This is a genomic window from Curtobacterium sp. AC273 (assembly GCF_979253735.1).
Window position 1 is genome coordinate 1 of the sequence record NZ_CEEDDU010000002.1, and the last position, 57,239, is coordinate 57,239.

The 57,239-nt window shown below is 73.1% G+C and carries 42 protein-coding genes, 1 tRNA gene and 20 pseudogenes (1 of these 63 running past the window's edge); 31 read left to right on the forward strand and 32 right to left on the reverse strand.

Annotated elements, in window-relative coordinates; all coding sequences use genetic code 11:
- Positions 1–157 precede the first annotated feature (157 nt).
- From ACZ8AI_RS02795 to argS, 10 genes and pseudogenes are all read right to left on the reverse strand, one after another.
- On the reverse strand, positions 158–1,255 hold the full coding sequence (locus tag ACZ8AI_RS02795) for a PCRF domain-containing protein (RefSeq protein ID WP_464856428.1): 1,098 nt from the start codon (positions 1,253–1,255) through the stop codon (positions 158–160).
- A gap of 3 nt (positions 1,256–1,258) precedes the next feature.
- A pseudogene (gene rho, locus ACZ8AI_RS02800) lies at positions 1,259–2,469 on the reverse strand (transcription termination factor Rho); the annotation flags it as partial.
- Positions 2,470–2,892: 423 nt separating this feature from the next.
- Complete coding sequence (locus tag ACZ8AI_RS02805; protein WP_464856430.1) at positions 2,893–3,183, reverse strand: hypothetical protein; 291 nt, start codon at positions 3,181–3,183, stop codon at positions 2,893–2,895.
- A gap of 208 nt (positions 3,184–3,391) precedes the next feature.
- Entirely contained in the window at positions 3,392–3,517 is a 126-nt protein-coding gene (locus ACZ8AI_RS02810) for a hypothetical protein (protein WP_464856432.1), read from the reverse strand.
- A 108-nt stretch (positions 3,518–3,625) separates the two neighbouring features.
- A pseudogene (thrB, locus tag ACZ8AI_RS02815) lies at positions 3,626–4,666 on the reverse strand (homoserine kinase).
- A 99-nt stretch (positions 4,667–4,765) separates the two neighbouring features.
- A pseudogene (gene thrC / locus ACZ8AI_RS02820) lies at positions 4,766–5,846 on the reverse strand (threonine synthase).
- A 52-nt stretch (positions 5,847–5,898) separates the two neighbouring features.
- A complete protein-coding gene (locus ACZ8AI_RS02825; protein WP_464856434.1) occupies positions 5,899–7,206 on the reverse strand; it encodes a homoserine dehydrogenase in 1,308 nt (435 codons plus the stop codon).
- Positions 7,203–8,654, reverse strand: a pseudogene (lysA, locus tag ACZ8AI_RS02830) (diaminopimelate decarboxylase). The gene ACZ8AI_RS02825 and the pseudogene lysA overlap by 4 nt, the downstream one beginning before the upstream one ends.
- Positions 8,655–8,712: 58 nt before the next feature.
- Positions 8,713–9,468: an LmeA family phospholipid-binding protein gene (locus tag ACZ8AI_RS02835; protein ID WP_464856436.1), complete on the reverse strand. Its 756-nt coding sequence runs from the start codon at positions 9,466–9,468 to the stop codon at positions 8,713–8,715.
- A 193-nt stretch (positions 9,469–9,661) separates the two neighbouring features.
- Positions 9,662–11,331, reverse strand: a pseudogene (argS, locus tag ACZ8AI_RS02840) (arginine--tRNA ligase).
- 60 nt (positions 11,332–11,391) lie between these two features.
- On the opposite strand from argS, the gene ACZ8AI_RS02845 reads away from it, so the two are divergent.
- Both ACZ8AI_RS02845 and ACZ8AI_RS02850 read left to right on the forward strand, forming a co-directional pair.
- On the forward strand, positions 11,392–11,961 hold the full coding sequence (locus ACZ8AI_RS02845) for a hypothetical protein (protein WP_464856438.1): 570 nt from the start codon (positions 11,392–11,394) through the stop codon (positions 11,959–11,961).
- A gap of 123 nt (positions 11,962–12,084) precedes the next feature.
- Positions 12,085–12,156, forward strand: a tRNA-Arg gene (locus ACZ8AI_RS02850).
- A 13-nt stretch (positions 12,157–12,169) separates the two neighbouring features.
- Here the strand turns inward: ACZ8AI_RS02850 and ACZ8AI_RS02855 are convergent.
- The 6 genes and pseudogenes from ACZ8AI_RS02855 to ACZ8AI_RS02880 form a co-directional block, all read right to left on the reverse strand.
- Entirely contained in the window at positions 12,170–12,409 is a 240-nt protein-coding gene (locus tag ACZ8AI_RS02855; RefSeq protein ID WP_464856440.1) for a hypothetical protein, read from the reverse strand.
- Between the two features lie 52 nt (positions 12,410–12,461).
- Positions 12,462–14,309 (reverse strand): MFS transporter, encoded by a 1,848-nt coding sequence (locus tag ACZ8AI_RS02860; protein ID WP_464856842.1) that lies wholly within the window; start codon positions 14,307–14,309, stop codon positions 12,462–12,464.
- A 62-nt stretch (positions 14,310–14,371) separates the two neighbouring features.
- Positions 14,372–15,136 carry an MFS transporter gene (locus ACZ8AI_RS02865; RefSeq protein WP_464856844.1) on the reverse strand — a complete coding sequence of 255 codons (765 nt, stop codon included), beginning with the start codon at positions 15,134–15,136 and terminating at the stop codon, positions 14,372–14,374.
- A pseudogene (locus ACZ8AI_RS02870) lies at positions 15,039–15,911 on the reverse strand (MFS transporter); the annotation flags it as partial. The gene ACZ8AI_RS02865 and the pseudogene ACZ8AI_RS02870, both read right to left, overlap by 98 nt.
- 65 nt (positions 15,912–15,976) lie before the next feature.
- Entirely contained in the window at positions 15,977–16,312 is a 336-nt protein-coding gene (locus ACZ8AI_RS02875) for a hypothetical protein (protein WP_464856442.1), read from the reverse strand.
- On the reverse strand, positions 16,255–16,803 hold the full coding sequence (locus tag ACZ8AI_RS02880) for an alpha/beta hydrolase (RefSeq protein WP_464856444.1): 549 nt from the start codon (positions 16,801–16,803) through the stop codon (positions 16,255–16,257). Before ACZ8AI_RS02880 ends, ACZ8AI_RS02875 begins: the two co-directional genes overlap by 58 nt.
- 134 nt (positions 16,804–16,937) lie before the next feature.
- Here ACZ8AI_RS02880 and ACZ8AI_RS02885 point away from each other — a divergent pair, with 134 nt between their 5' ends.
- The 3 genes and pseudogenes from ACZ8AI_RS02885 (at position 16,938) to ACZ8AI_RS02895 (ending at position 23,299) form a co-directional block, all read left to right on the forward strand.
- The gene (locus ACZ8AI_RS02885; RefSeq protein ID WP_464856446.1) at positions 16,938–17,996 is read left to right on the forward strand and encodes a Gfo/Idh/MocA family protein; all 1,059 of its coding nucleotides are present in this window, start codon (positions 16,938–16,940) and stop codon (positions 17,994–17,996) included.
- A 360-nt stretch (positions 17,997–18,356) separates the two neighbouring features.
- Positions 18,357–18,611 (forward strand): annotated as a pseudogene (locus ACZ8AI_RS02890) (AMP-binding protein); the annotation flags it as partial.
- A gap of 98 nt (positions 18,612–18,709) precedes the next feature.
- Positions 18,710–23,299 carry a Pls/PosA family non-ribosomal peptide synthetase gene (locus ACZ8AI_RS02895; protein ID WP_464856448.1) on the forward strand — a complete coding sequence of 1,530 codons (4,590 nt, stop codon included), beginning with the start codon at positions 18,710–18,712 and terminating at the stop codon, positions 23,297–23,299.
- Here the strand turns inward: ACZ8AI_RS02895 and ACZ8AI_RS02900 are convergent.
- Positions 23,296–23,562 carry a helix-turn-helix domain-containing protein gene (locus ACZ8AI_RS02900; protein ID WP_071291807.1) on the reverse strand — a complete coding sequence of 89 codons (267 nt, stop codon included), beginning with the start codon at positions 23,560–23,562 and terminating at the stop codon, positions 23,296–23,298. The two genes, ACZ8AI_RS02895 and ACZ8AI_RS02900, sit on opposite strands and share 4 nt — an antisense overlap.
- A 61-nt stretch (positions 23,563–23,623) precedes the next feature.
- Between ACZ8AI_RS02900 and map the strand changes: the two genes are divergently transcribed.
- Positions 23,624–24,391, forward strand: a complete 768-nt coding sequence (gene map / locus ACZ8AI_RS02905) for a type I methionyl aminopeptidase (protein ID WP_464856450.1) — start codon at positions 23,624–23,626, stop codon at positions 24,389–24,391.
- On the opposite strand, the gene ACZ8AI_RS02910 is transcribed toward map, so the two are convergent.
- Positions 24,375–24,962: a 4'-phosphopantetheinyl transferase family protein gene (locus ACZ8AI_RS02910; protein ID WP_464856452.1), complete on the reverse strand. Its 588-nt coding sequence runs from the start codon at positions 24,960–24,962 to the stop codon at positions 24,375–24,377. The genes map and ACZ8AI_RS02910 overlap by 17 nt on opposite strands.
- Before the next feature lie 37 nt (positions 24,963–24,999).
- Positions 25,000–25,203 (reverse strand): hypothetical protein, encoded by a 204-nt coding sequence (locus tag ACZ8AI_RS02915; RefSeq protein WP_071291810.1) that lies wholly within the window; start codon positions 25,201–25,203, stop codon positions 25,000–25,002.
- A 284-nt stretch (positions 25,204–25,487) separates the two neighbouring features.
- On the opposite strand from ACZ8AI_RS02915, the gene ACZ8AI_RS02920 reads away from it, so the two are divergent.
- The 4 genes and pseudogenes from ACZ8AI_RS02920 to ACZ8AI_RS02935 all read left to right on the forward strand — a co-directional run bounded on the left by ACZ8AI_RS02920 (position 25,488) and on the right by ACZ8AI_RS02935 (position 30,640).
- Entirely contained in the window at positions 25,488–27,437 is a 1,950-nt protein-coding gene (locus ACZ8AI_RS02920) for a TPM domain-containing protein (RefSeq protein WP_464856454.1), read from the forward strand.
- A gap of 62 nt (positions 27,438–27,499) precedes the next feature.
- A pseudogene (locus ACZ8AI_RS02925) lies at positions 27,500–28,304 on the forward strand (PspA/IM30 family protein).
- Between the two features lie 165 nt (positions 28,305–28,469).
- Positions 28,470–29,168: an arginase family protein gene (locus ACZ8AI_RS02930; protein WP_464856456.1), complete on the forward strand. Its 699-nt coding sequence runs from the start codon at positions 28,470–28,472 to the stop codon at positions 29,166–29,168.
- Positions 29,169–29,235: 67 nt separating this feature from the next.
- Positions 29,236–30,640: pseudogene (locus tag ACZ8AI_RS02935) on the forward strand (dihydrolipoyl dehydrogenase family protein).
- A 263-nt stretch (positions 30,641–30,903) separates the two neighbouring features.
- On the opposite strand, the pseudogene ACZ8AI_RS02940 reads toward ACZ8AI_RS02935, so the two are convergent.
- The 3 genes and pseudogenes from ACZ8AI_RS02940 to ACZ8AI_RS02950 all read right to left on the reverse strand — a co-directional run bounded on the left by ACZ8AI_RS02940 (position 30,904) and on the right by ACZ8AI_RS02950 (position 32,870).
- A pseudogene (locus tag ACZ8AI_RS02940) lies at positions 30,904–31,903 on the reverse strand (ABC transporter ATP-binding protein).
- 69 nt (positions 31,904–31,972) lie between these two features.
- Positions 31,973–32,602 carry a siderophore-interacting protein gene (locus tag ACZ8AI_RS02945; protein ID WP_464856458.1) on the reverse strand — a complete coding sequence of 210 codons (630 nt, stop codon included), beginning with the start codon at positions 32,600–32,602 and terminating at the stop codon, positions 31,973–31,975.
- Positions 32,562–32,870: a siderophore-interacting protein gene (locus ACZ8AI_RS02950; RefSeq protein ID WP_464856460.1), complete on the reverse strand. Its 309-nt coding sequence runs from the start codon at positions 32,868–32,870 to the stop codon at positions 32,562–32,564. Before ACZ8AI_RS02950 ends, ACZ8AI_RS02945 begins: the two co-directional genes overlap by 41 nt.
- A gap of 169 nt (positions 32,871–33,039) precedes the next feature.
- Between ACZ8AI_RS02950 and ACZ8AI_RS02955 the strand changes: the two genes are divergently transcribed.
- From ACZ8AI_RS02955 to ACZ8AI_RS02990, 8 genes and pseudogenes are all read left to right on the forward strand, one after another.
- Positions 33,040–33,234, forward strand: coding sequence for a hypothetical protein (locus ACZ8AI_RS02955; protein WP_464856462.1), 195 nt, complete (start codon positions 33,040–33,042; stop codon positions 33,232–33,234).
- Positions 33,231–33,962 (forward strand): alpha/beta fold hydrolase, encoded by a 732-nt coding sequence (locus ACZ8AI_RS02960; RefSeq protein WP_464856464.1) that lies wholly within the window; start codon positions 33,231–33,233, stop codon positions 33,960–33,962. Before ACZ8AI_RS02955 ends, ACZ8AI_RS02960 begins: the two co-directional genes overlap by 4 nt.
- Complete coding sequence (locus ACZ8AI_RS02965) at positions 33,959–35,527, forward strand: ABC transporter substrate-binding protein (RefSeq protein WP_464856466.1); 1,569 nt, start codon at positions 33,959–33,961, stop codon at positions 35,525–35,527. Before ACZ8AI_RS02960 ends, ACZ8AI_RS02965 begins: the two co-directional genes overlap by 4 nt.
- Before the next feature lie 46 nt (positions 35,528–35,573).
- A complete protein-coding gene (locus tag ACZ8AI_RS02970; protein WP_071291816.1) occupies positions 35,574–36,527 on the forward strand; it encodes an ABC transporter permease in 954 nt (317 codons plus the stop codon).
- A gap of 243 nt (positions 36,528–36,770) precedes the next feature.
- Positions 36,771–37,418, forward strand: coding sequence for an ABC transporter permease subunit (locus ACZ8AI_RS02975; protein WP_464856468.1), 648 nt, complete (start codon positions 36,771–36,773; stop codon positions 37,416–37,418).
- Between the two features lie 191 nt (positions 37,419–37,609).
- Positions 37,610–37,981, forward strand: a pseudogene (locus ACZ8AI_RS02980) (ATP-binding cassette domain-containing protein); the annotation flags it as partial.
- A 325-nt stretch (positions 37,982–38,306) separates the two neighbouring features.
- Positions 38,307–38,576, forward strand: a pseudogene (locus ACZ8AI_RS02985) (ATP-binding cassette domain-containing protein); the annotation flags it as partial.
- A gap of 143 nt (positions 38,577–38,719) precedes the next feature.
- A complete protein-coding gene (locus tag ACZ8AI_RS02990; protein ID WP_464856846.1) occupies positions 38,720–38,989 on the forward strand; it encodes an ATP-binding cassette domain-containing protein in 270 nt (89 codons plus the stop codon).
- A gap of 539 nt (positions 38,990–39,528) precedes the next feature.
- Here ACZ8AI_RS02990 and ACZ8AI_RS02995 read toward each other — a convergent pair.
- A complete protein-coding gene (locus tag ACZ8AI_RS02995) occupies positions 39,529–40,968 on the reverse strand; it encodes an amidase (RefSeq protein ID WP_464856470.1) in 1,440 nt (479 codons plus the stop codon).
- 245 nt (positions 40,969–41,213) lie between these two features.
- On the opposite strand from ACZ8AI_RS02995, the gene ACZ8AI_RS03000 reads away from it, so the two are divergent.
- The 4 genes and pseudogenes from ACZ8AI_RS03000 to ACZ8AI_RS03015 all read left to right on the forward strand — a co-directional run bounded on the left by ACZ8AI_RS03000 (position 41,214) and on the right by ACZ8AI_RS03015 (position 44,137).
- The gene (locus ACZ8AI_RS03000; protein ID WP_464856472.1) at positions 41,214–41,999 is read left to right on the forward strand and encodes a CPBP family glutamic-type intramembrane protease; all 786 of its coding nucleotides are present in this window, start codon (positions 41,214–41,216) and stop codon (positions 41,997–41,999) included.
- A complete protein-coding gene (locus ACZ8AI_RS03005) occupies positions 41,923–43,281 on the forward strand; it encodes a sensor histidine kinase (RefSeq protein WP_464856474.1) in 1,359 nt (452 codons plus the stop codon). Before ACZ8AI_RS03000 ends, ACZ8AI_RS03005 begins: the two co-directional genes overlap by 77 nt.
- 147 nt (positions 43,282–43,428) lie before the next feature.
- A pseudogene (locus ACZ8AI_RS03010) lies at positions 43,429–43,527 on the forward strand (DNA-binding response regulator); the annotation flags it as partial.
- Positions 43,528–43,654: 127 nt separating this feature from the next.
- Complete coding sequence (locus tag ACZ8AI_RS03015) at positions 43,655–44,137, forward strand: LuxR C-terminal-related transcriptional regulator (protein WP_464856476.1); 483 nt, start codon at positions 43,655–43,657, stop codon at positions 44,135–44,137.
- A gap of 3 nt (positions 44,138–44,140) precedes the next feature.
- On the opposite strand, the pseudogene ACZ8AI_RS03020 reads toward ACZ8AI_RS03015, so the two are convergent.
- From ACZ8AI_RS03020 to ACZ8AI_RS03030, 3 genes and pseudogenes are all read right to left on the reverse strand, one after another.
- A pseudogene (locus ACZ8AI_RS03020) lies at positions 44,141–44,753 on the reverse strand (dihydrofolate reductase family protein).
- A gap of 83 nt (positions 44,754–44,836) precedes the next feature.
- The gene (locus ACZ8AI_RS03025) at positions 44,837–45,091 is read right to left on the reverse strand and encodes a hypothetical protein (RefSeq protein ID WP_464856478.1); all 255 of its coding nucleotides are present in this window, start codon (positions 45,089–45,091) and stop codon (positions 44,837–44,839) included.
- A 140-nt stretch (positions 45,092–45,231) separates the two neighbouring features.
- On the reverse strand, positions 45,232–45,738 hold the full coding sequence (locus tag ACZ8AI_RS03030) for an NmrA family NAD(P)-binding protein (RefSeq protein WP_464856480.1): 507 nt from the start codon (positions 45,736–45,738) through the stop codon (positions 45,232–45,234).
- A 111-nt stretch (positions 45,739–45,849) separates the two neighbouring features.
- On the opposite strand from ACZ8AI_RS03030, the gene ACZ8AI_RS03035 reads away from it, so the two are divergent.
- A complete protein-coding gene (locus tag ACZ8AI_RS03035; protein ID WP_464856482.1) occupies positions 45,850–46,761 on the forward strand; it encodes a hypothetical protein in 912 nt (303 codons plus the stop codon).
- 78 nt (positions 46,762–46,839) lie between these two features.
- On the opposite strand, the gene ACZ8AI_RS03040 is transcribed toward ACZ8AI_RS03035, so the two are convergent.
- Positions 46,840–47,145, reverse strand: a complete 306-nt coding sequence (locus tag ACZ8AI_RS03040) for a hypothetical protein (RefSeq protein ID WP_464856484.1) — start codon at positions 47,143–47,145, stop codon at positions 46,840–46,842.
- Positions 47,146–47,211: 66 nt separating this feature from the next.
- Positions 47,212–47,856, reverse strand: coding sequence for a hypothetical protein (locus ACZ8AI_RS03045; RefSeq protein ID WP_464856486.1), 645 nt, complete (start codon positions 47,854–47,856; stop codon positions 47,212–47,214).
- 341 nt (positions 47,857–48,197) lie between these two features.
- Here ACZ8AI_RS03045 and ACZ8AI_RS03050 point away from each other — a divergent pair.
- From ACZ8AI_RS03050 to ACZ8AI_RS03070, 5 pseudogenes are all read left to right on the forward strand, one after another.
- Positions 48,198–48,257, forward strand: a pseudogene (locus tag ACZ8AI_RS03050) (hypothetical protein); the annotation flags it as partial.
- Positions 48,258–48,333: 76 nt separating this feature from the next.
- A pseudogene (locus tag ACZ8AI_RS03055) lies at positions 48,334–48,809 on the forward strand (LamB/YcsF family protein); the annotation flags it as partial.
- A 304-nt stretch (positions 48,810–49,113) separates the two neighbouring features.
- Positions 49,114–49,230, forward strand: a pseudogene (locus ACZ8AI_RS03060) (allophanate hydrolase); the annotation flags it as partial.
- A gap of 74 nt (positions 49,231–49,304) precedes the next feature.
- Positions 49,305–49,601 (forward strand): annotated as a pseudogene (locus tag ACZ8AI_RS03065) (5-oxoprolinase subunit B family protein); the annotation flags it as partial.
- Positions 49,486–50,352: pseudogene (locus tag ACZ8AI_RS03070) on the forward strand (5-oxoprolinase subunit C family protein); the annotation flags it as partial. The pseudogenes ACZ8AI_RS03065 and ACZ8AI_RS03070, both read left to right, overlap by 116 nt.
- Positions 50,353–50,463: 111 nt before the next feature.
- Here the strand turns inward: ACZ8AI_RS03070 and ACZ8AI_RS03075 are convergent.
- Positions 50,464–50,997 carry an HIT domain-containing protein gene (locus tag ACZ8AI_RS03075; protein ID WP_464856848.1) on the reverse strand — a complete coding sequence of 178 codons (534 nt, stop codon included), beginning with the start codon at positions 50,995–50,997 and terminating at the stop codon, positions 50,464–50,466.
- A 119-nt stretch (positions 50,998–51,116) separates the two neighbouring features.
- On the opposite strand from ACZ8AI_RS03075, the gene ACZ8AI_RS03080 reads away from it, so the two are divergent.
- Together ACZ8AI_RS03080 and ACZ8AI_RS03085 are read left to right on the forward strand one after the other, a co-directional pair.
- Entirely contained in the window at positions 51,117–51,293 is a 177-nt protein-coding gene (locus ACZ8AI_RS03080) for a hypothetical protein (protein ID WP_464856488.1), read from the forward strand.
- A gap of 71 nt (positions 51,294–51,364) precedes the next feature.
- Complete coding sequence (locus ACZ8AI_RS03085; protein WP_464856490.1) at positions 51,365–53,071, forward strand: ATP-binding cassette domain-containing protein; 1,707 nt, start codon at positions 51,365–51,367, stop codon at positions 53,069–53,071.
- A gap of 280 nt (positions 53,072–53,351) precedes the next feature.
- Here the strand turns inward: ACZ8AI_RS03085 and ACZ8AI_RS03090 are convergent.
- The 3 genes and pseudogenes from ACZ8AI_RS03090 to ACZ8AI_RS03100 all read right to left on the reverse strand — a co-directional run.
- A pseudogene (locus ACZ8AI_RS03090) lies at positions 53,352–54,332 on the reverse strand (cytochrome P450 family protein); the annotation flags it as partial.
- A 28-nt stretch (positions 54,333–54,360) separates the two neighbouring features.
- Positions 54,361–55,533, reverse strand: a complete 1,173-nt coding sequence (locus ACZ8AI_RS03095; protein ID WP_464856850.1) for a GntT/GntP/DsdX family permease — start codon at positions 55,531–55,533, stop codon at positions 54,361–54,363.
- Complete coding sequence (locus ACZ8AI_RS03100) at positions 55,425–56,456, reverse strand: GntP family permease (RefSeq protein ID WP_464856492.1); 1,032 nt, start codon at positions 56,454–56,456, stop codon at positions 55,425–55,427. The genes ACZ8AI_RS03095 and ACZ8AI_RS03100 overlap by 109 nt, the downstream gene beginning before the upstream one ends.
- A 232-nt stretch (positions 56,457–56,688) precedes the next feature.
- On the opposite strand from ACZ8AI_RS03100, the gene ACZ8AI_RS03105 reads away from it, so the two are divergent.
- Positions 56,689–57,239, forward strand: partial view of a FadR/GntR family transcriptional regulator gene (locus tag ACZ8AI_RS03105; RefSeq protein ID WP_464856494.1) — the 5' portion only. The gene runs 184 nt beyond the window's last position; the window shows 551 of its 735 coding nt (coding positions 1–551); its start codon is at positions 56,689–56,691; its stop codon lies beyond the right edge, outside the window.

Here is a 57,239-nt window from a genome sequence, read left to right on the forward strand (position 1 = left end):
TGTACTTCGTTCAGTTGCGGAGGTAGGTGTTTAACCGTTTTCGCATTTATCGTGAAACGCTTTCGCGTTTCGTGCGCCGCTTCACCGACGGGGTCGCCTCCCTGAGGAGGCGATCCGCGGCGAACGTGGGATCACTGTCGGACAGGAGCCGTTGCGCCTAGGTCTGCAGGCGTCCTGGTCGCCGATGGCGGCCAGACGTGCCTCTTCGTCCGCCTGGATGGCGGACTGGACGACGGGCTCGAGCGCACCGTTCATGACGCGGTCGAGGTCGTGCGCCGTTTAGGCCCGGTGCGGTGGTCCGCGATGCGGTTCTCCGGGAAGTTGTACGTGCGGATGCGCTCCGAACGGTCCATCCCGCGGATCTGCGACTTGCGCGCGTCCGAGGCGATCGCGTCGAGCTCCTCCTTGCTGGCGCGCGAGGATGCGCGCACGCAGGACTGCGCATGCCGGCCTCGCGGTTCTGCAGCTGGGACTTCTCGTTCTGCATCGCGACCGTGATGCCCGTGGGCAGGTGGGTGATGCGGACCGCGGAGTCCGTCGTGTTGACGGACTGAACGCCAGGGCCGAGACGGACTAGACGTCGATCTTCAGGTCGTTCTGGTTGATCTGGACCTCTTCGGGCTCTCGTCCACCTCGAGGAGAACACCAGCGCACGCCGGTGGTCGAGGTGTGGATGCGCCCCTGCGACTCGGTCTGCGGTACACGCTGGACACGGTGCACACCGCCCTCGTACTTCAGGTGCGCCCAGACGCCCTGGGACGGGTCGGTCGTGTTCGACTTGATCGCGACCTGCACGTCCTTGTAGCCCACCGAGGTCGGACTCGGTGCGTTCCATCTCGATCTTCCAGCCCTTGGACTCGGCGTAGTGCGAGTACATGCGCAGGAGGTCGGCCGCGAAGAGCGCCGACTCCTCGCCGCCCTCACCGCCCTTGATCTCCATGATCACGTCGCGCCCGTCGTCGGGGTCGCGCGGGATGAGCAGCCGGCGGAGACGCTCCTGGCGCTCCGACAGCTGCTCCTCCGGCGCCGGGACCTCGTCCGCGAACGCCTCGTCCTCACGAGCGAGCTCCTGGGCGGCGGCGAGGTCGTCCTTCACCGCCTTCCAGGACTCGTACGCGGACTTGATCTGGTTGAGCTCGGCGTACCGCCGGTTCACCTTCTTCGCCCGGGCCGCATCGGCGTGGAGCGCGGGGTCCGACAGCTGCTGCGTCAGGTCCTCGTGTTCCGCCAGCAGCCCTGCCACCGACTCGAACACGCGTTACTCCTGGTGGCCGTTGTGGTGGCCGCCGGTCGTCGGGACCGACTTCTGCACCTGCACCAGGAACTCGACGTTCGACTGCGTCTCCTTGAGGTTCCGCAGGACGATCTCGAGGGCCTGCTGCGGGTCGAGCCCGGCGAGGGCTCGGCGCAGACGCCAGGTGATCTTGACCTCGTCGGCGGAGAGCAGCTGCTCCTCGCGACGGGTGCCGGAGGCGTTGACGTCGACGGGAAGATCCGCTTGTCGGCCAGGTGACGGTTGAGGCGGAGCTCCATGTTGCCGGTGCCCTTGAACTCCTCGAAGATCACCTCGTCCATCTTCGACCCGGTCTCGACGAGCGCCGTCGCGAGGATGGTCAGCGAGCCGCCGTCCTCGATGTTGCGCGCGGCGCCGAAGAAGCGCTTCGGCGGGTACAGGGCCGCGGAGTCGACACCACCGGACAGCACCCGACCGGAGGCCGGCGTCGCCAGGTTGTAGGCGCGGCCCAGGCGAGTGATCGAGTCGAGGAGCAGGACGACGTCGTGCCCGAGCTCGACCAGGCGCTTCACGCTCGATCGCGAGCTCGGCGACGATGTGTGGTCCTCTGCCGGCCGGTCGAAGGTCGAGGCGATGACCTCGCGCTTCACCGAGCGCTGCATGTCGGTGACCTCTTCGGGGCGCTCGTCCACGAGGACGACCATGAGGTGCGCCTCGGGGTTGTTCTTGGCGACCGCGTTCGCGATGGCCTGGAGCACGACGGTCTTGCCGGCCTTCGGCGGGGAGACGATCAGGCCGCGCTGGCCCTTGCCGATCGGCGACACGAGGTCGATGATCCGGGTGCTGAGCTTGCGCGGCTCGGTCTCGAGGCGGGAGACGCTCGTTCAGGTACAGCGGCGTGAGGTCCTGGAAGTCGACGCGCGCGGCGGCTTCTTCTGCCGTCTGCCCGTTCACCGAGTCGACCTTGACGAGCGCGTTGTACTTCTGACGGCTCTGCTGCTCGTTGTCCCGCGGCTGCTTGATCGAACCGACGACGGCGTCGCCCTTGCGCAGGTGGTACTTCTTCACCTGGCCGAGGGAGACGTAGACGTCGTTCAGCCCCGGCAGGTAGCCGGTCGTCCGGACGAAGGCGTAGTTGTCCAGGACGTCGAGGATGCCCGCGATCGGGATGAGGACGTCGTCCTCGGTGATCTCCGGCTCGAACTCGTCGTTCACCCGCCACGGCCGCGCTTGCGGTCGCGCTGGCGACGGCTGCGCCGCTCTCGGCCTCTTCGGCGGCCTGCTGCTGCTTCTGCTGCTGGGTCTGCTTCTGCTGACCGTTCTGCTGCTTCGGCTCGGACTTGTCGTCCTGCTGGCCGTTCGCCTGCTGGCCCTGCTGCTGGCCCTGCTTCTGCTCGGCCTGCTGCGCCTTGCCGTTCTGCTGGCCGCCGTTCTGCTGCGCGTTCTGCTGGCCGCCGTTCTGCTGGCCGCCGTTCTGCTGACCGTTCTGGTCGCCGCCCTGCTCACCGTTCTCGGCGTTCTGGCCACGCCCACGTACGACCGCGGCTGCGACGACCACCGGCCGCGAGAACCACCCTCGCCGTTCTGGTCGTTCTGGTCGTTCTGGTCGTTCTGGTCGTTGTCGTCCGACGCGTCGGTGCCCTGCTCGGCGGACTCGCCTAGGCCTGCTGGTCACGGCGGTCGCGGCGGTCCTGCTGCGGAGCGGCCTGCTCCTGCTGCTCGGGCTGCTCCTGCTGCTCGGTCTGCTGGGCGCCGCGCTGGCCGCGGCTACGGCGCTGGCCACCCGTCTGGGCTGCTTCCTGGGCGTCCTTCTCGGCGCGAACCTGGTCGAGGCCGGCGAGGAGGTCCTCGGTGCCGGTCTGCGCGTGGTTGGTGTGCTCGGCGGCCGAGGTCGGCGCGGCGCTCACGGTGCCGCCGGACGAGGAGCACGGCCCGAGAGCAGCGAGCACGCGACGTCGCGGGCTGCTCCGGCTCGGCCGCGGTCGTCGCGTCGTCGGCAGCGGTCACCAGCCAGGGCCTCGGCGGGCTCGGGGAGCGTCGGCTGCTCGGTGGGCGCCGCAGCGGTCGGGGCCGCGGCGGTCGGCGCTGCAACAGTCGCTGCGGCGTCGGCGGTCGCCGCGTCGTCCGTCGCCGGACGCTTGTCCTCGATGGAGGCGATCAGGTCGCCCTTGCAGACTTGGAGAGCCCGGTGATGCCGAGCGAGGAGCGTGCGCTGGGTTCGGGGTAGCGGAGGGCGCGCAGGTCGCTGGGGATCTCCACCTGGGTGGAGTCGTTGTTGGTCAAGATCGGTGTTTTCCTTTCGAACCGCAGAACGCGGAGAGTTTCCACCGTCCTGGATGCACGGGTATGCATCGACCGTCAGTTCAGACGACGGACCGGGATCTTCGGTGATCAGAAAGAGATGTGCCCCCGCGCACCTGACCCGACGTGGCGAGAACTGGTCCTCGTGGCGAGGAGGATCCTTGTTGCCGACGAGGGGTTCTGCCTACGCGAGTTCGGCTTCGAGCGCCGAGTGCGGCACCACTTAGCACCACCCAGATCGACGGCCAGCATGAGCGGCCGCCAGTCGGAGACCCCGTGCCGCGCGACCAGTTCCGCCGCGGTCAGGCGCTGCGCGGGGTCGCTGCCGAGGACCAGCAGGCTCGGTCCGGCGCCGGACACCACGGCGGCGAGCCCCTCCTGCCGGAGCAACCCGATGAGCGCGTCCGTCTCCGGCATCGCGCTCGGCCCGGTACGCCTGGTGCAGGCGGTCCTCGGTCGCGGCGGCGAGCAGGAGCTCCGGGCTCTGGATGAGCGCCGCGACGAGCAGGGCCGAGAGCGCGAGACGTTGAACGCGGCGTCGGCGTGCGGGACGCTCGCCGGCTGCAAGGACCGCGCGAGCTTCGTGGACAGGGTCGACGTCGGCACGAACACGACCGGTGAGACACCGCGGTGCACCAGGAGCCGCTTGTACGCGGGCCCCTCGGCGGTCATCCACGCGATGGTCAGTCCGCCGAACAGCGCGGGCGCCACGTTGTCCGGGTGCCCCTCCATCTCGGTCGCGAGGGTCAGGAGGGTCGAGGCGTCGAGGTCGACGACGCCCTCGAGCAGCCCGCGGGCTGCCATCAGGCCAGCGACGATCGCGGCGGCGGACGACCCCATCCCGCGGCCGTGCGGGATGGCGTTCACGGCGTGCAGCTCGAGGCCGGGCTGCGCGACGCCGGCGTGCTCGAGTCCGCGGCGGATCGCGCGGACGACCAGGTTGGTGTCGTCGGTCGCGACCTCACCCGCACCGACGCCGTCGACTGTGACGCTCGCGCCGGGCTCCGGGCGGACGCGGACGACGACCTCGTCGTAGAGCGAGAGGGCGAGGCCGAGCGAGTCGAAGCCCGGCCCGAGGTTCGCGGAGGTGGCCGGTACGCGCACGCGCACCGCCCGACCGGCCGGCAGCACGCGCCCGCGCGCCCGGCCGGCACCGCGCGGACCGCCCGTCCGGCCGGTACAGCGTTGTGGGCGGTCAGGCCCTCCCCGGTCCGGACGAACGGTCGTGGCTCACCGGGCTGCGACCAGTCCGAGGACGTCCGCGATCGACGCCGTGTCGACCGGCACGCCTCGTCGGGGTGACCTCGCCGCCGTCCTGCGTGCGGAGCGCCCACTGCGGGTCCTTCAGGCCGTGGCCCGTGACCGTGATGACGACCTTCGCGCCCTTCGGCACGACACCGGCGTCGGCACGCTCGAGGAGTCCGGCCACGCCGATGGCGGAGGCGGGCTCGACGAAGACGCCGACCTCGGCGGAGAGGATGTGGTGCGCGGCGAGGATCGCCTCGTCGGAGATCGCGCCGAAGTAGCCGTCGGTCTCGTCACGGGCCTCGAGCGCGAACTGCCACGACGCGGGGTTGCCGATGCGGATCGCCGAGGCGATCGTGTCGGGGTGCTTGACGACCTCGCCACGGACGATCAGGGCCGAGCCGGCGGCCTGGAACCCGAACATGCGCGGCAGCTTGGTGGTGCGGCCGGCGGCGACGTCCTCGCGGTAGCCGCGGGAGTACGCCGTGTAGTTGCCGGCGTTGCCGACGGGCAGGAAGTGGAAGTCCGGTGCGTCGCCGAGCACGTCGACGACCTCGAACGCGGCGGTCTTCTGCCCCTCGATGCGGTCGTTGTTGACGGAGTTGACCAGGTGCACCGGGTAGTTCGCGGCGAGGTCGCGCGCGATGTCGAGGCAGTCGTCGAAGTTGCCCTGCACCTGCAGCAGCTGGGCGTCGTGGGCGACGGCCTGGCTGAGCTTGCCCATCGCGATCTTGCCCTCGGGCACGAGCACCGCGGCGGTGATGCCGGCGTGGGTCGCGTAGGCGGCGGCCGACGCGCTGGTGTTGCCCGTCGACGCGCAGATGACGGCCTTCGCGCCGTGCTCGACGGCCTTCGAGATCGCCATCGTCATGCCGCGGTCCTTGAAGGAGCCCGTCGGGTTCATGCCCTCGAACTTGACGTAGACCTCGGCGCCGGTGCGCTCGGACAGCCGCCGCGCGGGGATGAGCGGGGTGCCGCCCTCACCGAGCGTGACGACGGGCGTCGCCTCGGTCACGTCGAGTCGGTCGGCGTACTCGCGCAGGACTCCCTGCCACTGGTGGGCCATGAGGCTCTCCTTGTTCGGTGTTGCAGTCGGGGGTGGGTCGGGGACCGGACGGTCAGGCGCCGACGACGCGGAGCACGCTCGTGATCTCCACGACGACGTCCTCGTTGCGGAGCGCCACCACGGTGTTCGCCAGGTCGGACTCGCGGGCGAGGTGCGTGCCGATCACGAGCGTCGCCGTGGCGTCCGCTCCGGAGGCGACGGTCTGCTCGACGGTCTCGACGCTGACGCCGTGCTTCGCGAGCACGCCGGCGACGGTCGAGAGCACCCCGGGGGCGTCCGCGACGTGCAGCGTGATCTGGTACCGGGTGCGGACGGTGCCGATCGGGAAGACGGGCAGCGCGCCCTGCGTCGACTCGGCGACACCGGGGCCGCCGATGACGTGGCGGCGAGCGGCCGACACCAGGTCGCCGAGGACGGCCGAGGCGGTCTCGACACCGCCGGCACCGGCGCCGTAGAACATGAGGTCGCCCGCGGCCTCGGCCTCGACGAACACGGCGTTCTTCGCGCCGTGGACGCTGGCCAGCGGGTGCGACTCGGGCACGAGGGCCGGGTACACGCGGGCGCTGACACCCTCGGTGCCGTCCTCGTCGGTGAGCCGCTCGGCGGTCGCCAGGATCTTCACGACGTACCCGGCCTTGCGTGCGGCCCGGACCTGCTCGATGGTCACCGAGGTGATGCCCTCGCGGTGGACGGCGGCGAGCGGCACGGAGGTGTGGAACGCGAGCGACGCCAGGATCGCGGCCTTCTGCGCGGCGTCGTAGCCCTCGACGTCGGCGGTCGGGTCGGCTTCGGCGTACCCGAGCTCCGTCGCGGTCGCGAGGGCGTCCTCGAAGGTCGCGCCCTCCCTGTCCATCAGGTCGAGGATGAAGTTCGTGGTGCCGTTGACGATGCCCATGATGCGCACGATGCGGTCCCCGGCGAGGGAGTCGTGCAGCGGGCGGATGATCGGGATCGCCCCGGCGACGGCGGCCTCGTAGTAGAGCTGGGCACCGACCTGCTCCGCCGCGGCGAAGAGCTCCGGTCCGTGCGTCGCGAGGAGCGCCTTGTTGCCGGTGACGACGTCGGCGCCGGACTGCAGGGCCTGCAGCACGAGGGTGCGAGCGGGCTCGATGCCGCCGATCAGCTCGACGACGATGTCGGCACCGAGGATCAGGGATTCCGCGTCCGTCGTGAAGAGCTCCGCCGGCAGGTCGACGTCGCGCTGCGCGTCGAGGTCGCGGACGGCGATCCCCACGAGCTCGAGGCCGGCACCGGCGCGCGAGGCCAGCTCGTCACCGTGCTCGAGGAGCAGCCGCGCGACCTGGGAACCGACCGAGCCGGCTCCGAGCAGCGCGACGCGGACGTTGCGGTATTCGATCATCTGGTGCGGGTCCTGTTCGTGGGGATCGGGTCGTGGCCGCGGGCGTCAGGCCCGGGCACGACCCCGGTGTCGCGGGCGAGGAGGTCGTCGATCGACTCGCCCCGGACGAGGATACGGGCTGCACCGTCGGCGACGGCGACGACGGGCGGGCGGCCCACGTGGTTGTAGTTGCTCGCGAGGCTCCAGCAGTAGGCGCCCGTCGCGGCCACGGCGAGCAGGTCGCCGCGGTGCACGTCGCCGGGCAGGTACTCGTCGTTCACCACGATGTCTCCGCTCTCGCAGTGCTTCCCGACGACGCGGGTGAGCACGGCCGGTGCGTCCGAGGTGCGGGCGAGCCGTGCGGTGTAGTCCGCGCCGTACAGGGCAGGGCGGACGTTGTCGCTCATCCCGCCGTCGACCGAGACGTACGTGCGGGTGGCGGACTCGTGCTCCGGGGTCTCCAGCGTCACGGGCTTGATCGTGCCGACCCGGTAGAGCGTGATCCCGGGGGGACCGACGATGTACCGCCCCGGCTCCACCGCGACCTCGGGGACCGGGATGCCCCGCTCGGCGCAGGCCTCGGCCACGATGGTCGCGAGCGCCTCGGCGACGTCCTCCGGCGCGAAGGCGGAGTCGGCCTCGGTGTAGTCGATGCCCCAGCCGCCGCCGAGGTTGAGCTCCGGCACCGGGCCGGACGCCACGAGCGTCGCGTGCACGTCCATCAGGCGTCGTGCTGCTTCACGGAAGCCGGACTCGTCGAAGATCTGCGAACCGATGTGGGAGTGCAGCCCGACGAACGCCAGGGACGGCTGCGCCCGGACCTCGGCCGCGGCGTCGACCGCCTCGGACAGCGGGATGCCGAACTTCTGGTCCTCACGCGCGGTGGCGAGGTAGTCGTGCGTCGAGGCGTGGACCCCGCTGTTGATCCGGATCCGCACGCGCTGCACGACCCCGGCGGCGGCCGCGGCCGCGCGACGCGGTGGATCTCCTCGTGGCTGTCGAGGACGATCGTGCCGAGGCCGACCTCGACCGCGCGGGCGATCTCGGCGTCGGACTTGTCGTTGCCGTGGAAGCCCAGCATCGCCGGGTCCGCTCCCCCGGCCAGCGCCACGGCGAGCTCGCCGGCGGTGCAGACGTCGAGTCGGAGGTCGGCGTCGGTCATCCACCCGGCGACGTGCGTCGTCAGGAAGGCCTTGGCGGCGTAGTACACGTGCGCTCGGGTGCCGATGCGCTCGAACGCCTCGGTGAAGGCGTTGCGGACACGGACCGCCCGGGACTGCACGTCGCGTTCGTCCACCACGTAGAGGGGCGAGCCGTACTGCGCCACCAGGTCGGACGCGGTCAGCCCGCCGACGGCGAAGCTCGCCGTCGTCGGTGCGCGTCGCGGACGCGGGCCAGATGCGCGCCTCGAGCGCGGACGGGTCCGTCGGGAACCGCAGTCGCTGCGGGGCAAGGGGGTTCTCGCTCACGGGACCCGATCCTACCGAGCCGAGCCGTGCCTCCAGGCCGCGTTACGCGCCCCGTCGGCTACGAGCACGTGCCGACCGTCTGCAGCCCCTGCTCGTTGAGCGGCAGCGAGTCGGCCGTGACCCGGACGGATGCCTCGGACGAGGAGATGTCGAGCGAGCGCACCCGCAGCTGCGACGGCAGGAACTGCGCGGTGCAGACCTCGACGGGCACGTTCGTGACGCCCGGGATCGAGTCGACCTTGAGGCCGAGCGCGGAGTTGGTGATCCGCACCGTCTTCGGCGTGATGGTGATGCCCTTGCCGTCGTCCTGCGCGACGACGGCGCCCTTCGCCGCGTAGGTGATGTCGTAGCCGAGCACCGCGGTCTTGCCGGACAGCTCGACGCCGCCGTCGGCCAGGCTGAGCCGGTCGAACAGGGGGCTGTACTTCGCCAGGTCCTTGACGCTCGACGAGGCGAGCGTGACGTGCCCGTCGACGTCACGGACGTCGCCCTTTCCGTCGACGGGGACGTCGTGCGCGGTGACGTCGGCAGCGAGCGGGACGCCGTCGATCATCAGCTTCTCCGACGAGATCTCGACGTCGTCGAGGGACCCGGCGACGAGCTGCGGGATGACGACGCCCTTCGCGTGCGCCTCGACCTGGCCGGTCGCACCGTCGGGCAGCGACTGCTCGACCTGCTGGGCGATCATGCGGTCGACGACGCCGCGCAGGACGAACTCGGCGACGACCACGAGCACGGCCAGCACGACCACGACGACGATGAGGACGACGGGCCAGCGGCGGCGCTTCCGGGTGGGCACGGTGGCGGCGGACATGCGTCCCACTCTTGCCAGGGTCCCCCGGCAGCGGGCCTGGAGGCGCGGGTCGAGCCCGGCGCGCGTGTCGCGGGGCGCCGCTTCGAACCACGTACACGACATCGAACCAGGCGGACTACCTGGTTCGAAGTCGTGGACGTGGTTCGATCCCGAACGAGCGACCGGCGGCGCGGCGCGGAGCGCCCGCCGCGCGCTACATGCGCTCGGGCGCCGTCACCCCGAGCAGGCCCAGGCCGTTGCGGACGACCTGCCCGGTGGCGTCGTTCAGCCAGAGGCGCGTGCGGTGCAGGTCCGTCACGGCCTCGTCACCGAGCGGCGTCACGCGGCAGGAGTCGTACCAGCGGTGGTACAGCCCCGCCAGCTGCTCGATGTAGCGGGCGATGCGGTGCGGCTCGCGGAGTTCCGCGGCCTGCCGCACCACGCGCGGGTACTCGGCCAGGGCGCCGAGCAGGGCACCCTCGGTCTCGTGCGTCAGGAGTGACGCGTCGAAGACCGACCGGTCGACACCGGCGGTCGCGGCGTTGCGGGCGACCGACTGCGTGCGCGCGTGGGCGTACTGCACGTAGAAGACGGGGTTGTCGTTCGTGCGCTTCACGAGCAGGTCGAGGTCGATGTCGATCGCGGTGTCGCTGGCGAACCGGACGAGCGAGTACCGGCCGGCGTCCACACCGACGGCGTCGACGAGGTCCTCCATCGTGACGATCGTGCCCGCGCGCTTCGACATGCGCATCGGCTCGCCGTCCTTGAGCAGGTTGACCATCTGCCCGATGAGGATCTCGAGGTTCTTGCCCGGCTCGTCACCGAAGGCCGCGCACATCGCCATCATGCGGCCGACGTAGCCGTGGTGGTCGGCGCCGAGCATGATGAGGTTCCGCTCGAACCCGCGCTCGCGCTTGTCGAGGTAGTACGCCAGGTCGCCCGCGATGTACGCCGGCTCGCCGTCGGACTTGATGACGACGCGGTCGCGGTCGTCGCCGAAGTCGGTGGTGCGGAGCCACTCGGCGCCCTCGGCCTCGTACATCACACCGGCGGAACGGAGCCGCTCGATGGCACGCTCGACGGCCTTCGACTCGTGCAGCTCGTTCTCGTGGAAGTACACGTCGAAGTCGACGCCGAAGTCGTGCAGCGACGACTTGATGTCGGCGAACATGAACTCGACGCCCTCGCGGCGGAAGAGCTCCTGCGCCTCGTCGCGGGGCAGGTCGCGCACGTCGATGCCGGGCTCGAGGGTCTCGAGCACCCGCGCGGCGATCTCGGCGATGTACGCGCCGCCGTAGCCGTCCTCCGGCGTGGGCTCACCGAGTGCCGAGGCGACGAGCGAGCGGGCGAAGCGGTCGATCTGCGCGCCGTGGTCGTTGAAGTAGTACTCGCGGGTGACCATGGCGCCCTGCGCCTGGAACACCCGGGCGAGGCTGTCGCCCACCGCGGCCCAGCGCACGCCGCCCATGTGGATCGGCCCGGTGGGGTTCGCGGACACGAACTCGAGGTTGATCCGGACGCCGTCGTACAGGTCGCCGTCGCCGAAGGACGACCCCGACTCGACGATCGTGCGGGCGATCTCCCCGCGGCCGCGGCCTCGAGCGTGATGTTGATGAACCCCGGACCGGCGACGTCGACCGTGTCCACGCCGTCGAGCTCGGTCAGCTCGCCGGCGATCTCGGTCGCAGCTCGCGCGGGTTCGTGCCGAGGCGCTTCGCGAGCTGCATCGCCGCGTTCGACGCCCAGTCGCCGTGCGCCCGGTTCTTCGGACGCTCGAGGGCCACGTGGGACTCGTCGATCGTCACGGTGTCGGAGGGCGCCTCGTCGCTCGACGATCCCGGTCAGGATCGACAGGTACGCAGCGGAGAGTTCGGCAGGAGTCACGAGGGTCGAGTCTACCGGGACGCCCACGGTCCTCTCCGGCCGATGCACCATCATGTCCGGATGACCTCCCGCAGCCGTGTCCGGGCGATCGGCGTCGCCCTGCTCACCGTGTCCGCGTCGGTGTCCCTCGTGGCGTGCTCCGGCGGTGGCGACGCGAGCCCGAGCGCGTCCGCGGCACCGGTCGGCAAGCGGGTCACGCAGACCTGCGGCGACCTGCTCCCGTCGGGGTCGCTCGACGTGTACGGCGCGACCTTCACCATCGACCGCGACTACCGGCCGACGAAGGGTTCGCCCGCCGCACGGATCGCCGAGCAGCGCGGCCGGGTCTGCCGGTGGACCGCGACCGACGACCCCTCGACGACCATCACGCTGGCCGTCGCGGACCTGCCTGGGAAGTCGCTCACGAACCTGAAGGACGCACTGTACGAACGGGGCGGCTCGGTGCCGACCTACCGCGTCGAGGGGTACTTCTCCCTCGCCGACGGTGTCGGCCGCGCCGACGCCTTCGCGGACCCCTACTGGATCACCGCGTCCTCCCCCTCTTCACCGAGCCCGGCGGCGCGCAGCCGGTCGTCGACGCGGTCCGAGGCCGTCGTGCAGCCGGGTGCGTCCGCGACACCGGCCGGCTGACGCGACGACCTGCTGCCTGGAGGCGCGTGGCGGTGCCGCCACGCGCCTCCAGGCCGACACGCGAGGCGGACGCACGGTGTCCTGGTGGCCGTCGTCGACCTGCTACGGTTGATCCCACCCAGGGCCCCCATAGCTCAGGGGATAGAGCACTGCCCTCCGGAGGCAGGGGCGGAGGTTCGAATCCTCCTGGGGGCACCGTAGAGCCAGGTCAGGGACGCGAGCCGCTGTCGATCCACTTGCGGAGCACGGCGAGGTCGGCTGCGGACCAGGCGCCGTCGCAGGGCATGGTGCCGTCGGCCAGTCGAGCGTAGATCTCGTCCTGGTGACGGCGGACGTCGTCGAACTCCCACAGGTCGAACGCCTTCAGCATGCTGTCGCGGTCCTGCTGCCGGAACAGGGGCCGCACGTCGGAGGCGTATCCGGGCGGGGCGGGCGTCGGTTCGGTCATGTCGGTGCTCCTGTCGATCGGTGATGGTGCGGACGGACACGGGCCGTGTCCGTCACGGGGCGTCGCCGCCGTGCGTAGCGACGCTCGGGATGCCGGTCGTGCCCGGGGTGCCGGTCGCGGCGGGGACGGCGCTCCGGAACGAGATGGCGACCACGACCAACGCGAGCGCCATGGCGCACGCCGAGACGAGGAAGGCGGTCGCGTAGCCCGTGGCGGTCGACGCGCCCGTCGCGGTCCGGGTGGCTGCGATGGTGGCGAGCGTCGCGACGCCGAGGGCCGCGCCGATCTGCTGCGCGGTCGTCAACAGGCTCGCTCCTTCGCCCTGCACCGCGGCTGGGATGTCCGCGGTCGCGGCGATGGACAGCGCCGGCAGCAGGACGCCGATGCCGAGCGCCGTGAGGACCAGCCCGGGGAGCACGTTCGCGGCGTAGGTCGCCTCGGGCGAGAGCAACGAGAACACCGTCTGGCCCGCGATGAGCAGCACGACCCCGGTCAGTGCGGTCGGCCGGAGTCCCACCCGGGCGATGACCCGTCGGGCCACGAGCGACGACAGCAGCACGATCAGGACGGTCGACGGCAGCAGCGCGAGCCCGGTCCCCAGCGGGTCGAAGCGGAGCACCGTCTGGAGGAACAGTGACACGAAGTAGACGTACCCCGCGAGCACCGCGCCGGTGATCACCATGGTCACGAGCGCTCCGCGTCGCATCCGTGATGCGAGGACGGTCCGCGGGACCAACGGGTTCCGTGACCGTGCCTGCAGGACGACGAAGGTCGCCGCGAGTGCGAGTCCGACGGCGACCGGGACGACCGTGGACGGGCTCGTCGGTCCGGCGGTCTCGAGAGCGCTGAGCCCCAGGATCACGGAGGCGATCGCCGCGGTCACGAGCAGGGACGGCCCGACGCGGAGCGATCCCCGGTCGGTGTTGGCCCGATCGACCACGACCCGGGGGACGAGCACGAGCAGGGCGACGATCACGGGGACGTTGATCACGAAGATGCTGCGCCACCCGACCAGCTGGACGAGGAGTCCGCCGAGGACGATCCCGGCGGTCCCGCCAGCAGCCGTGGCGGCCTGCCAGAGCCCGAGTGCGCGGACCCGCGCCGGACCGTCCGCGAACCGGAGCGTGAGGGTCGAGAGGGCGGCGGGGGCGATGAGGGCCCCCGCGGCGCCCTGCACGAAGCGTGCGGCGACCAACCACCCGGGTGTGGGAGCGAGTCCGCACCCGAGCGACGCCACGCCGAACAGCGCGAGCCCGACGAGCAGCACCCGCCGCTGACCGAACACGTCCCCCGCCCGGCCGCCCAACAAGAGCAGCGAGCCGAAGGTCAGCGCGTAGCCCGTCACGATCCACTGGAGGCCGGACGCCGAGAAGCCGAGTCCCGAGCGGATGGTCGGGAGCGCGACGTTCACGACGCTGAAGTCGAGCTGCAGGACGAACTGCGCGGCGCAGAGCACGAGCAGGGTCGCGGTCGCCCGGGGGACGGGAGTGGACGCGGGTGCGGGTGCGGCCGGGGTGGTCACCGTGGCTCGGCTCGCACGCCGAACAGGTTCCCGAACGGATCGAGCAGCTGGCAGAGCCGCTCCCCCGTGAAGACCGTCTTCGGCCCACGGTGGGCGGACGCTCCGGCGGCGACCCAGTCCTCGACGACGGCGTCCACGTCGGGCACGGTCCAGTACGGCACCGTGCCGGAGGGGCCCGGCGTGTTCAGCTCGTCGGTCCGGTGCAGCGTGAGGCGGACGCCGCCGACGTCGAACGCGACGAGCGCACCACCGCGGACGACCGGGTCCCGGTGGAGCCTGGCCGCGTACCAAGCGACCGCGGCCTCGAGGTCGTCCACGAACAGGAACACGTTGCCGACCGGGCCGATCGCCAGCGGTGCTGCGGAGTCGTCGAGACATGCGGGTCTTCCTTCGTCGTGGTCTGCTGCGCGGTCGCGGTCGCGGCCGCCGGGTCGGCGGTCTCACCGGCGAAGTAGTGGATGCCAGCGGGGCGTCCCCTCGCACGCGGCGAGGGCTCGCGCTTCGATCTCGCGGTCGCGCCCGGTGGAGCGCTGGGTCTGCTGACGCTGGTACTCGCTCCAGGACGGCAGCAGGAAGGTCTCGAACCACACGTCCTCCTCCTCGCCGCTGCGGTAGAGCCGCCACCGGAACGCTCCGGTGCGACGACGGGAGGCGCCGAGCGCCGTCATGGCCTGCTGGAACTCCTGCCGTGACGCCGCGCGGACGGTGCAGGACACCGTGATCAGCACCGGCCCGTCCGTGGGCGCCGGTTCGAACAGGAGGGTCGGTGAGGCCCACGCGAGTCGGGCGGACCGGTCGATGACGCCGGTGCCGGGCAGGAGCGGCAGCCGGAGGACGCTGACCGCCACGAGCGCCAGCATGACCGCCGACGCCGTGAGCGCGAGCGGGGTGCCGATGGCCGAGGCGAGTGCACCCCATCCCACCGAGCCCACCGCCATCGTCCCCATGAAGACGAGGATGTACATCGCCGCACCGCGCGAGCGCACCCACTGCGGCAGCGTCAACTGCAACGCGGTGTTCAGCACGGTGAGCGTGCCGATCCACCGCGATGCCCGCGAGGACGAGCAGCAGCAGCGTGGGCAGCAGCGGCAGGAACGCCGCGGCCGCCGCTCCTGCGGCGTAGAGCAGCGCGCTGACCGCGATCGTCCAGTTGTCCGAGAACCGTCGACGCGCGGCGGGCAGCAGCACGATGCCGAGGACGGCACCGACGCCCGGCCCGGTCAGCAGGAGCCCGTAGCCGCTCGACCCGAGGTGCAGCCGGGTCGCGGTCAGCGGGAGCAGGGCCCAGAGCGCGCTCGCCGGCAACGCGAACAGTGCCGAGCGGAGCGGGATCCGCCGCACGAGGTGCGCCGACGCCACGTAGCGCAGCCCTGCGGCGAGCGCCGGTCCGAAGTGCTCCCGGTCCTCGAGGCCGGCCTGCGGGGGCCGCTTCCACCACAGCAGCGCCGCGACCGCGCCGAGGAACGAGAGCGCGTTGATGCCGAAGACGACCGGGGCGCCGAACGCCGACAGCACCACGCCCGCCAGCGCCGGACCGATCGCGCGGGCGCCGTTGACGGTGAGGCCGCCGAGCGCTGCCGAGGCGCCGATCTGCTCACGCGGGACGAGCTCGGGCTGGATCGCCTGCCATGCCGGCGAGGTGAGCGTCGCCGAGACACCGAGCAGGAACGTGAAGCCGAGCAGCAGCACCGCGGTCAGCGTGCCGGTGGCGGAGACCGCGGCGAGCGCTGCGGCGAGCACGGCGCTGGCGACGGACCCCACGATGAGGAGCCGGCGCCGGTCGTACGAGTCGGCGAGCACCCCTGCCACGAGGGAGAGGAGCACCGCGGGTGCGAGGCTCGCCGTCTGCACGAGGGCGATCACGACCGGGCTGGCCGATGCCTCCACGAGGAACCACTGTGCGCCCACCGTCTGCATCCAGCCGCCGATGTTGCTGCCCAGCTGCGCGAACCAGAGCACCCGGAACGCTGTGCTCGCCATCGGTGCCCACGCGGAGGCAGACGGGTGCGGAGCGGTCGGGGCGGGGGCCGTGCTCGGGGCGCCGCTCACCGGGGCTCGACCTCGAGTGTCTGCGCGAGGAACGCGAGCGATCCGGGGAGGGCGTGGTCGGTGTAGCCCTCGGCGTGCCGGATGCCGGGGACCAGTTGCAGGGTGTTCGGCACGCCGGCTGCGGCGAGCGCGGCCTGCAGGGCGATCGGGTCCGTCCGCGGGACCCATTCCTCGAGCGAGTTGGCGAGGTAGACGGGGCCGGTCGACGGCGTGACGTGCTCGATCGTGGACGCCGCGTCGAGCGCCGACCGGTCGCCGCCGACCTCCTGCAGGATCACCCAGCGGAGGAACGGGTCGTCGCGCCCGGTCTGGTCGATGTCGGCGCTGCGCATCGCGTCGAGGTCCTGGGTGGTCGGCGCGGCGTCGACGGTGCCGTCGGTCGCTCCCGGATGATCTCGGCGAGGCCGAAGATCCCCGACCAGCTGACGGAGGGACGGCCGGTCGCGATGCCGCCCTCGACGGCGAGGTTGCCGCCGGCGGACCCGCCGAAGAACGCGACCTTGCTCCGGTCGAACGGGACGTCGGACTGCAGCGCCCACTCGTACGCGGTGAGCACGTCGTCCCTGCTCGCGGGGAACACGTCGGTCGGCGCCAGGCGGTAGTTCGGCACGAAGACCGTGTACCCGGCGTCGACGAGCCGCGCGGACAGTCCGTCCTCCTTGGCCTTGTCCCCACGGAACCAGCCGCCCCCGTGCACGAGGACGACGGCGCCGACGCTCGCGGGCGCTCCGGGGCCGGGGCGGTGGACGTCGAGGACCAGTGCGTCGTGCTGGTCGGAGTACCGCACGTCGCGGTCGATGCGTGGGGGCGGCTGTGTGGGCATCCGATGACGACCTTCCTCGAGCTCCCGTCGCCCGACCGGGCAGGGGTACGGAACCCGATTGTGATCGACTGCGGCACGGGACGGTTGGGTCAGATGACTCGATGCGGGTCGGGTCCGCCCGGTAGCGTTCCGGCATGACGATGACGTTCCCGGAGCCCGGTGTCCACCCACTGCGGGGAGGACCGACGCTCGGATGGGGTGTGATCGGCCCCGGGGAGATCGCGAACGACTTCACCGCGACGCTCCACGCGAACTCCGACCAGCGCGTCGTCGCCGTGGGCTCCCGCTCCGCCGAGCGCGCCGCCGCCTTCGCCGCCCGTCACGGCGTCCCCGGTGTGCACGGGTCGTACGAGGCCCTCGTCGCGGACCCCGCTGTCGACGTGGTCTACGTCGCCTCACCGCACCCGCAGCACCTCGGGCACGCGCTGCTCGCGATCGCCGCCGGCAAGCACGTGCTCGTCGAGAAGCCGATGACGACCTCGGCGGCGGACACCCGGACCCTCGCCGAGGCCGCAGCGTGCCGCGGGCGTGCTCGCGATGGAGGCGATGTGGACCCGGTACCTGCCGGGCACCACCGTCGTCGCCCGGCTGCTCGCGGACGGTGCCCTCGGCGACGTCCGGCTCGCGACGGTCGACGTCGGCTGGCCGCACGACCCGGACCCCGCGGACCGGATGTTCGACCCCGCCGCAGGTGGGGGCGCCCTCCTCGATGCCGGTGTGTACGGGCACTGGTTCGCACGGTTCGCCACCGGCGCCCCGGTGACCAGCAGCGCGACGGGGCGGTCTCGGATCGCGGGGTCGACCTCCAGTCCGTCACCGTGTCGACGGCGGGCGGTGGCGCGCAGGCGGTGGTGGCCACGTCGATGACGGCGTGGACGCCGGGGTTGGCGGTCGTCGCCGGCAGCCGGGCCACGGTTCGGTACACCGACCACTTCGTGTTCCCGGCGTCGTTCGCGGTGCACCACCCGGGCGGGGAGGACCACTGGGCCGAGCCGACGGGGCTGCGGGGGCGGCAGGGGCTCGTGTGGCAGGCCGCGGCGCTCGCGCAGTACGTGGCGGACGGCCGCACAGAGTCGCCGCTGCACTCGCTCGACGACTCGATCGGGATCGCGGAGGCGCTGGACGCGGCACGTGCGGCGCTCGGTTCGGGGGCTGTGACGTCTGTTTCCGAACGCGACACCTCGACCCCCTAGGATCACGGGCCGGTCGACCACCCGGCCGGGAAGAGGACTCGATGACCAGCGCCACCACCAGCGCCACCGGGAACCCGCAGGCGGAACTCGCCGGCGGCGATCGTGCACCGGCGCCCGGACCCTGCTCGACGTCCTCACCGCCACGGCGGCCGAGCACCCGGACGCCCTCGCGCTCGAGGACCCGGCCGGCGCCCTCGACTACGCCACCCTGCTGGAGCGGGTGCACGAGCAGGCGGACGAGCTGGCACGGCGCGGGGTCCAGACGCGGCGACCGGGTCGGGGGTGCGGATCCCCTCCGGCGGACGCGACCTGTACGTGTCGATCCTGGCGGTGCTCGCCGCGGGCGCGGCCTACGTGCCGGTGGACGCCGACGACCCCGAGGAACGCGCGACCCTGGTGTTCGGCGAGGCCGCCGTCGTCGGCGTGATCGGTGCCGGCGGGGTCCTGCGACGATCCGGTGCGCCGGACGCCGAGGCGTCGCCGGTCGTCGACCCCGCGGCGAGCGCCGACGCCCCCACGCTCGAGGACGACGCGTGGATCATCTTCACCTCCGGCTCGACCGGGGTGCCGAAGGGCGTCGCGGTGACGCACCGGTCGGCGGCGGCGTTCGTCGACGCCGAGGCGAGGATGTTCCTGCAGGCCGCGCCGATCGGTCCCGGCGACCGGGTGCTGGCGGGGGTTGAGGCGTCGCGTTCGACGCGTCGTGCGAGGAGATGTGGCTGGCGTGGGGACACGGCGCGTGCCTCGTGCCGGCGCCGCGGTCACTGGTGCGGACCGGGGTGGACCTCGGCCCCTGGCTCATCGCGCACACCATCACGGTCGTGTCGACCGTGCCGACGCTCGCGGCGCTGTGGCCGGACGACGCGCTCGAGCAGGTGCGGCTCGTGATCTTCGGCGGTGAGGCGTGTCCGCCGGAGCTCGCCGCACGGATCGCGAGCCGGGGGCGCGAGGTCTGGAACACGTACGGCCCGACCGAGGCGACGGTCGTGGCGTGCGGTGCGCTGCTCGACGGGAGCACGCCGATCCGGATCGGCCTGCCGCTCGACGGGTGGGACCTGGCGGTCGTGGACGCCGCGGGGCGGCGGGTCGAACCGGGTGGTGTCGGGGAGCTCGTGATCGGCGGGGTGGGGCTCGGCCGGTACCTCGACCCGGCGAAGGACGCCGAGAAGTACGCGCCGTTCCCGGAACTCGGGTGGGCGCGGGCGTACCGGAGCGGTGACCTGGTGCGGTACGACCCCGAGGGGCTGGTGTTCCAGGGGCGTGCGGACGACCAGGTGAAGCTCGGCGGACGGCGGATCGAGCTCGGGGAGATCGACGCGGCACTGCCAGGCGCTCGACGACGTGGCGGGCGGTGCCGCGGTGGTGCAGCGGACCCCGGCCGGCAACCAGGTGCTCGTCGGCTACGTCGCCCCCGTGGCGGGCGCCTCCGTCGACGTGGCGGCCGCGAACGCCCGGCTGCGCGAGGAACTGCCGGCCGCGCTCGTGCCGCTGTTGGCGGTCGTGGACTCCCTGCCGACACGGACGTCGGGCAAGGTCGACCGTGCAGCACTGCCGTGGCCCTGCCCGGATCGGCGTCCGGATCGGCCGGAGCCGTGCTGCCGGACACGGTGGCGTGGATCGCGGAGCGGTGGGCGGCGATCCTCGGCGTCCCGGTGACGAGCACCGACGACGACTTCTTCGCACACGGCGGCGGCTCGCTCACGGCGGCGCAGCTCGTGTCCGCGATCCGGGAGCGGTTCCCGACCACGACGGTGGCGGACGTCTACGACCACCCGCGGATCGGGGCCCTGGCGGACGCGCTCGACGACTCCGGGCCGACGGTCTCGGTTCCCCGCGACGTGCGTCCCGTGCCGCCGGCGACCGGGTTCGTGATGACGCTGCTCGGGCTGCCGGTCCAGGTGCTCCGCGGGCTGCGGGTCCTCAGCTGGACCGCCCTCGTCGCCGCCGTCCTGCACGCGACGACCCTGCCGGTGCTGCCCGTGCTGCCGTGGCCCGTCCTGGTCCTCGCGCTGCTGCTGTTCGTCACGCCCGTGGGGAAGATGGCGCTCACCGTCGTGCTGGCGCGGCTCCTGCTGGCGGGCGTCCGACCGGGCGACCATCCCCGCGGCGGGTCCGTGCACCTGCGGGTGTGGCTGGCGGAGCGGATCGCCGAGGCGGTGGACGGCCCGTCGACGGCGGGCGCCCCGTGGATCAGCTACTACGCACGGGCACTCGGCGCGCGGATCGGCGCGGACGTCGACCTGCACACGCTGCCGCCGGTGACCGGGATGCTCACGATCGGCAAGCGTGCCTCGATCGAACCCGAGGTCGACCTCGCCGGGCACTGGGTGGACGGCGACGTCTTCCGGCTCGGCCACGTGCAGGTCGACGCGGACGCCGTCGTGCACAGCCGGACGACGCTGCTGCCCGGCGCACACGTCGGCGCGGGTGCCGAGGTGGAGGCCGGGTCGGCCGTGACCGGCCGGGTCCCCGACGGCGAGCGCTGGGCGGGTTCGCCGGCGGAACGCATCGGGTCGGCCCGACACGACCGGGAGGCGCGCCCCGCCCCACGACGTCGGTGGCTGCTGGCGTACGGGGCCGGGTCCGTGGCCGTGGCCGGCCTGCCGGTGATCGGCGTCGCCGCCGGGGTGGCGGTCGCGTGGTTGCTCGTCGGACCGGCGGGCTCGCTCGGCGAGGCGCTGCTGCGCGCGCTGCTCTGGGTGCCGCTCGCGACGGTCGTCGCGGGTGCCGTGTACGCGCTGCTCGTGGTGGTGTCGGTGCGGCTGCTCGGCATCGGCCTGGTCGAGGGCCGCCACCCGGTGCGGTCCCGGATCGGGTGGCAGGCGTGGTCGACCGAACGGGTACTCGACGCGGCGCGCACGCTGCTGTTCCCGCTGTACGCCTCACTCGTCACCCCCGTGTGGCTCCGACTGCTCGGCGCGAGGGTCGGGCGGAACACCGAGATCTCAACGGTGCTGCTCATCCCCTCGCTGACGCAGATCGCCTCGGGAGCGTTCCTCGCCGACGACACGATGGTGGCCACCTACGAGCTCGGCGGCGGGCGCATCCGGATCGGTCGGTCGAAGATCGGACGGCGGGCGTTCCTCGGCAACAGCGGCATGTCCGGCGCCGGCCGGTCGGTACCGCGCGAGGCCCTGGTCGCCGTGCTGTCCGCCGTGCCGAAGAAGGCCAAGCGCGGCTCGTCGTGGCTCGGGTCACCCCCGGTCCGGCTCCGGCGCGCGACCGCGCAGTTCGACGAGGAGCGCACCTTCCGGCCGCCGCGGTCGCTCAAGGTCGCGCGCGGGTGCTGGGAACTGCTCCGCCTCGTCGCGCCGATGGTGTCGGCGGCCATCGCCCTCGGCGTCGTCGGCAGCCTGCTCGCGCTCTGGACCGCGGTCGGCATCGGCTGGACCGTCCTCCTCGCCGGGCCGGTGCTCATCGCCGCCGGCGCCGTGGCCGCCCTCGTCTCCACCGTCGCGAAGTGGGTGTTCGTCGGCCGGATCGCCGCGCGGGAGCACCCGCTCTGGTCGTCGTTCGTCTGGCGCAACGAGGTGCAGGACACCTTCGTCGAGACCGTCGCACGGCCGTGGTTCGCCGAGCAGGCCACCGGGACGCCGGCGCTCGCCGCCTGGCTCCGGAGCCTCGGCGCGACGATCGGGCGCGGCACCTGGCTCGAGACGTACTGGCTGCCCGAGGCCGACCTGGTCACGATCGGCGCCGGCGCCTCGGTCGCACGGGGCACCGTGGTGCAGACCCACCTGTTCCACGACCGGGTCATGCAGCTCGACACGGTCACGCTCGACGCCGGCGCGACGCTCGGCCCGCACAGCGTCGTCCTGCCCGCTGCGGGCATCGGCACCGGGGCGACGGTCGGCCCGGCGTCGCTGGTGATGCGCGGCGAACAGGTGCCGGGCGGGACCCACTGGGCGGGGAACCCGATCGCTCCGTGGACATCCGGGGCACCCGCCGTGGCAGAACTGACCGGCACCGTGACCCCGCCGAACACCTTGCCGACGACCGCTGCCCCCGACCCGTACACCCCGCACAGCGGCGACCGGCGGTGGGACGCCCTGCACTACGACCTGCGGCTCGAGTACCGGGTCGCGACGAACCGGCTCGACGCCACCGCCACCGTCACCGCCCGCGCCGTCGCCGACCTCGACCGCGTCGTGCTCGACCTGCACGGGCTGACCGTGGAGCGGGTCGACGTCGACGGCAAGCGCACGAAGAAGAGCTCGACGGCGACGCACAAGCTCACCGTGACGCCGGCCGCGCCGATCGCCGCGGGGACCGAGTTCACCCTGCACGTGAAGTACCGCGGCACCCCGCACCCGCTCCGCAGCCCCTGGGGCCAGATCGGGTGGGAGGAACTGACCGACGGCGTCATCGTCGCGGCGCAGCCTACCGGAGCACCCTCGTGGTTCCCCTGCAACGACCGCCCGGACGACAAGGCCACCTACCGCTTCGAGGTCACCGCCGAGGCCGCGTACGACGTCGTCGCGAACGGCGACCTGCTCGGCAAGGAACGCGCCCGCGGCGGCACGACGTGGACCTACGCCACGACCCAGCCGATGGCCACCTACCTGGCGACGGTGCAGATCGGCCGCTACCGGACGACGAAGCTCCGCGGCTCGGACGTCCCCGTCACGCTGCACCACCCCGCCGACCTCGCCGGCGCCGCGAAGACCGACTTCGGCCGGGTGCCGGACATGCTCGCGCTCTACGCCGACCGCTTCGGCCCCTACCCGTTCCCGGCGTACGGCGTCGTGGTGACCGACGACGAGCTCGAGATCCCGCTCGAGGCGCACGGCCTCGCCGTCTTCGGGCGGAACCACGTCGACGGGGAGCACGGCACCGACCGGCTCATCGCGCACGAGCTCGCCCACCAGTGGTTCGGCAACTCCGTCACCGTCGCGCGCTGGCGGGACATCTGGCTGCACGAGGGCTTCGCCTGCTACGCGGAGTGGCTCTGGTCGGAGCACCGCGGTGGGGACACGGCGGACGTCCTCGCCGAGCGGTACCGGCAGGGCGTGCTCGAGCAGCCCCAGGACCTCGTCGTCGGCGATCCGGGCGCCGCGGACATGTTCGACGACCGGGTCTACAAGCGCGGGGCCCTGGCCCTGCACGCCGTCCGCCGGGCCTTCGGGGACGACGCGTTCTTCGACGGGCTCCGGAGGATCACCGAGCAGCACCGGTACGGGTCGGTCCGACCGGAGGACGTGCTCGAGGCGTTCGCCGGGGCCGCGGGGACGACCGTCGATGCGGTGCGGGCGCTGACGGCGCCGTGGATCGAGGAGCCCGGGGTCCCGGCGCTCGAGCGCTAGCCGGCGGTCTCGGCCAGGTCCGGTTCGCTGACCTCGGCCCACACGGCGTCGAGGGACAACCCGACGACCCCGGCGACCGCAGCGATCGTCGAGAACGCCGGCGTCGCGATCCGGCCGGTCTCGATCTTCCGGAGGGTCTCGGGCGAGATGCCGGCCGCGAGCGCCGTGTCGAGCATCGAGCGCGGGCCGCGGGCACGGCGGAGCAGGGCGCCGAGACGACGGCCACGGGCGAGCTCGTCGGGGCTGAGCGGAAGTCGGACCATGACCCCGACACTAATACCGGGCGAACAGTACCGGGCAGACAATACCGGTATGGTCATCCCGATGATCGAGATCCTCACCCCGACCGAGGTCGACCGCGCCCGGGCGACCGGTGCCCTCGTCGGCACGATCCTGCAGACCCTGCGCGACCGCACGCGGGTCGGCACGAACCTGCTCGAGATCGACCGTTGGGCGAAGACGATGATCGAGGACGCGGGCGCCGACTCCTGCTACGTCGACTACGCGCCGTCGTTCGGACGCGGCCCGTTCGGCCACCACGTCTGCACGGCCGTGAACGACGCCGTCCTGCACGGCCTCCCCCACGACCGGGTGCTCGCCGACGGGGACCTCCTCACCCTCGACCTCGCCGTGTCCCTCGACGGCATCGCGGCCGACGCGGCGATCAGCTTCGTCGTCGGCACGCCCGACCCCGCGGACACGGCACTCATCGCCGCGACGGAGCGCGCCCTCGCCGCGGGCATCGCCGCCGCCCGGCCGGGGCCCGGATCGGCGACCTCTCGCACGCCATCGGCACCGTCCTGCAGGGTGCCGGGTACCCCCGTCAACGTCGAGTTCGGCGGACACGGCATCGGATCGACCATGCACCAGGACCCCCACGTGTCGAACACCGGGCGGCCCGGCCGCGGCTACGCGCTGCGGCCCGGCCTGCTGCTCGCCCTGGAACCGTGGGTGATGGCGGACACCGACGTGCTCGTCACCGACCCGGACGGGTGGACGCTCCGCAGCGCCACCGGGGCGCGGACGGCGCACACCGAGCACACGATCGCGATCACCGAGACCGGAGCCGAGGTGCTCACGCTCCCGCGCTGAGTCCGTCGGGCGCCGCCTCGACGGGCAGGCCCCCGGCGGCGACCGCGACGACGAGGTCCGCGTCGGGGAAGCGCAGCGTCACCGGGTGTTCGACCCCCTCGAACACCGCGGTGCCCCGGCGGACGTCCACGTCGACGGCCGCCGGGTCGACCCGGAGCCCACGGCCGTCGCGCTTCAGGACGGCCTCCTTCGCCGCCCAGCAGGCAGCGAGGGCCCGGACGTCGCCGCCCGCGCGGTCCCGCTCTCCCGGGGTGAAGACGTCGAGCGGCGCGGCAGCGACCCGCGAGACCCGTTCCACGTCGACGCCGACCGGCTCGGGGCTGACGACGAGGGCGACGACGCCGGTGGTCCGCGCGAGGCCGACGCCGACGGCGGAGCCGTCGACCTCCACCCAGGGGCGGCCGTGGTCGGTCCCGCCGCAGTGCCCGCAGACGCGCCCCGCGCGCAGGCGCGAGCGGTCGACGCCGTGGGCCGACGCGACGGCAGTGAGCAGCGCCTCCCGGTCGTCGGCCCTGCTCGCGCCCGTGGGGACGAGCGCCAGGACGACGTGCGGGAGGCGCGGGAGACTCACGTGGTGAGCCTACGGTCGACCGTGCGTGCGGTGCGGTCTACGCGTGCGTGAGCGCGATGAGCGCGACGTTCATGGTGCTGTAGAGCCCCTCGGACCGGGTGGCCTGACGGACTCGACCACGGAGGACCTCGTACCGGCCGTTGTGCTCGCGCACGAAGCCGATGACGCCGCTCGCGGGCGTCGACACGCGGTGGTAGCCGTCCTCGAGTGGGACGACCTCGGTGCTGGTTGTTCGCTCCATTGCTGTTCCCCTGTCTCGTTCGTCGTCGAACGCGTGCCCGAGCATACCCCGATCCGGGGGACAACACCCCCACAGGATCAGCGTTCCACGAGGGTTCGCCCACAGTCTGTCCGACGGCTGCGTGGCGTGGATAGACTCCGGGCAACAGCGCTCCGGGGCGCGGTTCCGGGGGTTCTCGGGCCCGCAGACCGGCGACGGACGGAGGACGGATGCGAGCGGTCCAGGGTGGATCGGCCACGGGCAGGACGAGCACGAACAGGGGGACACCGCGACTGATCGGCCGCGTGGCTGCGGCGCTCCTGGCGATGCTCATCGTGCTGGCTCCGGCGGCGACGGCCCGGGCGACCGCTCCTGTCGACCTCGGGGGCGCGTACGTCCTCGACGAGGCGGACGTGCTGAGCTCCTCGCAGCAGTCCCGCATCGAGTCCGCGATCCAGGACCTCTACGCCGACACCCAGACGCAGCTGTTCGTCGTGTTCGTGCCGACCTTCTCGGACCCGGCGGAGCACACCGCGTGGGGGTCTGCCACGATGTCGAAGAACCAGATCGACACCGACAGCATCCTGCTGTCCGTCGCGGTCGACGACCGCAACTACGACGTCCAGCAGACCAACGTGACGAGCATCTCCGAGTCCGACGTGCAGAGTGCGGTCAACGACGACCTGCTGCCCGCGCTCAAGCAGAGCGACTGGTCGGGCGGGGCCCTCGCGTTCGCGAACGGGCTGGCGGACACGCAGGCACCGCCGAACCTGACCTGGCTGTGGATCCTGCTCCTCGTCATCGTCGTCGCCGGCATCGTCGTCGTGCTCGTCATCCGCGGACGCAACAAGCGCCGGACCGCGGCCGCGACGAAGGCGCAGGAAGCGTCCCTCGCCGAACTCGAGCGGGCCGCCGGCGGAGCGCTCGTCACCATCGACGACGAACTCCGGACCGCCGAACAAGAGGTCGGCTTCGCCACCGCGCAGTTCGGGGCCGACGCCGCGAAGCCCTTCGCCGACGCCGTCGCCGCCGCGCAGCAGGCCGTCCGCAAGGCCTTCACGTACCAGCAGCAGCTCGACGACGAGATCCCGGACACCCCGCAGCAGCGTGCCGACTGGGCGAACCAGATCATCGCGATCTGCGAGCAGGCGCACGCCGCAATCGAGGAGCAGACCGAGTCGTTCGACCAGCTCCGGTCGCTCGAGGACGGCGTCGACGAGGCCGCGGTCGCCCTCGCGCAGGCCGTCGCCGCGGCACCCGCCTCCGTCAGCAGCGCCGCCGCGTCCCTCGACCGGGTCCGCCGGGCGTACACCGGCCGGACGCTCGCCACCGTGGCAGACAGCGTCGACCAGGCCCAGCAGGTGCTCGCCTACGCCACCGAGCGGTCCCAGGCGGCCACCGCGGCGATCGCCGCCGGCGACAAGGGCGAGGCCGTGGTCGCCGTGCGCGACGCCCAGCACGCCCTGGCCCAGGTCCAGCAGCTCACGTCGAGCGCCGACGCCGCCGAACGGAGCTTCGCCGAGGCCACCGCACGCGCCGAGGCGATGCAGGCGGACATCGCGGGCGACGTCGCCGCGGCACGGTCGCTCACCGCGGGCGGACCCGAGCTCTCCGCAGCGGTCATCCGCGCCGAGACCGTCCTGCGTCAGGGGCTCGACCCGAAGGACCCGATCGCTGCGGTCGACGCGCTGACCAAGGCCAACACCGAGATCGACCAGGGCGATCGCCGCGGCCCGCGGCGCCGAGGAACAGCAGCGTCGCGCGGCACGGGCCCTCGACGACGCCCTCCGCGACGCACGCAACCGGATCAGCCAAGCGCGCGAGTTCATCTCGCTGCACCGCGGCGCTGTCGGACCGACCGCCCGCACCCGACTGTCCGAGGCCGAACGGGCCCTCGACGACGCGGTCCACCTCGCCACGACCGACCCCGGCCAGGCGCTGCAGGCGGCACGCGCCGCCGAGCAGTACGCCGCCGCCGCCATGGACGCCGCGAACGACGACATGGGCGGTTGGGGCGGCGGAGGTGGCGGCTTCGGCGGAGGCGGCAACCGCAACGGCGCGCAGCTCGGCGGCCTCGTCACCGGCATCGTCCTCGGCGGACTGCTCGGCGGACGCGGCGGCAGCTACGGCGGCGGCTCCTTCGGGGGCGGCGGCTTCGGCGGCGGCGGGGGGGGCTTCGGCGGCGGAGAGGCGGCTTCGGCGGAGGCGGCGGCGGGGGCGGCGGCGGCGGCTTCTCCGGCGGCGGCCGGTTCTGACACCACGACCTCCAGCAGCAACGACACCAGCACCACACCGATCCCCAGGAAAGGGAACAGCAATGGCAAAGCAGACGATCTTCGGTCGCATCTCGACCCTCGTCCGGGCGAACATCAACCAGCTCATCGACGACGCCGAAGACCCGCAGAAGATGCTCGACCAGCTCGTGCGTGACTACACGAACAACATCGCCGACGCGAAGACCGCGATCGCGCAGACCATCGGCAACGTCCGCCTGCTCGAGCAGGACCACGAAGAGGACAAGCGCGCCGCCGTCGAGTGGGGGCAGAAGGCCGCGAACGCCTCGACCGCCGCCGACAAGTACCGCGCCGAGGGCAAGGGCGCCGAGGCGGACAAGTTCGACAACCTCGCCAAGATCGCCATCGGCAAGCAGATCGCCGCCGAGCAGGAGGTCAAGGACGCCGAGCCGAACCTCGCCTCGCAGAACGAGGCCGTCGAGAAGCTCAAGACCGGCCTCGCCGGCATGGAGCAGAAGCTCGAGGAACTCCGTGCGAAGCGGGACAACCTCGTCGCCCGCTCGAAAAAAAAAAAAAAAAAAAAAAAAAAAAAGGGGGGGGGGGGGGGGGGGGGGGGGGGGGGGGGGGGGGGGGGGGGGGGGAGACGGCCGAGGCGCAGTCGAAGGTCAACGACGCGCTCGGCAACATCGACGTGCTCGACCCGACGAGCGACCTCGGCCGCTTCGAGGAGAAGGTCCGCCGCGAAGAGGCGAAGGTCCTCGGCCAGCAGGAGCTCCAGTCGTCGAGCCTCGACGCGCAGTTCGAGAGCCTCGAGGACGTCGGCAAGGACGCCGAGGTCGAGGCACGGCTCGCGGCGCGCTGAAGTCCGGCGGCTCGTCGAGCCTCTGACACTCCCCCTGACGACGCCGGACCCCAGCTGACAGACTGACACGATGCAGTTCCTCGTGGTCGGTCAGTGGCAGGGTTCGGCGTCGTCGCGCGCGATGCGCCTCGGAGACGGGGCATCGGCCATCGCGGCCGACCCTCCCCCGCGCGTCGACCACCGTCGTCGACGTGCCGGCCGGAGCTGGCGACCGGCTCGAGACCGCCATCGCCCGCTACACCTCGGTGCTCGCCGTCGCGGACCGCGTCGCCGAGGAGACCGCCGTCGCGAGCGAGCCCGTGCTCGTCGTCGGCGGTGACGGCGCGAGTGTCCTCGGCGCCACCGCCGGGCTCGGTCCGGACACCGCGTTCCTGCGCATCGCCGGGTCGAGCGGGTTCCGTGCGCTGAACCGGGCGCAACCCGTCGCCGCCGAGACCGCCGTGCTGCGGATCCTCGTCGACCGCCCCGACGACCTCTTCCCGCCCTCCCGACCCTGCCCGCCTCGTCGATCGTGCTCGCCGGGGTCCGCGGCGTGGAGGAATCGGAGGCGGAACGCCCTCGACCGCGCGGGCATCGTGCACCTCGACGTCGACGTCGCCACGCCCGACGCGGTCGCCGCAGCCGTGGACGCCACCGGCGCCGGCGCCGTGTTCGTGCACGTCGACCTCGACGTCCTCGACCCGTCCGAGGTCGACGGGCTGCTCGAACCGGTGCCGTTCGGACTCGACGGCGCGGGACTCGTGGGAACCATCCAGGCCGCCACCCGCGGGCGACGTCTGGCCGGGGCCGCGCTGACCGGGTTCGCCCGGTCGACCCGGACCGGGCCGTCGACGACCTCGGTGTCATCCTGCGGGCGGTCGGCGCCTACGAGCGCGTCGCGCGCAGCCTGAGGATGACCACCGGCGGCCCCGCGTCGCGTTCGGCGGGCGTGCTGCCGCGCCGCGTACGCTCAGCAGCATGACGGACTACGACCTCATCGTGATCGGCGCCGGCGCAGTCGGCGAGAACGTGGCGGACTACGCCAAGAAGCGCGGCCTCAGCGTCGCCATCGTGGAGGCCGAGCTCGTCGGCGGTGAGTGTTCCTACTGGGCGTGCATGCCGTCGAAGGCCCTCCTCCGCAGCGGCCACGCCCTCTCCGCGGCGAAGCGGCTCGACGGCGCGAAGCAGGCCGTTACCGGCGACCTCGACGCCGCACACGTCCTCGCCCGCCGGAACTCGTTCACGTCGGACTGGAAGGACGACTCGCAGGTGTCGTGGCTCGACTCCGCGGGCATCGACCTCATCCGCGGCCCGCCCGCATCACCGGCGAGAAGACCCTCGAGGTCGACGGGTCGACGTACACGGCCGCCGCGTCGCCGTCGTCACCGGGTCACTGCACGTCCTGCCCGACGTCCCCGGAGCTGGCCGACGCGAAGCCGTGGGGCAGGCCGCGAGGCCACCAGCGCGCAGCAGGTCCCGGAGAGCCTCCTCGTGATCGGCGGCGGCGTCTCCGGCTCCGAGCTCGCCACCGCGTGGGCGTCCCTCGGCGCGAAGGTCACCCTCGTCGCCCGCCACGGTCTGCTGGGCGGGATGGAGCCCTTCGCCGGCGAACTCGTCGCCGACGCCATGCGTGAGCTCGGCATCGACGTCCGCACCGGCGTGAACCCGACCCGCGTCGACCGCGACGAGCACGGCCTGGTCACCACGACCCTCGACGACGGCACCCCGGTCGTCACGAGCGAGGTGCTCGCCGCCACAGGTCGAGCCGCCCACGAAGGACCTCGGGCTCGACTCCGTGGGCCTGACCCCCGGCGACTGGCTCAAGGTGGACGACACCATGCTCGTGCACGGCACCCGGACCCTTGCTCTACGCCGTCGGCGACGTCAACCACCGCGTGCTCCTCACCCACCAGGGCAAGTACCAGGCGCGTGCCGCCGGTGAAGCCATCGCCGCCCGCATCCAGGGCACGCCGCGCACACCGAGCCGTGGGGCGCCCACGTCGCCACCGCCGACCACGCGCCGCACCGGGTCACCTTCACCGACCCGGAGGTCGGCCAGCATCGGCCTGACCGAGTCGAAGGCCCGCGAGCAGGGGCTGAACGTGCGTGCGGTCGAGTACGAGCTCGGCAACGTCGCGGGCGCCTCGCTGCAGACGCGACGGCTACTCCGGGCGCGCGGGGATGGTCGTCGACGAGGACCGCCGGGTCGTCGTCGGGGTCACCTTCGTCGGGCAGGACGTCGCCGAGATGCTGCGCACGCGGCCACCATCGCCGTCGTCGGCGAGGTCCCGCTCGACCGGCTCTGGCCGCCGTCCCCGCGTACCCCACGATGAACGAGATCTGGCTGCGCCTGCTGCCCGGGACGTACGGCCGCCCGGAGTAGCGGTGCGGAACGTCCTGCTCGACTCCCCGTGTCCCGCGCCGGGTGGGCGTTCGTGACCGCGGTCGGGCTGGCCGTCGGCGTCCGCCGTCCACCGGGCCGGTCCGGGTCGTCGACGGGTTGATCGTCTGCACGGGCTGCCGCGGTGGGTCTTCCGCCGCGGCGCCGCTGCGTGGGCTCGGTGTACCTGACGCGGGACAACGACGGCGACCGGGTGCTCCGCCACGAGCGTGTCCACGTCGATCAGTGGCGCCGCTACGGCATGCTCATGCCGCTCGTGTACGCCCTGGCCGGTCGGGACCCGCTCCGCAACCGGTTCGAGATCGAGGCCGGCCTCGAGGACGGCAACTACCGCTGACCTCGGCGCTCCCCTGCCTGCGCGCCGTGCGCCGGGCCCCGGGCAGACCACGCCGCCGAGATCGCATCCTCCGGCGCCGCTTCCGCGAGAGCGCCGGGCGCCGAAGTGCGATCTCGGCGAAGGCTCGGCTCGGCTCGGCTCGGCTCGGCTCGGCTCGGCGAGGCCGCACGCAGGGCGCGTCAGGCCGCGCGGCGCCGGGGCACCACGAGGGGCGTCCGTCTCGGGGTCGGGGACGACCACGCACGGCAGCCCGAAGACGTCCTCGACGAGGTCCGCCGTGACCACCGACGCCGGCGGCCCCTGCTGCCACGATCGCCCCGTCGCGCATGGCGATCACGTGGCGTGGTGTACCGCGCGGCCTGGTTGAGGTCGTGCAGCACCGCGACGACCGTGCGGCCGGCCGTGCAGCGCCGACGCGAGCTCGAGCACGTCGTACTGGTGCGCGATGTCGAGGAACGTGGTCGGGCTCGTCGAGCAGGACGATGTCGGTCTCCTGCGCCAGCACCATCGCGATCCACACGCGCTGCCGCTGCCCGCCGGACAGCTCGTCGACGCTCCGGTCGGCCAGCTCGACGGTCGCCGTCTGCTCGAGCGCCGCCTGCACGGCGACCCGGTCGGACCCGGAGGTCGGGTGCAGCAGGTCCTGGTGCGGGAACCGCCCGCGGGAGACGAGGTCGCGCACGGTGATGCCGTCGGGGGCGATGGGCGTCTGCGGCAGCATGCCGATCCGCCGCGCCACGGCCTTGGGTCGTAGGGACGAGATCGGCACCCCGTCGAGGTAGACCGTGCCGCGGTGGGCTTGATGTCCGGGCGAAGGACTTCAGCAGGGTCGACTTCCCGCACGCGTTCGGGCCGACGATGACGGTGAGTTCCCCGTCGGGGATGTCGACGTCGAGGCCGTCCACCACGACCCGGTCGTCGTAGGCCAGCGTCGTCCCGCGCGCCGAGTGCGGTGGTCGGCGCCGCGGCCGTCCCGCTCAGTTCTCGGCCTTGCCGTGCCGCCAGTACCCCATGAACGCGACCTGCTTGCGGTCGAGTCCGACGCCGCGCACGAGGTGACGACGCAGCTCCTTGACGCAGCCGGCCTCGCCGGCGATCCAGGCGTACACCGGGCGCGACGGCTCGGCGGCGGGGGACGTCCCAGAGCACCTGCTCGTCGACGTCGACGTCCACCAGCTCGGAGCGCCACCACACTCGGGACCGGTGGCGACCGTCGACGCCCACGCGTGCACCTGGTCGGTCATCCGGACGCCGTGCGAGGCACCGTTCCGGGCGATCCACCGGACCTCGACCCCGGCGGGCGCGGTCACCGGCAGCCGGTCGGCGTCGGTCGGCACCTCGATGAAGACGTGGCCGACGGTGGCGACGTCGAGCGCCTCGAGGATGGCGCAGATGGCGGGGCAGCGGTCTCGTCGCCGGCGAGCAGGATGCGGTTCGCGGCACCGGGATCGAACTCGGCCGCACCCGTCGGCAGTTCGGCGGGCGACGAGGGCACGGCCGGTCCGACGATGCGGAGCCTCCTCGCCGACGCGGCACGACGAGACCCAGCGGGAGGCGGGGCCGGTGTCACCGTGCGCCACGAAGTCGATGTCGAGTTTCGCGGGCATCCGGGCGGAAGGACTGCACCGTGTAGGTCCGGAGCGGGTTCCGGACGGCGTCGAGGTAGCGCGCCAGGCGGCGTACCAGTCCTCGCCGTCGGGCAGGTCGGTGAAGCCGTGGCCAGGGGATCGGCAGCACGAGCTTGATGCGCTGGTCGAGCCCGACCGACGAGAAGTCGGCGAGGGCGTCGCCCGTCAGGGTCACCCGCACGAAGGACGGAGTGAGCGACGTGACGGCGGCCACGCGGACGGAGAAGACACGGTACCGGGCTGCCACGATCACCAAGATGGCATGCCTTACCTAAGCCATCCAGACCGGAGTCGGTGCGAAAGATCGACCCCGTGCCCACCGACCCCGTGCCCGATGCCGACGACGAATCTCCGCAGACCTGGCCGACCTCGCCCGCGCGAGCGGCGGGACGGAGCCGCTCCGCGCCTCAAGGCAGGTGGTCCGCACCACCGACGGACAGGAGATCGCCGCGATCCGGTGGGACACGGCGGACGGTCTGGAGGCACGGATCACCTACCTGCACGGGCTCGGGATCGACGCGCACAGTTTCGACCAGACGGCGATCGCCGTCGGAGCGCCGGCGGTCGCCGTCGACCTGCCGGGGCACGGCCGGTCCGGCTGGCGGGAGTGACGCCGACTACGCGGCCGCCGCGACGGCGCCGAGCGTCCTCCACGCCCTCGACGCGCTCGCGGTACCGCCCGGGGTCGCGGTCGGGCACCCTCGGCGCGATCCTGGCGGCACGGCTCGCCGCGACCGCTCCCGAGCGCGTCACGGGCCTCGTGCTCGTCGACATGTCGCCCGACTTCGCGCAGCGCGCCGTGGACCGCATCGCCCGGGCGCTCGAGGCCGAGGAGCCGTTCGCGTCCCTCGAGCAGGTCGTCGACCGCGCCGTCGAGGCCCGCGTCGGCGACGACCGCGACGTGCTCCTCCGCGAGGCCCGGCACACCACGCGCCTCGGCTCGGACGGACGGCTCGTGCGCCGGCACCACTTCCCGCACCTGCCGTCCGGCCGGACGTCGTCGGTGGGGCGCTTCGCCGACGCCTGGCCCGACCTCGAGGCCCTGGACGTGCCGATCCTGCTGGTCCGCGGGGACCGCGGCTACGCTCGCCCAAGCTGCACGCGCAGTTCGCCGAGCGGCTGCCGCACGCGGAGATCGTCACCGTCGAGGCGCGGCACGCGGTGGCAGAACCAGGCGCCCCCCTCGAACTGGCGTCCGCGATCCGGGCATGGACGGACGTCACGGTTTGTTGCACCCGATCGAAGAACCGTCGCCGGGAGCCCCCGAGCGCCGGTAACCTCGTGCGAGCGCGAGCACCGTCAGTCGCCTCGCGCCCGGAAGGAACCCACACCCCCATGAGTCAGCTCCTCCGTGCCGCCGCACGACTCCGCAGCACCGCCCGAGCCGGTCGTCGGGCACCGCACCGGTCGACGATCCGCCGCACCCGCGCTGTCCGCCACCGCGGTCGCCGTCGCCGCGGCGCTCGTGCTGACCGGGTGCTCCGGGTCCTCCGACGACCGGGGCGGCAGCGACGCGATCATCGTCCGCGTCGGCCTGGTGCTCGAGCCGACCAGCCTCGACGTGCGGACCCAGTCCGGTGCCGCCGTCGACCAGGTGCTGATCGACAACGTCTACCAGGGGCTCGTCGGCCGGACGCCGGACGGCGACGTCCGCGACGTGCTGGCGTCGAAGCACGAGGTGTCCGCCGACGGCCGGACGTACACGTTCACGCCCGCGACGGCATCGCGTTCCAGGACGGCAAGCCCGTCACCGCCGCCGACGTCGTCTGGTCCCTGCAGCAGGCGAAGAGCAACCCGACGTACGTCGACTCGGCGAAGCTCGCCACCGTCTCGACCATCTCGTCGCCCTCGGCCGGCGTCGTGCGGCTCGAGCTGGCGAAGCCCGACTCCGACCTGCTCTGGAACCTCACCGGACGAGCCGGGCTGGTGCTCGAGCGCGCGGCGAAGAACGACCTCGCCGACTCGGCCAACGGCACGGGTCCGTTCGAGGTCTCGTCGTGGAAGCAGGGCGACTCGCTCACCTTCACCCGGAACCCGGACTACTGGGGTCCGAAGCCGAAGGTCGCGAAGATCGTCTTCCGGTACATCACCGACCCGTCCACCGCGGTCAACGCGATGGCGAACGGCGACCTCGACGTCCTCAACCCCGTCGACGGCACCCTGAAGAGCCAGTTGCAGGGCAACCCGGACATCGCGCTGCACACCGGCAAGACGACCGACAAGTACACGCTCGCGTTCAACGACCAGCGGGCGCCCTTCACCGACGAGCGGGTGCGTCAGGCGATCCGGCGGGCGATCGACCCGAAGGCGCTCATCAAGGCGATCGGTGGCACCGGCGTCGAGCAGGGCGGCCCGATCCCCGAGCTCGACCCCGGCTACGAGGACCTGACCGACATCGACGCGTACGACCCGGACAGCGCGAAGCAGCTCCTCGCCGCCGCCGGCCAGAAGGACCTCGACCTGACGCTGACGTACGCGAACGTCTACCCGGCGAGCATCGGCGACGTGCTGAAGTCGCAGCTCGCCGAGGTCGGGATCACGCTGCGCATCAAGCGGGTCGACTTCACGACGTGGCTCGACCAGGTGTTCAAGAACAAGGACTTCCAACTGTCGATGGTCGACCACGTCGAGGCGCGTGACTTCGGCAACTGGGCGAACCCGGACTACTACTTCGGCTACGACAACCCCGAGGTGCAGCGGCTCTACGCCGAGTCCATCGCCACGACCTCGACGAGCGAGAAGGTGTTCGCCCTGCGGAAGGCCGCCCGCATCGTCAGCGAGGACGCGGCCGGCGAGTGGCTGTACACCGCGACCGAGATCACCGCGGTGTGGAAGGGCGTCACCGGGTTCCCGGTCGACGGCGGCAACTCCCGCCTCGACCTGGCGGGACTCGCGGTCAAGTGACCGCCGGCGCGCTGTCGGCCCCGGCCCCTCCCGTAGCATCGGTCCCGTGACCCGCTTCCTGATCGGCCGCGTGCTGCTGCTCGCGGTCGGCCTGCTCGTGGCGAGCGTCATCGTCTTCGCCACGCTCCGGGTGCTCCCCGGCGACGTCGCCCAGGTCGTCGCGGGCACCCAGTCGACCCCGGCGCAGGTCGCCGAGATCCGCCAGCAGCTCGGCCTCGACCGCCCCGTGGTCGTGCAGTACCTCGGGTGGATCGGCGGGCTCCTGCGCGGTGACCTCGGCGACTCGCTGGTGACGGGCGGCCCGGTCGCGCCGGAGATCGCGCAGAAACTCGCCGTCACGCTGCCGCTCGCCGGGATGTCACTCGTCGCCGCGCTCGTCATCGGGCTGCCGCTCGGCGTGCTGGCGGCCGTCCTCCGCACCCGGCCGGGCGGTGCCGTCATCGGCTTCGCGGCGCAGGCCGTGGCCGCCGTCCCCGTCGTCTGGGCGGGGATGCTCCTCATCGCGCTCTTCGCCGTGACGCTGCACTGGCTGCCCACCCAGGGGTTCCCGCTCGACGGGTGGGACGAGCCCGGGCGGGCGTTCGCGTCGCTCGTGCTGCCGGCGCTGACGATCGGCGCGGTCGAGGGCGCGGTGATCCTGCGCTTCACCCGGTCCGCGACGCTGGGCGTGCTCGACGCCGACCACGTCCGGACGGCCGCCGCGATCGGCCTCACCCGCACGCAGGCGCTCCTCAAGCACGGGCTGCCGTCGGTGGCCCTCACCGTGCTGGCCGTCCTCGGCGTGCAGATCGCCGGGCTCCTCGTCGGCGCCGTCGTCGTCGAGCAGCTGTTCTCGCTCCCCGGCGTCGGGCGGATGCTCGTCACCGACGTCGGGCGCCGCGACATCACCAAGGTGCAGTCCGAGCTGCTCGTGCTCACCGGACTCGTGCTGCTCGTCGGCTTCGCGGTCGACGTCGTGCACCGCGCGCTCGACCCCCGGCAGCGGGAGGTGTCCGAGTGATCCGCCGTCTCCTCGCCCGACCGACCGGGGTGTTCGCCGTCGTGGTGCTCGGCCTGCTCGTCGTGCTCGCCGTCGTGTCGCTCGTCTGGACGCCGCAGAACCCGTTCCACACCGACTCCCTTCCACCAGTGGGAGGCCCCGAGCGCCGCGCACTGGTTCGGCACCGACGCCTCCGGCCGCGACATCGCCAGCTACCTGCTCGCCGGCACGCGCACCACCGTCCTCGTCGCGGTCGGGTCCGGCGTGATCGCGAGCGTGGTCGGCATCGTCCTCACCGCGATCGGCTCGCTCACCGCCCGCTGGGTCCGCGAGGGCACGGCGGTCCTGCTCGACATCCTCGTCGCGTTCCCGACCCTCCTCACCGCGATGCTCCTCACCGCGATCGCCGGCGGCTCCCTCGGCGTCGTGATCGTCAGCGTGGGGCTGTCCTTCGGCGTCACCATCGCCCGGGTCGCCCGCGGCGAGATCCGTCGCATCGCCCGGAGCGACTACGTCACCGCGGCGCGGGCGTCGGGCGTGGGCGGTGCCGGCGTGCTCTTCCGGCACCTGGTGCCGAACGCGGCGCCGCTCTTCACCGTGCAGCTGTCGCTCGGCGATGGCGACCGCGGTCCTCGCCGAGGCCGGCCTGTCGTACCTCGGCTACGGCGCCGGGTCGGACTACCGCGTCGTGGGGGCAGCATGCTCGCCGACCTGCAGACCTACATCGGCGTGCACCCGTGGAGCGCCACCTGGCCGGGTGCCGCGATCGCCCTCGTCGTCGCGGCTCTCTCGCTCCTCGGCGACGCCGTCCGGGACGCGACCGATCCCCGGCTCACGACGGGCGACCGCGCAGCGGGCGACGGGCGGACGGCCACCGACCCGGCCGCGACCAGCACGGGGGTGACCGCATGACGGGCGCTGAGTAACGAGCGCCGGGCCACGGGCCGGACGAGCCGCAGGCAGCCGGACCCGAGGAGCGGGACCCGGGGCGGCCGGAGCCGACGGAGCAGGACTGCAGGTGCGGGGTCTGGACGGTCCGGATCGACCGCCGGACGATCCTCGACGACGTGACGTTCACCGTGCCCAGGCAGTCGCGTGGGGGAGTGATCGGCGCGAGCGGATCCGGGAAGTCCATGACCTCGCTCGCCCTGATGGGGCTGGAGCCGACCGGCGCCGCCGTGACGGGCAGCATCCGGCTGGACGGCACCGAACTCGTCGGCATGCCGGACCGCCAGCGTGCGCGCCACCGGGGCGCCGGCATCGCGATGGTGTTCCAGGAGCCGGCACCGCCCTCGACCCGCTGCGCCGCGTCGGCGCGCAGATCGCCGAACCGCTGCGCCTGCACCGCGGGCCGGCCCGCCGCGCGGCCACCGCTGCCGCCGTCGAGCTGGCCACGTCGGTCGGGCTGCCCGACCCGGGATCGCTCCTGCGAGCAGTACCCGCACCAGCTGTCCGGCGGGCAGCGGCAGCGCATCTGCATCGCGATGGCGATGGCGGGGCAGCCGTCGTACCTCGTCGCCGACGAACCCACGACCGCGCTCGACGTGACCACCGAGGCCCGCATCCTCGAGCTGTTCGAGGGGCTGTCGGCCGGGATGGTGTTCGTGACGCATGACCTCGCGGTGCTCGCCCGCATCGCCGACACCGCGGTCGTGCTCGACGCCGGCCGGATCGTCGAGCAGGGGTCGGTGGCGACGCTCCTGAGCCGCGCCCCGGCACCCCGCGACGATCGCGCTCGTCGAGGCCGCCCGCGCCACTCGCCCGTCGGCCCGGTGGGTCGCGTCGACCCGGAGGTGCCGCATGACCGCGATCCTGGACGCCACCGGGCTGCACCGCACCTACCGCCTCCCCCGCCGTGGTCCCTTCGAGCCCGGCCCGGTGCGCACCGCCGTCGACGGCGTCGACCTGACGGTCGCCCCCGGCGCGCGGCTCGGGATCGTCGGCGAATCCGGATCCGGCAAGTCCACCCTGGTGCGGCTGCTCGCCGGCCTGGAGGCCCTTTCCGCCGGCACCGTGACGGCCTCCGGTCGTCCGGTGGTCGCGTCCGGATCCGCGGCCGGGATGCGCTGGTTCCGTCGCGAGACCGGCGTGGTGTTCCAGGACCCGTACGCGTCCCTCGACCCGCGGATGCGTGTCGGCTCGATCGTCGCCGAACCCTGCGGGCGCTGCGGGTCGGCGGCTCAGCGGAGGCTCGTGCCACGCTCGTCCGTGACGTGCTGTCGCGGGTCGACCTGCCCGCGGACGCCGTCGACCGGTACCCGCACGAGTTCTCCGGCGGGCAGCGGCAGCGCATCGCGATCGCCCGAGCCGTGGTGCACTCCCCGATCCTGTTCGGGGACGAGCCGATGAGCGCCCTCGACGTGGTGGTCCGTGCGCGCGTGATCGACCTGTTCCGCTCGCTCGCCGACGACCTCGGGCTGACGCTCGTGCTCGTGTCGCACGACATCGGCGTGGTGCAGGACTGTGCGACACCGTGGCGGTGATGTCGGCGGGGCGGATCGTCGAGCACGGGCCGGTGTCGCTCCTCGACGCGCCGACGCACCCGGTGACGCGGGCCCTGGGTGGGAGGCGGCGCCGACGCTGCCGTAGTGGGGCGAGGCGGCGCGGGGGCGGGGCGGGGGTCGTCGACTCGGAACGACACCGTCGCCGTCGTCGTCGTACGACATCGCGGGCGTCGCAACCCCGCGCGCGCAGGATGCGACAAGACACGAGTCGAACGACGCGTGCATCGTCGCCACATGCACGCGCATCAGATACGTGCGCATGATGCGACTTCACACCAGTCGAACGACGCGTGCGCCGTCGGAACATGCACACGCAAGAGTGCGTGGCAGGCGGCAGACAGGCGCCGACGAGCAGGACCTCGGGCGTCACCACATCGGCGGTCGCTACATGCACGCGCATCGGATACGTGCGCATCATGCGACTTCACACCAGTCGAACGACGCGTGCGACGTCGGAACATGCACACGCAAGAGTGCGTGGCAGGCGGCAGACGGACAGGCGGCGGAGGACCCGTGCGTCACCACATCGGCGGGTGCCGGCGCTGCCACCGCAGGCGCCGCTCGAGCTGCGCGCCGATCGCGAGCAGCACGCGCTCACCACCCGGCCGCCCGATGAGCTGCACGCCCATCGGCAGGCCGGCGCCGTCGGGGTGGCCGTCCTCGGTGACGCCGACGGGCAGCGTGATCGCCGGCAGCCCCGACACGTTCGCCATCGACGTCCACGGCGAGTACGCGCACTGCCGCCGGAAGTCCTCCTCCGGGTCGTCGCCGTACCACCCGAGCGGCCGGGGCGTCATCGCGAGCGTCGGCGTGAGCACGGCGTCGAAGCGGTCGAACGCGCCGATGAGGGCCGCCGAGAAGGTGTCGAGCGCGGTCATCGCGTCGAGGACCTGCGTGCCGGTGAGGACCCGTCCGCGCGCGACGAGCCACGACACCAGCGGCGTGAGGGCGGACAGGTCGATGCCCGGCACGAGCGGCAGCCGCGCGGCCGAGCTCTCCCACGCCACCCGGAAGGCGTCGGCGTACGGCGCGCGGGGCATCGCGACGTCCTCGACGCCGTGCCCGACCTCGCCGAGCACCCGCACCGCGGTCTCGACGGCGGCGCGGGCAGCGGGGTCGACCACGACGTCGACGGTGTCGTCCCACGGCGACCCGTCGAGGAGTCCGACGACGAAGCGCCCCTCGCCGCGCACGGCCGCGGCGGTGAAGGGACCGTCGCCGACGTCGGGGGTGACGAGCGCGTACGGGTGGGGTTCCGGCAGCCCGGTCGGCGCGACGAGCGCGTCGAGCAGCATGCCGGCGTCGGCCACGTTCCGGGTGAGCGGCCCGGCCACCGACAGCCCGCCGACGCCGGACCGGCCGGGCATCGAGGGCACGCGGCCACGACTCGGCTTGAGCCCGACCAAGCCGTTCGCCGCCGCGGGGATCCGCACCGAACCGCCGCCGTCCGAACCGACCGCGGCGGGCAGGAGCCCGGCGGCCACCGCGACCGCGGCGCCGCTCGACGACCCGCCGGGCGCGCGCGACGTGTCGTACGGGTTCCGGGTCACGCCGAAGCGGGTCTCCGACGACGAGGACATGCCGAACTCGGGCGAGGCCGTCTTGCCGAGGCTCACGGCTCCGGCGGCGTCCAGCGCGGCGACGAGCGGGTGGTCGGATCCGGCGGGCACGTCGGGCAGGGCGGTCGTCCCGCTCCGCGTGGGCACGCCGGCGCGGTCGTACAGGTCCTTGTCGGCGGACGGGAGGCCCCACAGCGGTCGCGACGTCGGCACCCGGTCGCCGAGGTGCTCGGCACGGTCGCGTGCGGCGTCGGCGGTCACGGTCACGAAGGCGCCGAGCTCGGGGTCGAGGCGCTCGATGCGGCCCAGGTAGTGCTCGGTCACCTCGAGCGCGGTGGCCTCGCCACGGCGGACCCAGTCCCAGAGCTCCTGTGCGGCGAGGTGGTGGAGTTCGAACACGGATCGAGCCTATTCGGCGGCGCGGACACGGGGCTTGCATCCTTCGGAGGAACCCCGGCGGGTGCGTCCGTTCGCCGGTCGTCCCACGGCCGCGCGCTTCCTAGCGTCGTACCCATGACCACCACCACCGAAGTCCGGCGCAGCGCCGGCACCGACCCCGCCCGGCGGACGGGTGTCGGCGGAGTCGTCGCACGGCACCCGCTGACCTCGTTCGCCGTCCTCGCCCTCGGCCTCAGCTGGCTGGCGTGGATCCCCTACATCCTGTCCCCGCACGGCCTCGGCGTCTGGGACCTGCACTTCCCGGAGTTCCTCGGCTCGGCGCAGTTCACCGGCGTCCTGCCCGGCGCGCTCCTCGGACCGCTCGGCGGCGCGTTCCTCGTCACCGCGATCGCCGACGGCCGTCCGGCCTCCGTCGCTGGGTCGGTCGGCTCTGGCGCTGGCGGGTCTCCTGGTACTGGTACGCCCTGGCGCTCGTCGGGGTCCCCGCGCTCATCGTCGTCACCGGGCTGCCCTTCTCCGGCGGCCAGGTGCAAGCGCCGTCGCTGCTGGCGCTGGTCGCCCTCGTCCCGGGGCTCGTCGTGCAGCTGTTCACGACGGGACATCCGAGGAGCCCGGCTGGCGCGACTTCGCCCTGCCCCGGCTGCGAGCGCTTCGGTCCGCTCGGCGCCGCGGCGGTGCTCGGCCCGCTGTGGGCGCTTTGGTACATGCCGCTCTACTTCTCCGACTGGGGCGGCTGGCCGGACGCGCACTGGACCGAGCCGCTCGTGTTCGCGCTCTTCACGATCACGTTCAACGTCGTCATCACGTGGGTGTTCAACCGCACCGGGGAGAGCCTGCCGGTCGTGATGCTCCTGCACGTCGGCGTGAACAACACCATCTCGACGCTCTGGGCCGACATGTACCCGGGCATGACCGCCGGCACGATGATGCAGGGCCTCGGCGATCGTCTCGACCGTGGCCGCCGTCATCCTGCTCGTCGGACCCAGGGCCGCCTCGGTACCCGCGCCGCACCGAGACCGCCCGACTCCTAGGATCGAACGATGGCACCCGCTGACCCGCGCGACGCGAGCGCGAGGCGCGACCGCCCGCGACGCGAGCACGACTACGCCCGCGAGCACGACCGCCCGCGACCGCCGCGCCGACGTCCGGATCGCCGCCCTCACCGCCGTCGTCGCGATCGGCCTGATGCTGGCCCTGCCCCCGCTCGACGCCGCGGACCCGGACAGCACCGGCACCGGCATCGCGTGGCCGGCCTCGGCGGCACCGCCTGGAACCTCCTCGCCCTGGGCGTCCTCGCCCGGTCGGCGGTCCTCCTGGCAGCGCGCCGGCCCCACGCACGACGCTCGTCGTCGTCGCCGCGATCCCGGTCCTGGTGGCCGTCACCGCACCGTCCACCCTGTTCGGCCTCTCCGCGCTGCCGGTCGTCGTCGCGGTGGTGCTCGCCTCGCTGCGACTCCCCCTCGCCCGGCTCCTGGGTGCCGCTCGGCGCCGCCGCGGTCCTCGTGGCACTCGGTTCCGCGATCGCGACGGCGACGACGTCCGGTGGGTTCCGCGCCGGTGCCGCCCAGGGCATCGCGGCGTCCGCCGGGCAGGGCGTGCTGCAGGCCGTCGGCGCGGTCGGCCTCCCGCTCGTGGTCGCACTCCTCGTCCGCTCCCGCCGCGAGGTCCGCTCCGGCCCGCACCGCCGAGGCGTCCGCCGTCGACCGCGAGCAGGACGCCCGACACCGCGAGCAAGACGCCCGCGACCGCGAGCAGGACGCCCGGGTCGAGGCGGCGGTCTCCCGCGAACGCGCCGCGATGGCCCGTGAGCTCCACGACATCGCCGCCCACCACCTGTCCGGGATCGCCCTGATGTCCGCCGTCATCGACCGCCAGATCGACGCCGACCCGGAGCGTGCCCACGAGGGCGTCCGCCAGGTCCGGGAGCAGAGTACCGCCGTCCTCGAGGACCTCCGCCGCCTGGTCGGCCTGCTCCGCGACGACGCCCCCGCCGAGCGCGCGGTGGAGACCGTCGCCGGCATCGTGGACCTCGTCGAGCGGGCGCGGACCCGGACGACCGTGGACCTCGACGTCCGGCCCGGCGCGCACCCGCTCGCCGACGGCATCGGCCCGCTCACCCAGCTCGCCGCGTACCGGACCGTCCAGGAGGCGCTCGCGAACGTCGCCCTGCACGCACCCGGCCGCGCCGTGCACCGTCGTCCTCGACGACCGCGACGCGGATCGCCTCGCGATCCGCGTCGAGAACGGAGCGGCCACCGTGCCGTCCGTCGGGACGAGCCCCGCGGGTGGGAACGGGATCCGTGGCATGCGTGAGCGGGCGGACCTGGTCGGTGCGCGCCTCCAGGTCGGACCCACCGCGACCGATGGCTGGGTGGTGGCCCTGGTGGTCGACCGGGAGGCGCGCCCCGCGTCCGACGGACCGGCCGACGGTCCCGAGGTGGCCCGGTGATCCGGGTGCTGGTGGCGGACGACCAGCCGCTGGTCCGGGCCGGCGTCTCGGCGCTCCTCGGCGCGGAGCCGGACATCGAGGTGGTCGGGGTCGCCGCCGACGGCGGCGAGGCGCTCGCCCTGGCACGGAGCACCCGGCCCGACGTCGCCTGCCTGGACATCCGGATGCCGGTGGGACGGATCGAGGTGGCCCGCGGAGCTCTGCGCGCCGGACGCCGACCCCGCGGTGCCGGTGCTCATGCTCACCACGTTCGACGTCGACGACCTGGTGTTCGGGGCGCTCGAGGCGGGGGCGTCCGGGTTCCTGCTGAAGGACGCCGAGCCGGACGTCATCGTCGACGCCGTCCGACAGGTCGCCGCCGGGAACGGGACGATCGACCAGTCGCTCACCCGGCGGGTCCTCCGCGAGTTCGTGTCGCGGCGGAGCCTGCAGCCGGTCACGGGCGACCGGGTCGACGGGGTACTGACCGCGCGGGAGCGGGACGTCCTCATGCTGCTCGCGCAGGGGATGTCGAACGAGGAGATCGCGGCGGCGCTCGTCGTCGAGGTCTCCACGGTGAAGTCGCACCTGGCGCGGATGCTGCCGAAGCTCGGGGTGCGTTCGCGGTTGCAGGCGGTCGTGTGGGCGTACCAGAACCGGATCGTGGCGGTGCCGGAGCCGGACCAGCCGGGGCCGGACGAGCCGGGGCCCGGGCCCGGGCCGGACGATCGGCGGCGCTGAGCGTCAGCTGCGGCGGCGGTACCGGATGTGCGTCGAGAGCGGCGAGTGCAGCACCTCGACCGGCTCGAAGTCGAACGGCGCAGCACCCGCGACGTCGGCGTCGAAGATCCGCTCCCCGGAGCCGAGCAGCACGGGCGCGATGTCGATCGTCAGCTCGTCGACGACCCCGGCGACCAGCGCCTGCCGCACGGTCGACGCCCCGCCCGCGATGTCGACGCCGCGGTCACCGGCCGCGGTGAGCGCCTGCGCGTAGGCCGCGTCGAACCCGTCGGTGACGAAGTGGAAGGTCGTGCCCTCGAGCGCGATCGGGTCGTGCGGGTGGTGGGTGAGCACGAAGACCGGGGCGTGGTACGGCGGTTCGGACCCCACCAGCCCTGCCAGTCCCGGTCCCACTCGCCGCGGACCGGGCCGAACATGTTGCGGCCCATCACGTACGCGCCGCGGGTCGCATCAGCCAGCCCGTTGCCGTGCGGTCGGCGTCGGTGACCTCGTTGCCGGGCATGTGCCAGGTGTGCAGCTCGCCGCCGCGGACGCCGAGCGGGTGCTCGAGATCCTGGTCGGGACCGGCGACGAACCCGTCGAGGGAGATCGACATGTGGCAGGTGGTGTCCGTCATCGGGTCCCCGGTCTGGTCGTGCGGCAGGAGGGTCGGGCGGACCGGCCGAACGTGCCGGCGGGCCGGTCGGGCTGGCTGGCCGGTCAGGCGGCGAGGTGTGCCGCGAGCACGTCCTCCACGCTGGTCCACTCGTACGGGCCGTACCGGTCGTCGTCGACGTGGTGCAGCTCGGCCTCGCCACTGAACATGCTGACGAAGTACTGCATACCCTGCCACGCGGGGAACGGCTCGTCATCCCCCGCCTTCGACAGCCGCCGCCCGACGCGCGCCATCGCCGACAACGTCCCCGCGGTCCCCGCCCACTGCGCCGGAACGGGGTGCCTCGTCAGCCGTGACATGGTCTCGGCGATGCTCCGCGAGGTGACGCGGTCCCCCGCGACCTCGACGACCTGCGGCGCCGCCGGGTCGAGCGCGACCAGGCTGTGGTCCGGGCGACGTCGTCCTTGGTGGTGAAGTCGAGCACCTGGTCGGGCGACGACTAGTAGAGCACCCGCTGCCGGTCGAACAGGATGAGCGGCGCCTGGCCGGTCAGCATGTCGGTGAACGCCCCGTTGAGGATCGAGGTCGCCCGGACCGGGGCGGCGTCGACGTCGGCGGCGAACTCGCGGCGCAGTTCGAAGTTCCGGTTCGACCCGGGCGTGATCGAGCGGTAGTCGGCGGCGTAGTCGGACGGGATGAACCGGGCGACGCCGGCCTCGACCGCGGCCGCGAGGAGGGCCCGCTGCGCGTCGACGATCACCGGTCGCGTCCCGCTCACCGCCGACACCACCACCTCGACCCCGGCGAGGGCCGACACCAGGCCCGCGTGGTCGCCGTAGTCCGCCCGCACCACCTCGACCCCGTCCTCGGCGGCGAGGCGTTCGGCGGCAGGGCTGCCGTCAGTGCGGGTGAGGACGCGGACGCTCGTGTCGTGCTGCCGGAGCGCACGGACGATGCGTCCGCCGAGGTCGCCGGTGGCGCCGGCGACGAGGACGGTGGTGGTCATGGCCGCCACGCTACGGGCGCCCCGCGGACCGGGTTCAGCGAGCCGGCCGAGCGGTCGTGTTCCGGACCGTCCGTGCCACATGTGCGGACGAACCCTGAGGATTCCGGCAGAATGGTCAGCACTGACCACCGTTGGGGTGGCGCATCCAGGGGGAACCGTGCAGATCAAGACCATTGCCATGTCCGCGACACCACCGCCGTCGTCCTCGGCCTGACGCTCACCGCCTGCAGCGGCGGCGGTGGCGGTGGCGGGGCGTCCGAGGGGAAGTCCGGCGGCGACGCGAAGCCCGCCAGCGGCTCGGCCGTGAAGATCGACCTGACGAAGGACGTCGAGAAGAAGGTGGGGGTCACCCTCACCGACACGCAGGTCGGCGACCGCGTGGAGATCAAGAAGGTGTCGACGAAGCTCGACACCGACAACGTGAAGTCGCTCAAGTCCTCGCAGGGCGACGTCGTGCTCGTGCAGATCAAGGTCACCGTGCCCGACGACGGCTACTCCGTCTCGACGACCGACATCGGGCTCAAGGACGACCAGGACACCACCTCGTCGAACCTCTACGCCGGTGGGCTCGAGGCCGCGATGGAGGCACAGGGCTACGCCGCGCTGCCGAGCTACGTCTCGACCGGCTCGACGAAGACCGGGTGGGTCGCCCTGCAGGTCCTCGACACCGCGAAGTCGGCCGACCTGACGTGGAAGCGTGCGAAGCACACCGACTACGAGTCGGGCAAGAAGTACCCGGCCCGCACCATGACGGCGCCGCTGCTGAAGAACACCGGCGCCGACCCGGCGGTCACCGCCGCGAAGGAGGGCGCGACGCCGAAGAAGGCCTCCGCCAAGAGCACGGACGACGTGACGAAGAACACCGTGACGGTCGACCAGATCATCACGAACTTCCCGCTGCCCGCCGCGGTGGACTACGAGAGCGGCCACATCGTCGCCGTGCACATCGAAGGCCGACGCCGGCAGCGTCTACACCTCGGGGTGGTCGCCGAGCGACCTGCAGCTCCTCACCGCCGACGGTGACAAGATCGACCGCTACTCCAACGCGGACGTCGCGACCGCGCTGGCCGAGAAGGGCTTCTCCGGCCTGACCGACGACGGCTACATCTCCTCCGGTGAGAGCACGACCGGGTGGGTGCCGTTCCTCGTCAAGCCGAGCACCGGCGACTCGGGCTTCACCATCAGCCAGCACCGTCGTGCGGCGAACATCATCGGCGGCGGCTCGGTGCCGGCGGCGGACTTCTCCCGGCGAAGATCACCGTCGAGGGCGTTTCCGACGACAGCGGCTCCTCGGAGAGCGACGACCAGTCGACCGAGGGCAGCGACGACGGGTCCGGCTCGAACGCGTAGCTGACCGTGCAGTCCCGACGGCGCAGTGCGGACGGGAGGCGCGGTGCCAGCTGGCACCGCGCCTCCCGTCCGTCCGCTGGTCCGGTCCGAAGCCGCTGGTCGCGCCGCGCGCGGTCGCTGCCGTCAGGCCTGCTCGACGTCCGAGAACAGTCCGGTGAAGGTCGCACCGGTGGCGCCGAGCTGTTCGAAGAAGTCGCCCGCCTCGGCGCCCGCGACCGCTGCCGAGGCGTCGTCGTACGAGTTGAAGTACAGGTCGAGGGTGCGGTGGGCCGGCGTGGGCGTGCCGTCCTCCTTCGGCCAGACCTTGCCGGCCTCGAGTCGGCGGAGCTCGGGGAGCTTCGCGGCGGCGTCGCGGAGGGCCGGGTAGGCCGCTTCGAACGCCGTCGGATCGGACGGGTTGTCGATGATGAGGGTGATCTTGGTCGTCATGCGACCAGTGTCCGCCTCAGTCGGCGTCGGTGACCAGACGTCCTCCGCCGAAGGGCAGCCAGCCGGCACGGTAGACGAAGCGGTCGGCGGCCACGGCGTCGGCGCGGCTCCGGCGTCGGTTCCGGTCATGGTCCTGGTTCCGCTTCCGGCTCCGACCGTTCGCGTCGCCGCTCCGAACCGCCAGGCGCGGTTGTACAGGTACACGCCGATGACGGTGCCCTTGTCGTCCGGCACCGCCCACGTGCCGATCCCCCACTGCGCCGGGTGTCCGACGCCGTCGATCGTCACGGTCGGCCGGGCGAACCACGTGAACGGCGGGCGGGTGATCCGGAGTTCCACGCGGCGCTTCGTCGCGCCGGAGGGCTGTGTCGCTTCCACTTCCGCAGGATACGGTCCGGCCGCCCGCCCCGACCGCTCGGACTCGGCCGGGCGCCGGGCGGGCGCCGGGGAGGCGCTGGCCGGGCGCCGGGCGGGCGCTGGCCGGGCGCCGGCCGGGCGCCGGGCGGGCGCGATCGTGCAGCGACAACACACGAGTCGATCGACGCGTGGGACGTCGCACCATGCACCCGCATCGGATACGCCTGCAAGTTGCGACAAAGCGCGAGTCGATCGACGCGTGGGACGTCGCACCATGCACCCGCATCGGACGCCTGCTGACGGCGCCCCGGTAGGTTGGCGAGGTGACCACGATCGACTGCAACAGCGACCTCGGCGAGGGCTTCGGCGCCTGGAGCATGGGCGACGACCGCGCGATGCTCGACGTGGTCTCCTCGGCGAACGTCCGCCTGCGGCTTCCACGCCGGCGACCCCACGATCATGCTCGACACCCGCCGAGCCGCGGCCGAGCGGGCGGCCGTCGGCGCCCACGTGGCCTACCGCGACCTCATCGCCTTCGGCCGCCGGCCGGTCCACGTCACCCCCGAGGAGCTGTACGCCGACGTCGTGCACCAGCTCGGCGCGCCCGTCGCGACCGCCCGGGTCGCCGGCACCGCGGTGATGTACGTGAAGCCGCACGGCGCGCTGTACAACACCGCCTGCGTCGACCCGGTGCAGGCCGAGGTGGTGGTCCGCGCCGTCGCGGACGTCGACCTGACCCTGGCGGTCCTCGCACGGCCCGACTCCGAGCTGCTGCGGGCCGCGGAACGCCACGGCCTCCGCGCCGTCCGCGAGGTCCTCGCCGACCGCGCCTACGAACCCGACGGGTCGCTCGTGTCGCGCAGCACCCCGGTTCGGTGCTGCACGACCTCGAGGCCGTCGCCGCGCGGGTGCTGCGCATGGTCACCGACGGCCTGGTGACGGCGGTCGACGGCTCGGACGTGCGGGTGCAGGTCGACTCGGTCTGCGTGCACGGGGGACCTCGACGCGGTCGCGATGGCGCAGGCGATCCGGACGCTGCTGACCACGCACGGGGTGACGATCGCACCGTTCGCGCCGGCTGTCGCGACCACGTCGCCGTGACGCTCGACGTCCGTGCCGCCGGGCGGTCCGCGGTGCCGGTGACCTTCGACTCGCTCGAGGACGTCGTCGCCTTCCACGCCGGACTGATCGCCGCGGAGGTCCTGGCTCACCGAGGTCGTCTCCGGCGCTCGGACGCTGCTGCTCCGGTTCGACCCGGACCGCACCGACGCCGGTCGTCTCCGCTCCGGCCTCACCGGCGTCGTCCCCGTGCGCGCCGACCGTTCCGCGGAGGTCCGCACGCCGCTCGTCATCCCCGTCACGTACGACGGCGAGGACCTCGACGCCGCCGCGCGCACGACCGGGATGACCCGCGACGAGCCTTCGTCGCCTGGCACACCGGCCAGGTCTGGACGAGCGCCTTCTGCGGTTTCGCCCCCGGCTTCAGCTACCTCACCGGCACCGCGCCGTCGCTCGACCTGCCCCGCCGCAGCACGTCCCGCACCGCGGTGCCGAGCGGCGCGGTGGCCCTCGCCGGCGAGTTCAGCGCCGTCTACCCGCGGTCGTCGCCGGGTGGCTGGCAGCTCATCGGCCGGACCGAGGTCGCGATGTGGTCGCTCGACCGCGACCCGCCCGCGCTCGCCCCCGCCGGCACCCGGCTTCGGTTCGTCGAGGCGCCCCCGGCATGAGCGCGCTCACCGCTTCCAGGTCGGGCCCGGCACGTCGGTGCAGGACCTCGGCCGTCCCGGGTTCAGCGACGCCGGCCTCGGCGCCGCCGGTGCCGCCGACCGCGGAGCAGCAGCCCTCGCCGGACGGATGGTCGGCAACCGCCCCGACGCGGCCGTCCTGGAGGCGCTGCTCGGCTCGGTCACACTCCGCTCCGATGCGCACCCGGTCACCGCCACCACCGGTGCGGCCTGCCCGGTCGAGGTCACCTCGGCCGACGGCCGGGCTCCGCGGCGCGGCCCCGTACGAGGTGCTGACGCCCGCCCCCGGAGACGTGCTGCGCATCGGACAGCCGGACGCGGGCCTCCGCGTGTACCCTCGCTGTGCGGGGCGGGTTCGTGGTCGAACCGGTGCTCGGCAGCCGGTCGGGACTCGCTGGCGCGGCTCGGCCCGCCGCCGCTGTCCGTCGGGGACGTCCCGCCCGTCGGAGACGCCGCCGACGGATGGCCGGTCGTCGACGCCGTCGCCCCGCCGCTCGACACTCCGCCCGGCGAACCCGTCGTGCTCGACGTGACGCCCGGCCTGCGCGACGACTGGTCCACGCCGTCGTGGCGCGTGACCCTGACCGGCCAGGTCCACCACGTCACGCCGGACAGCGACCGTGGGGGGTGCGGACGACCGCGGCGGCGCCGCTCGTCCGGCGGTGACCCGAGAGCTCCCGAGCGAGGCGTCGAGACCGGCTCGGGCGGTCCCCCGGACGGGCACCCCGTCCTGTTCCTCGCCGACCACCCGGTGACCGGCGGCTACCCGGTCGTCGCGGTGCTCACCCCGACGGCGGTGGGACCGTGCCGCAGCCGCGACCGGGGGACGCGGTGCGCTTCCGGATCACCGGCTGAGCGTCGCGGCGGTCAGTCGAACATCGCGGCGAGGGCGGCGTACGGGTCGCCCTCGACCACGTGTGCCGACCGCCGCTCTGGCCAGTGCACCGTGCCGTCGTCGGGCCAGCACGGCACGACGTGGACGTGCAGGTGGGGTGCCGACGCTCTGCCCGGCGTCCGCCCCGGACGCCTGCAGCAGCACGGTGCCGGTCGCGCCGAGTGCACCCTGCATCGCCCGTGCCACACGCTGCGCCAGGGTGAACGTCGCCGACAGGGCCACCGGCCCGGCGCGCCACAGGTCGTCGGTGTGCTCCACCGGGGCCACGAGGGTGTGCCCGGGAGCGAGCAGTGACTCGGGCAGGGGTGCGAACGCCACCGCGTGCTCCTCGCGCTCGACCCATGCGGCCGGCGCCTCCCGGCGATGATGCGGCAGAAGGGGCACGGGTCCATCCGACCAGTCTGCCGGATGCGCTCCGACCGACTCCGAACACCGGGGCCGCATCTGCGGTTGGCTCGAGACCGATGACGAAAGGTGCACCATGTCGATGACTGTCCTGCTCGAGGCCCAGCTCCGGAGCGACCTCCCCACCGAGATCGTCAGACGGCGATCCGCGAGACGCTCGCACAGACCGGCGCGTTCCCGGGAGCGAGTCCCTCGAGGTGATCGTCGACGACGCCGACCCCACCCGCATCGTGGTCGTCGAACGCTGGACGACCTCGGCGGACCACGACGCGTACGTCGCCTGGCGTGCGACGCCGGAGGGTGCGTCCGCCCCTCCGCGACGTGGCTGGCGTCGCCGCCGGTCAAGCGGACCTTCGACCGGACCATCCCGCTGACCCGATCGGGGCCGCCGGCGTGCTGCCGGCGCCCTGCCCGGGGCACGCGCGGGACATGGGACGATTGGTGGATGACCGCCACGCTCGTCGCCAAGGGCCCCGCCGGCGGGTACGCCGCTCGCACACTGTTCGACTCCCTCGACCTGACCGTCGCCCCGGGTGACGTCATCGGCGTCGTCGGGGTGAACGGAGCCGGCAAGTCCACGCTGCTCCGGCTGCTCGCGGGCGTCGACGAGCCGCTCGCCGGCACGGTGTCGCTCGCCCCGGACGGACGCCTTCGTCGGCTGGCTGCCCCAGGAGCACGAGCGCGTCGCCGGCGAGACCGTCGGTGCCTACATCGGCCGACGGACCGGCCGCGCCGAGGCCACCACGACGATGGACGCCGCGGCCGCCGCACTCGGCGAACCGGGTGCCGGCGACGCGGCGGCGGACGCGTACTCGGCAGCGCTCGACCGCTGGCTCGCGTCGGGAGCGCCGACCTCGACGAGCGGATCCCGGTCGTGCTCGCCGACCTCGGCCTGGTCGCGGGGATGGACGACGACGGCGTCGGTCCGGACTCCCTGATGACCGCACTGTCCGGCGGCCAGGCCGCCCGCGTCGGACTCGCCGCCCTGCTGTTGTCGCGGTTCGACATCGTCCTGCTCGACGAGCCGACGAACGACCTCGACCTCGACGGGCTCGACCGGCTCGAGGGCTTCGTGCGGGGCTCTGCGGCGGTGTCGTGCTCGTCAGCCACGACCGCGAGTTCCTCGCACGCCTGTCACCGCCGTGCTCGAGCTCGACCTCGCGCAGTCGTCGAACCGGCTGTTCGGCGGCGGCTACGACGCGTACCTCGAGGAACGCGAGATCGCCCGCCAGCACAAGCGCGACGCCTACGACGAGTACGCCTCCACGAAGGCCGACCTCGTCTCGCGCGCCCGCACCCAGCGGGAGTGGTCGAGCCAGGGCGTCCGGAACGCCATGAAGAAGGCTCCAGACAACGACAAGATCCGGCGCAAGGCCGCGAGCGAGTCGAGCGAGAAGCAGGCGCAGAAGGTCCGGCAGATGGAGTCGCGCATCGCCCGGCTCGACGAGGTCGAGGAACTCCGGCAAGGAGTGGCAGCTCGAGTTCACGATCGGCAGCGCGCCCCGCTCGTCAGCCGTCGCCGCGACGCTCGCCGACGCGACCTTCACCCAGGGCGACTTCACGCTCGGCCCCGTCTCGCTGCAGGTCGACGGCGGCCACCGGATCAGCATCACCGGACCGAACGGCGCCGGCAAGTCGACCCTCGTTGCGCGCGCTGCTCGGCAAGCAGGCGCCCACCACCGGGACCGCCTCACCGGGGTCGAGCGTCGCCGTCGGTGAGATCGACCAGGCACGTGCGGCGTTCACGAGCGACCAGCCCCTGGCCGACGCGTTCGAGGCCATCGTGCCCGAGTACACGACCGCCGACGTCCGCACGCTGCTCGCGCAAGTTCGGGTTGAAGGCCGACCACGTGGGTCGCCCGGCCGGAGCCCTCTCCCGGCGAACGCACCCGGGCCGGACTCGCGCTGTTGCAGGCCCGCGGTGTCAACGTGCTCGTGCTCGACGAGCCGACGAACCACCTCGACCTCGCGGCGATCGAGCAGCTCGAGCAGGCGCTCGACTCCTACGACGGCACGCTCCTGCTCGTCACCCACGACCGCCGCATGCTCGAGACCGTCCGGCTCGACCGGCAGTGGCACGTCGAGGCCGGGCGGGTCACCGAGGCCTGAACCTGTGCCGGGGCGCGCCGCCCGCCGTCAGTGGTACGGGTAGCGGCCGGCGCGCGCCGAACGGACACGACCGCCCGACGCCGGCTTCGTCGGGAGTCGGCGCCGATCGACGTCCAGCCCTCGTCGAGGATCGTGACGCGGGGGTCGCTCAGGGCGGCGACCGCGGCGGCCAGCGCGGCGATGGCGACCTTCTCCCGGCAGCGGTGCCCGGTCGCCACGTCCGCGCCGCCGTGCGGCACGAAGGCCTCCACCGCCTCGTAGTCGTCCACCCCGAGGAACCGCGACGGGTCGAACCGCGTGGCGTCCGGCCAGGAGCGGTCGTCGGTGTCGGTGCCGAGGATGTCGAGCAGCACCCGGCCGCCGGCCGCCAGGTGCTCGCCGTCGAGCTCGACGTCGGTGGTCGCCCACGTGGGCAGCATCGGGACGAACGGCGCCGTCCGGCGGATCTCCTGCGCGAACGCCACGGCCAGCGGCCCGTCGGTCAGGCTCCGGCGTGCGACGGTCTCCTCGGCGATGCGCCCGCGCCACTCCGGGTGGTCGTGCAGCTCCTTCGCCGCGAAGGCCACGAACCGGGCGACGGCGATCGCGGGGCGGAAGCTGTTCTGCAACTCGATGCCGGCGGTCCGGGCCGGCAGGAGCGCCCCGTCGCGGTCACGGTGCCAGGCCCACTCGGACAGCGCCGTCCCCGGGTCCGGGGTGAGCCGGCCGCTCCGCACGGCCTCGACGAGCCGCCGGGCGTGCCGGTCCGACCAGTGCCGGTTCCGCACCGCCAGGAGGTACTCCGGCGAGTACGGCACGCCGAAGCCGTCGACGATCTGCGCGAGCCGAGCCGCCCAGCGCGTCTTGGCCTCGGGCGTCCCCGGCAGGCCGGCCCACCGTTGCACCGCACGGCCGACCGCACCGACCCCGGCGTCGTACGCGGACCGCCGTCCACCGCCGAGCCACGCGTCGAGTTCCCGGCCCCACTCCTCGGCGAGGAGCGGGGTGAGACGCCGGACCTGCTCGTCCTCGTACGCCACGTCGACGAAGGTCGCCTTGCGGTGCCGGTGCTCCGCACCGTCGAGCGAGTGCACCGACCCGACGCCGAACAGGGTGCGCTGCACGATCGCCGGCATCGCGCCGTGGCGAGTCGTGCGGCTGCCGTCGTAGAAGAGCTCGACCCCCGGAGCGCCGCGCACGAGGAGGGCCGGCTTGCCGAGGAGTCGCAGCGGCACCGCACGGGCCCCGGGACGGGTCCGACGCCACAACCGGGCGCCGAACTCGTAGCCGCGGGTCAGGAGCGAGAGGGAGTCGTCGATCGCCATGGGGCCATGCTGCCGACCAGCGCCTCGATCAGCCCCTCGGGATGGGCCCGAGCGCGAGCCGCTCGACGACCTCGGCGCTCTCCTCTTCCGGGGTGCGGTCAGCCGCGATCGTGACGTGCGCCTCGTCCGGCTGCGGCGGCTCGAGCGTGGCGAGCTGGGACGCCGCAGTGAGGGTCGGCATGAAGTGCCCGGAGCGCTGCGACATGCGGTCCTGGATGAGCGAGCCGTCGCCGGCGACGTGGACGAAGACCACGCCGGGGGCGCGGAGGACGTCACGGTACGAGCGCTTGAGCGCCGAACAGGTCACGACGCCCGGCGCACCACGGTCGAGGTGGTCGCGGATCCACGCGGCGACGACGTCGAGCCAGGGCCAGCGGTCGTCGTCCGTCAGCGGGGTGCCCGCGTGCATCTTGTCGACGTCCGCCGGCGGGTGCATCGAGTCACCCTCGGCGAAGTCCCACCCGAGATGCTCGGCCACCATCGCCGCGACGGTCGACTTCCCCGAACCGGAGACCCCCATCACGACGAGGACGCGGGCGTCGAGCTGGTCTGCCTCGCTCATCGGATGAAGATCCCGGCGAGGAGGACCTCGGCCAGACCGAAGACCGAGATGAGGTGACTCGAGCATCGTCCACGTCTTGAACGTCTGCCCGACGGTGGTGTTGAGGTACCCCTTCACCAGCCAGAAGCCGGCGTCGTTCACGTGCGACAGGAACACCGAACCCGCGCCGATCGCGAGCACGAGGAGCGAGGTCATCGGCGACGACAGGTCGTGGGCGATCGGCGCCATGATGCCCGCTGCGGTGACGGTGGCGACCGTCGCCGAACCCGTCGCGACCCGGACGAGCGCCGAGACGACCCAGGCGACGAGCAGCACCGAGATGCCGGAGTCCTTCACGGCGTCGGCGATCACCCCGCCGATGCCGGTGTCGATGAGGACCTGCTTGAAGCCACCACCGGCACCGACGATGAGTAGGACGCCGGCGACCGGCGGCAGTGCGCTCTCGAGCGACTTCGAGACCGCCGAACGGTCCATCCCGCCGCCGATGGCGAAGAAGACCATCGCGTAGACGGCGGCGATCCCGATCGCGATCATCGGCGACCCGAGGAAGTCGAGCAGGCTGACCCACGCGCCGGAGGCGTCGGGCACGGTTGCCTCGCGGATCGCCTGGGCGAGCATGAGCACGACGGGCAGCAGGATGCCGACGAGCGCGACGGTGAACGACGGGCTGCGCGGTTCGCTGATGACGCGGGTGAAGTCGCTCTTGCCGTGGGGCAGGGAGGCGGTGTCCTTGCGTGGCAGGGCCGCGCCGTGCCTCCCCGGCCGTCGTGCGCGGGGTCCTGCTGACCGGAGCCGCTGCCGCCACGCGACCCGAAGATGTCCGGGGCGGGGATGTCGACCCAGCGCGCCGCGAAGCGGGCGAAGACCGGTCCGGCCAGCACGATGACGGGGATCGCGAGCACGATGCCGAAGGCGAGGGTGGTGCCGAGGTTCGCACCGACCGTCGAGATCGCCACGAGCGGGCCGGGGTGCGGCGGCACGAACGCGTGCATCGTCGACAGGCCGACCAGGGCGGGCACGGCGATCTTCATGATCGGGACGTCGCCGCGCTTCGCCACCAGGACGATGATCGGGATGAGGAGCACGAGGCCGACCTCGAAGAACATCGGCAGACCGATGAGCGCGCCGATCAGGGCCATCGTCCACGGCAGGGCCGCCTTCGACGACTTGCGGACGAGGGTGTCGACGACACGGTCGGCCGCCCCCGAGTCGACGAGCATCTTGCCGAACATCGAGCCGAGTCCGACCAGGATGCCGACGCTCGTCATGGTCGCGCCGAAGCCGTTGCCGAAGCTCGTGACCGAGGCGTCGGGTGCGAGGCCGGCGCCGATGCCGACGCCGAGGGCACCGATGGTCAGCGCGATGAACGGGTGGACCTTGAGCCACGTGATCAGCACGATGATCACGACGATGCCGATGAGCGCCGCGATGATCAGCTGGGCCACGGGGCCGGACGGTTCGACCGTCGACGTGCCGCCACCGCTTGCTGCGAGGAACATCGCCGGGTGTGCTGCGGACGGGTGGGGTGCGGACGCGAGCGGTGACGCCGCGAATGCGGTCACCGCGTGGTCCTGGAGCGCGTGAGGCATCGGTGCCCTTCCTGGAGCCGCTGCCGCGCGGCTCCGTCGCCTTAGTGTCGAGTCCGGTCTGGCGCCCTGCACGCCGACCGTCAATAATCTGATTAATCAGACTATACGACGATCCGCCGCGCGGCATCCGCCCTCCCGGGCAGTCTGCCGATTCGATGGACTCGACGTCACGCTCACCGCGTGCGGCGTACTGCATGGAGGAACGATGTCGACCGGACCACGCGCGAACGGCTCCCACGGGCGCGGCCTGCACGGCCACGTGCTCGACGTGCTCGGGCAGCGGATCGTCGACGGCGGCATCGCGCCCGGGTCGGTCCTCCGCCCCGAGCTGGTGGCGGACGAGTTCGGGGTGTCGCGGTCGGTCGTCCGCGAGGCACTGCGGGTGCTGCAGTCGCTCGGGCTCGTCGAACCGCGGCAGCGCGTCGGCACGCAGGTGCTCGGCATCGACTCGTGGGAGCTCCTCGCGCCGACGGTCATCCGGTGGCGCGGTGCCTCCCCGTCGTACTTCGTGCAGCAGCGGGAACTGCTCGAGCTGCGGCTCGGGGTCGAGCCCGTCGCCGCGGCGCTGGCGGCACGTGGTCCGGACTCCGCGGTCGTGGGCGCCGAGGTGCTCCGGGCCGCCGAGGACATGCTCGAAGCCTGCGCCGCCGAGGACAGTCGCGCCTACCTCGAGGCCGACGTCCGCTTCCACCGCGCCCTGCTCACGGCGTCCGGCAACGCGGTGTTCGCGCACTTCGCCGGCACGGTCGAGGCACT

Excerpts from the sequence above, each read along its gene's own strand:
- ACZ8AI_RS02965 (WP_464856466.1), top strand. The coding sequence starts at position 33,959 with ATGAGTCAGCTCCTCCGTGCCGCCGCACGACTCCGCAGCACCGCCCGA.
- ACZ8AI_RS02835 (WP_464856436.1), bottom strand. The coding sequence starts at position 9,468 with ATGTCCGCCGCCACCGTGCCCACCCGGAAGCGCCGCCGCTGGCCCGTC.
- ACZ8AI_RS02900 (WP_071291807.1), bottom strand. The coding sequence starts at position 23,562 with ATGGTCCGACTTCCGCTCAGCCCCGACGAGCTCGCCCGTGGCCGTCGT.
- ACZ8AI_RS03085 (WP_464856490.1), top strand. The coding sequence starts at position 51,365 with ATGACCGCCACGCTCGTCGCCAAGGGCCCCGCCGGCGGGTACGCCGCT.
- ACZ8AI_RS02945 (WP_464856458.1), bottom strand. The coding sequence starts at position 32,602 with ATGCCCGCGAAACTCGACATCGACTTCGTGGCGCACGGTGACACCGGC.
- ACZ8AI_RS02880 (WP_464856444.1), bottom strand. The coding sequence starts at position 16,803 with ATGCCCACACAGCCGCCCCCACGCATCGACCGCGACGTGCGGTACTCC.
- ACZ8AI_RS02845 (WP_464856438.1), top strand. The coding sequence starts at position 11,392 with ATGACCTCCCGCAGCCGTGTCCGGGCGATCGGCGTCGCCCTGCTCACC.
- ACZ8AI_RS02885 (WP_464856446.1), top strand. The coding sequence starts at position 16,938 with ATGACGATGACGTTCCCGGAGCCCGGTGTCCACCCACTGCGGGGAGGA.
- ACZ8AI_RS02860 (WP_464856842.1), bottom strand. The coding sequence starts at position 14,309 with ATGTCTCGACGACTCCGCAGCACCGCTGGCGATCGGCCCGGTCGGCAA.
- ACZ8AI_RS02895 (WP_464856448.1), top strand. The coding sequence starts at position 18,710 with ATGTGGCTGGCGTGGGGACACGGCGCGTGCCTCGTGCCGGCGCCGCGG.
- ACZ8AI_RS02915 (WP_071291810.1), bottom strand. The coding sequence starts at position 25,203 with ATGGAGCGAACAACCAGCACCGAGGTCGTCCCACTCGAGGACGGCTAC.
- ACZ8AI_RS03015 (WP_464856476.1), top strand. The coding sequence starts at position 43,655 with ATGCTCACCACGTTCGACGTCGACGACCTGGTGTTCGGGGCGCTCGAG.
- ACZ8AI_RS02875 (WP_464856442.1), bottom strand. The coding sequence starts at position 16,312 with ATGCGCAGCGCCGACATCGACCAGACCGGGCGCGACGACCCGTTCCTC.
- ACZ8AI_RS02855 (WP_464856440.1), bottom strand. The coding sequence starts at position 12,409 with ATGACCGAACCGACGCCCGCCCCGCCCGGATACGCCTCCGACGTGCGG.
- ACZ8AI_RS03025 (WP_464856478.1), bottom strand. The coding sequence starts at position 45,091 with ATGTCACGGCTGACGAGGCACCCCGTTCCGGCGCAGTGGGCGGGGACC.
- ACZ8AI_RS03035 (WP_464856482.1), top strand. The coding sequence starts at position 45,850 with ATGGTCAGCACTGACCACCGTTGGGGTGGCGCATCCAGGGGGAACCGT.
- ACZ8AI_RS03030 (WP_464856480.1), bottom strand. The coding sequence starts at position 45,738 with ATGACCACCACCGTCCTCGTCGCCGGCGCCACCGGCGACCTCGGCGGA.
- ACZ8AI_RS03075 (WP_464856848.1), bottom strand. The coding sequence starts at position 50,997 with ATGGTGCACCTTTCGTCATCGGTCTCGAGCCAACCGCAGATGCGGCCC.
- map (WP_464856450.1), top strand. The coding sequence starts at position 23,624 with ATGATCGAGATCCTCACCCCGACCGAGGTCGACCGCGCCCGGGCGACC.
- ACZ8AI_RS02825 (WP_464856434.1), bottom strand. The coding sequence starts at position 7,206 with ATGATCGAATACCGCAACGTCCGCGTCGCGCTGCTCGGAGCCGGCTCG.